General features: G+C 71.3%; 49 protein-coding genes (2 of these 49 cut by a window edge). 30 read left to right on the top strand and 19 right to left on the bottom strand.

Annotation, left to right across the window (positions count from 1 at the left end):
* The 6 genes from J8403_RS19415 to J8403_RS19390 form a co-directional block, all read left to right on the top strand.
* Nucleotides 1–578: the 3' portion of a menaquinone biosynthetic enzyme MqnA/MqnD family protein gene (locus J8403_RS19415; RefSeq protein WP_211128330.1), read on the top strand. 280 nt of this gene lie to the left of the window's left edge; only the last 578 of its 858 coding nucleotides appear in the window; its start codon lies beyond the left edge, outside the window; the stop codon is at nt 576–578.
* Between the two features lie 130 nt (nt 579–708).
* On the top strand, nt 709–2,472 hold the full coding sequence (locus J8403_RS19410; RefSeq protein WP_211124287.1) for a serine/threonine-protein kinase: 1,764 nt from the start codon (nt 709–711) through the stop codon (nt 2,470–2,472).
* A 107-nt stretch (nt 2,473–2,579) separates the two neighbouring features.
* Nucleotides 2,580–3,779, top strand: a complete 1,200-nt coding sequence (mqnC, locus tag J8403_RS19405; protein ID WP_093463758.1) for a cyclic dehypoxanthinyl futalosine synthase — start codon at nt 2,580–2,582, stop codon at nt 3,777–3,779.
* Complete coding sequence (locus tag J8403_RS19400; RefSeq protein ID WP_211124286.1) at nt 3,779–4,228, top strand: imidazolonepropionase-like domain-containing protein; 450 nt, start codon at nt 3,779–3,781, stop codon at nt 4,226–4,228. Before mqnC ends, J8403_RS19400 begins: the two co-directional genes overlap by 1 nt.
* Before the next feature lie 54 nt (nt 4,229–4,282).
* Nucleotides 4,283–4,975, top strand: a complete 693-nt coding sequence (locus tag J8403_RS19395) for a demethylmenaquinone methyltransferase (RefSeq protein WP_211124285.1) — start codon at nt 4,283–4,285, stop codon at nt 4,973–4,975.
* Between the two features lie 209 nt (nt 4,976–5,184).
* Nucleotides 5,185–6,495, top strand: a complete 1,311-nt coding sequence (locus J8403_RS19390; protein ID WP_211124284.1) for a geranylgeranyl reductase family protein — start codon at nt 5,185–5,187, stop codon at nt 6,493–6,495.
* A gap of 75 nt (nt 6,496–6,570) precedes the next feature.
* Here J8403_RS19390 and J8403_RS19385 read toward each other — a convergent pair whose 3' ends face one another.
* Nucleotides 6,571–7,353, bottom strand: a complete 783-nt coding sequence (locus J8403_RS19385) for a VOC family protein (protein WP_211124283.1) — start codon at nt 7,351–7,353, stop codon at nt 6,571–6,573.
* Between the two features lie 255 nt (nt 7,354–7,608).
* Here J8403_RS19385 and J8403_RS19380 point away from each other — a divergent pair, with 255 nt between their 5' ends.
* On the top strand, nt 7,609–8,028 hold the full coding sequence (locus J8403_RS19380) for a CBS domain-containing protein (RefSeq protein WP_014054060.1): 420 nt from the start codon (nt 7,609–7,611) through the stop codon (nt 8,026–8,028).
* A 92-nt stretch (nt 8,029–8,120) separates the two neighbouring features.
* On the opposite strand, the gene J8403_RS19375 is transcribed toward J8403_RS19380, so the two are convergent.
* Nucleotides 8,121–8,936 carry a C40 family peptidase gene (locus J8403_RS19375; RefSeq protein WP_211124282.1) on the bottom strand — a complete coding sequence of 272 codons (816 nt, stop codon included), beginning with the start codon at nt 8,934–8,936 and terminating at the stop codon, nt 8,121–8,123.
* A 713-nt stretch (nt 8,937–9,649) separates the two neighbouring features.
* On the opposite strand from J8403_RS19375, the gene J8403_RS19370 reads away from it, so the two are divergent.
* The 14 genes from J8403_RS19370 (at nt 9,650) to nuoN (ending at nt 25,894) form a co-directional block, all read left to right on the top strand.
* Entirely contained in the window at nt 9,650–10,009 is a 360-nt protein-coding gene (locus J8403_RS19370) for an NADH-quinone oxidoreductase subunit A (protein ID WP_014054062.1), read from the top strand.
* A 32-nt stretch (nt 10,010–10,041) separates the two neighbouring features.
* Nucleotides 10,042–10,596: a NuoB/complex I 20 kDa subunit family protein gene (locus J8403_RS19365; protein ID WP_093463764.1), complete on the top strand. Its 555-nt coding sequence runs from the start codon at nt 10,042–10,044 to the stop codon at nt 10,594–10,596.
* 91 nt (nt 10,597–10,687) lie between these two features.
* Entirely contained in the window at nt 10,688–11,443 is a 756-nt protein-coding gene (locus tag J8403_RS19360) for an NADH-quinone oxidoreductase subunit C (protein ID WP_211124281.1), read from the top strand.
* The gene (locus tag J8403_RS19355; protein ID WP_211124280.1) at nt 11,443–12,777 is read left to right on the top strand and encodes an NADH-quinone oxidoreductase subunit D; all 1,335 of its coding nucleotides are present in this window, start codon (nt 11,443–11,445) and stop codon (nt 12,775–12,777) included. Before J8403_RS19360 ends, J8403_RS19355 begins: the two co-directional genes overlap by 1 nt.
* A 17-nt stretch (nt 12,778–12,794) precedes the next feature.
* Nucleotides 12,795–13,604 carry an NADH-quinone oxidoreductase subunit NuoE gene (nuoE, locus tag J8403_RS19350; RefSeq protein ID WP_059145046.1) on the top strand — a complete coding sequence of 270 codons (810 nt, stop codon included), beginning with the start codon at nt 12,795–12,797 and terminating at the stop codon, nt 13,602–13,604.
* Nucleotides 13,604–14,986 carry an NADH-quinone oxidoreductase subunit NuoF gene (nuoF, locus tag J8403_RS19345; protein WP_211124279.1) on the top strand — a complete coding sequence of 461 codons (1,383 nt, stop codon included), beginning with the start codon at nt 13,604–13,606 and terminating at the stop codon, nt 14,984–14,986. The genes nuoE and nuoF overlap by 1 nt, the downstream gene beginning before the upstream one ends.
* Nucleotides 14,983–17,472 carry an NADH-quinone oxidoreductase subunit G gene (locus J8403_RS19340; RefSeq protein ID WP_211124278.1) on the top strand — a complete coding sequence of 830 codons (2,490 nt, stop codon included), beginning with the start codon at nt 14,983–14,985 and terminating at the stop codon, nt 17,470–17,472. The genes nuoF and J8403_RS19340 overlap by 4 nt, the downstream gene beginning before the upstream one ends.
* A gap of 26 nt (nt 17,473–17,498) precedes the next feature.
* Complete coding sequence (gene nuoH / locus J8403_RS19335) at nt 17,499–18,827, top strand: NADH-quinone oxidoreductase subunit NuoH (protein ID WP_211128329.1); 1,329 nt, start codon at nt 17,499–17,501, stop codon at nt 18,825–18,827.
* Nucleotides 18,820–19,452, top strand: a complete 633-nt coding sequence (gene nuoI, locus J8403_RS19330) for an NADH-quinone oxidoreductase subunit NuoI (protein WP_211124277.1) — start codon at nt 18,820–18,822, stop codon at nt 19,450–19,452. Before nuoH ends, nuoI begins: the two co-directional genes overlap by 8 nt.
* On the top strand, nt 19,449–20,369 hold the full coding sequence (locus tag J8403_RS19325; protein WP_211124276.1) for an NADH-quinone oxidoreductase subunit J: 921 nt from the start codon (nt 19,449–19,451) through the stop codon (nt 20,367–20,369). The genes nuoI and J8403_RS19325 overlap by 4 nt, the downstream gene beginning before the upstream one ends.
* Nucleotides 20,366–20,665, top strand: a complete 300-nt coding sequence (gene nuoK, locus J8403_RS19320; RefSeq protein WP_014054072.1) for an NADH-quinone oxidoreductase subunit NuoK — start codon at nt 20,366–20,368, stop codon at nt 20,663–20,665. The genes J8403_RS19325 and nuoK overlap by 4 nt, the downstream gene beginning before the upstream one ends.
* Nucleotides 20,666–20,681: 16 nt before the next feature.
* On the top strand, nt 20,682–22,577 hold the full coding sequence (gene nuoL, locus J8403_RS19315; RefSeq protein WP_211124275.1) for an NADH-quinone oxidoreductase subunit L: 1,896 nt from the start codon (nt 20,682–20,684) through the stop codon (nt 22,575–22,577).
* A 3-nt stretch (nt 22,578–22,580) separates the two neighbouring features.
* Nucleotides 22,581–24,245, top strand: coding sequence for an NADH-quinone oxidoreductase subunit M (locus J8403_RS19310; protein WP_211124274.1), 1,665 nt, complete (start codon nt 22,581–22,583; stop codon nt 24,243–24,245).
* Nucleotides 24,242–25,894, top strand: coding sequence for an NADH-quinone oxidoreductase subunit NuoN (gene nuoN / locus J8403_RS19305; protein WP_211124273.1), 1,653 nt, complete (start codon nt 24,242–24,244; stop codon nt 25,892–25,894). The genes J8403_RS19310 and nuoN overlap by 4 nt, the downstream gene beginning before the upstream one ends.
* 210 nt (nt 25,895–26,104) lie before the next feature.
* Here the strand turns inward: nuoN and J8403_RS19300 are convergent, their stop codons facing one another.
* The 8 genes from J8403_RS19300 to fahA form a co-directional block, all read right to left on the bottom strand.
* On the bottom strand, nt 26,105–28,879 hold the full coding sequence (locus tag J8403_RS19300; protein WP_211128328.1) for a fumarate reductase/succinate dehydrogenase flavoprotein subunit: 2,775 nt from the start codon (nt 28,877–28,879) through the stop codon (nt 26,105–26,107).
* A gap of 103 nt (nt 28,880–28,982) precedes the next feature.
* The gene (locus J8403_RS19295; protein ID WP_211124272.1) at nt 28,983–29,774 is read right to left on the bottom strand and encodes an ABC transporter ATP-binding protein; all 792 of its coding nucleotides are present in this window, start codon (nt 29,772–29,774) and stop codon (nt 28,983–28,985) included.
* Nucleotides 29,771–30,673, bottom strand: a complete 903-nt coding sequence (locus J8403_RS19290) for an ABC transporter permease (RefSeq protein ID WP_246585901.1) — start codon at nt 30,671–30,673, stop codon at nt 29,771–29,773. Before J8403_RS19290 ends, J8403_RS19295 begins: the two co-directional genes overlap by 4 nt.
* Nucleotides 30,670–32,028, bottom strand: coding sequence for an ABC transporter substrate-binding protein (locus J8403_RS19285; RefSeq protein WP_211124271.1), 1,359 nt, complete (start codon nt 32,026–32,028; stop codon nt 30,670–30,672). The genes J8403_RS19290 and J8403_RS19285 overlap by 4 nt, the downstream gene beginning before the upstream one ends.
* Nucleotides 32,029–32,039: 11 nt before the next feature.
* Complete coding sequence (locus tag J8403_RS19280) at nt 32,040–32,267, bottom strand: 4Fe-4S dicluster domain-containing protein (protein ID WP_014054080.1); 228 nt, start codon at nt 32,265–32,267, stop codon at nt 32,040–32,042.
* Nucleotides 32,268–32,330: 63 nt separating this feature from the next.
* Nucleotides 32,331–33,101: a GntR family transcriptional regulator gene (locus J8403_RS19275; RefSeq protein WP_211124270.1), complete on the bottom strand. Its 771-nt coding sequence runs from the start codon at nt 33,099–33,101 to the stop codon at nt 32,331–32,333.
* Nucleotides 33,102–33,324: 223 nt separating this feature from the next.
* Entirely contained in the window at nt 33,325–33,834 is a 510-nt protein-coding gene (locus J8403_RS19270) for a hypothetical protein (protein WP_211124269.1), read from the bottom strand.
* A 50-nt stretch (nt 33,835–33,884) separates the two neighbouring features.
* Entirely contained in the window at nt 33,885–35,135 is a 1,251-nt protein-coding gene (fahA, locus tag J8403_RS19265) for a fumarylacetoacetase (protein WP_211124268.1), read from the bottom strand.
* A gap of 222 nt (nt 35,136–35,357) precedes the next feature.
* Here fahA and J8403_RS19260 point away from each other — a divergent pair, with 222 nt between their 5' ends.
* The 6 genes from J8403_RS19260 (at nt 35,358) to J8403_RS19235 (ending at nt 42,987) form a co-directional block, all read left to right on the top strand.
* Nucleotides 35,358–36,596 carry a carboxylate--amine ligase gene (locus J8403_RS19260; protein WP_246585900.1) on the top strand — a complete coding sequence of 413 codons (1,239 nt, stop codon included), beginning with the start codon at nt 35,358–35,360 and terminating at the stop codon, nt 36,594–36,596.
* A 24-nt stretch (nt 36,597–36,620) separates the two neighbouring features.
* A complete protein-coding gene (locus tag J8403_RS19255; protein WP_211124267.1) occupies nt 36,621–37,820 on the top strand; it encodes an FAD-dependent oxidoreductase in 1,200 nt (399 codons plus the stop codon).
* Between the two features lie 490 nt (nt 37,821–38,310).
* Nucleotides 38,311–39,321, top strand: coding sequence for a polyprenyl synthetase family protein (locus tag J8403_RS19250; protein ID WP_211124266.1), 1,011 nt, complete (start codon nt 38,311–38,313; stop codon nt 39,319–39,321).
* Nucleotides 39,322–39,697: 376 nt separating this feature from the next.
* On the top strand, nt 39,698–40,951 hold the full coding sequence (locus tag J8403_RS19245) for a LolA family protein (RefSeq protein ID WP_211124265.1): 1,254 nt from the start codon (nt 39,698–39,700) through the stop codon (nt 40,949–40,951).
* A gap of 82 nt (nt 40,952–41,033) precedes the next feature.
* The gene (locus J8403_RS19240; RefSeq protein WP_211124264.1) at nt 41,034–42,017 is read left to right on the top strand and encodes an ABC transporter ATP-binding protein; all 984 of its coding nucleotides are present in this window, start codon (nt 41,034–41,036) and stop codon (nt 42,015–42,017) included.
* Nucleotides 42,004–42,987, top strand: coding sequence for an ABC transporter permease (locus J8403_RS19235; protein WP_246585899.1), 984 nt, complete (start codon nt 42,004–42,006; stop codon nt 42,985–42,987). The genes J8403_RS19240 and J8403_RS19235 overlap by 14 nt, the downstream gene beginning before the upstream one ends.
* Nucleotides 42,988–43,070: 83 nt before the next feature.
* On the opposite strand, the gene J8403_RS19230 is transcribed toward J8403_RS19235, so the two are convergent.
* From J8403_RS19230 to J8403_RS19190, 9 genes are all read right to left on the bottom strand, one after another.
* Entirely contained in the window at nt 43,071–44,015 is a 945-nt protein-coding gene (locus tag J8403_RS19230; RefSeq protein WP_211124263.1) for a M28 family metallopeptidase, read from the bottom strand.
* A gap of 225 nt (nt 44,016–44,240) precedes the next feature.
* The gene (rarD, locus tag J8403_RS19225; RefSeq protein ID WP_211124262.1) at nt 44,241–45,371 is read right to left on the bottom strand and encodes an EamA family transporter RarD; all 1,131 of its coding nucleotides are present in this window, start codon (nt 45,369–45,371) and stop codon (nt 44,241–44,243) included.
* Nucleotides 45,372–45,508: 137 nt separating this feature from the next.
* The gene (locus J8403_RS19220; RefSeq protein ID WP_211124261.1) at nt 45,509–46,366 is read right to left on the bottom strand and encodes an SDR family oxidoreductase; all 858 of its coding nucleotides are present in this window, start codon (nt 46,364–46,366) and stop codon (nt 45,509–45,511) included.
* A 141-nt stretch (nt 46,367–46,507) separates the two neighbouring features.
* Nucleotides 46,508–48,472: an APC family permease gene (locus J8403_RS19215; protein WP_211124260.1), complete on the bottom strand. Its 1,965-nt coding sequence runs from the start codon at nt 48,470–48,472 to the stop codon at nt 46,508–46,510.
* A gap of 133 nt (nt 48,473–48,605) precedes the next feature.
* Nucleotides 48,606–49,688 carry a 2-oxoacid:ferredoxin oxidoreductase subunit beta gene (locus tag J8403_RS19210; protein ID WP_211124259.1) on the bottom strand — a complete coding sequence of 361 codons (1,083 nt, stop codon included), beginning with the start codon at nt 49,686–49,688 and terminating at the stop codon, nt 48,606–48,608.
* Nucleotides 49,681–51,633, bottom strand: a complete 1,953-nt coding sequence (locus J8403_RS19205) for a 2-oxoacid:acceptor oxidoreductase subunit alpha (RefSeq protein ID WP_078642876.1) — start codon at nt 51,631–51,633, stop codon at nt 49,681–49,683. Before J8403_RS19205 ends, J8403_RS19210 begins: the two co-directional genes overlap by 8 nt.
* Before the next feature lie 235 nt (nt 51,634–51,868).
* Nucleotides 51,869–52,540 (bottom strand): response regulator transcription factor, encoded by a 672-nt coding sequence (locus J8403_RS19200; protein WP_137966904.1) that lies wholly within the window; start codon nt 52,538–52,540, stop codon nt 51,869–51,871.
* Between the two features lie 122 nt (nt 52,541–52,662).
* Nucleotides 52,663–54,006 carry a sensor histidine kinase gene (locus tag J8403_RS19195; RefSeq protein WP_211124258.1) on the bottom strand — a complete coding sequence of 448 codons (1,344 nt, stop codon included), beginning with the start codon at nt 54,004–54,006 and terminating at the stop codon, nt 52,663–52,665.
* A 303-nt stretch (nt 54,007–54,309) separates the two neighbouring features.
* Entirely contained in the window at nt 54,310–55,542 is a 1,233-nt protein-coding gene (locus tag J8403_RS19190; RefSeq protein ID WP_211124257.1) for a sensor histidine kinase, read from the bottom strand.
* A gap of 180 nt (nt 55,543–55,722) precedes the next feature.
* Here J8403_RS19190 and J8403_RS19185 point away from each other — a divergent pair, with 180 nt between their 5' ends.
* The 3 genes in view from J8403_RS19185 to J8403_RS19175 are tightly spaced (each overlapping or abutting the next) and all read left to right on the top strand, a layout consistent with a single transcriptional unit that may run on beyond the window.
* Nucleotides 55,723–56,145 (top strand): NADH-quinone oxidoreductase subunit A, encoded by a 423-nt coding sequence (locus J8403_RS19185; RefSeq protein ID WP_211124256.1) that lies wholly within the window; start codon nt 55,723–55,725, stop codon nt 56,143–56,145.
* Nucleotides 56,136–56,810, top strand: a complete 675-nt coding sequence (locus J8403_RS19180; protein WP_211124255.1) for an NADH-quinone oxidoreductase subunit B — start codon at nt 56,136–56,138, stop codon at nt 56,808–56,810. Before J8403_RS19185 ends, J8403_RS19180 begins: the two co-directional genes overlap by 10 nt.
* Nucleotides 56,807–57,671, top strand: partial view of an NADH-quinone oxidoreductase subunit C gene (locus J8403_RS19175; protein ID WP_246585898.1) — the beginning only. Its footprint extends 872 nt past the window's final position; the window shows 865 of its 1,737 coding nt (coding positions 1–865); the start codon lies at nt 56,807–56,809; its stop codon lies beyond the right edge, outside the window. Before J8403_RS19180 ends, J8403_RS19175 begins: the two co-directional genes overlap by 4 nt.

The raw sequence follows: 57,671 nt of genomic DNA, 5'->3' as shown, positions 1-57,671 counted from the left end.
TCTCACAGCTGCCGCTGGAGCAGCTGAACGGGGCGCGCATCGCACTCGGTTCCGCCTCGCGCACCTCCGTACGCCTGGCTCAGCTGCTGCTCGCCGAGCGGTACGGGCTCACGCCCGACTACTACACCTGCCCGCCCGACCTCAGCCTGATGATGCAGGAGGCCGAGGCGGCGGTGCTGATCGGCGACGCCGCGCTGCGGGCCAATCTCCACGACGCGCCCCGGCTCGGCCTCCAGGTCCACGACCTGGGGCAGATGTGGAAGGAGTGGACCGGGCTCCCCTTTGTCTTCGCGGTATGGGCGGCCCGCCGCGAGTACCTGGAGCGGGAGCCGGAGATCGTCCGGGGCGTGCACCAGGCGTTCCTGGAGTCGCGGAACGTCTCCCTGGAGGAGGTCGGCAAGGTCGCCGAGCAGGCGGCGCGCTGGGAGCAGCTCGAGGCGTCGGTGCTGGAGCGCTACTTCACCACCCTCGACTTCAGCCTCGGCGCGGAGCAGCTGCGGGGCATCGCGGAGTTCGCCCGCCTGACGGGTCCGACGACGGGATACCCGGCGGACGTCCGGGTCGATCTGCTGACCTGACCCCAGCCGACCTGAGCTGAACTGAGCCGCCCGACCCGGGCCGACCTGTCCTTTCCGGGCCGCACCGACCTGCGTGGATGGCGGGAACACCCCCTAAGCTGGATCGGCGCACGGAGGGGGAGGCAACGCGATGGATCCGCTGGCAGCGGACGATCCGCAGGTCATCGGCGCGTACCGGCTGCTCGGACGGCTCGGTTCGGGCGGCATGGGCCGGGTCTTTGTGGGACGCAGCGCGGGCGGGCGCACGGTAGCGGTGAAGGTCGTGCACGCCCATTTCGCGCTGGACGAGGAGTTCCGCGCCCGCTTCCGGCGCGAGGTCGACGCCGCGCGCCGGGTCGGCGGCGCCTTCACCGCGCCGGTCCTGGACGCCGACCCGGAGGCACGCATTCCGTGGGTGGCCACCGGCTATGTGGCGGGCCCTCCGCTCAACCAGGCCGTGTCCGACGAGGGGCCGTTGCCCGAATCGGCGGTGCGGGCCCTGGGTGCGGGGCTCGCCGAGGCCCTGGCCGCGGTGCACGCCCTCGGCCTGGTCCACCGCGACGTCAAGCCGTCCAATGTGCTGCTCGCGCTCGCCGGTCCGCGTCTGATCGACTTCGGCATCGCCCGGGCCACCGAGGGCACGGTCTCGCTGACCTCGACCGGCGCCTCCATCGGCTCGCCCGGCTATATGGCGCCCGAGCAGATCCTGGGCGAGGGCGTCGAGGGCGCGGCCGATGTCTTCTCCCTGGGCGCGGTGCTGGCGTACGCGGCGACCGGCAAGCCGCCGTTCCCGGGCGACACTTCGGCCGCGCTGCTCTACAAGGTGGTGCACGACGAGCCCAAGCTCGGCCCCGAGCTGACCGGGGACCTGCGCGACCTGGTCGCCGCCTGCCTCGCCAAGAACCCGGCCGACCGCCCCACCCCCGAGCGGATCGTACGGCGCCTCGCCCCGGAGGACGGCGCCTCTGGGCTCGCCCGGCCGGGCTGGCTGCCGGGGGCGCTGGTCGAGCGGGTGAGCCGGCAGGTGGTGGAGCTGCTCGACCTGGAGGCGGAGGCCGTGGCCCTGCCGCCGGTGGCCGAACGGCCCGCCATAGGGCCGCCTGCCATAGAGCCGTCCGACACAGTGCCGCCCGCCATGGGGCCGTCCACCACCCAGCCGCCCGCCGAGGACGCCCCGAGCCCGCCGCCCACCCCGGCCCCGGCCTCACCCCTGCTGGGAGCTTTCGGCCCGCCCGACCCGTCGTACGCCAACGGGCTGCCCCCGAAGGACCGGCCGGCCGGGCCCCCGCTTCCCTCCCCGTCGTCGACACCGGGCGGCCGCAGTGTCGCGCTCTCCGCCGCCGTCGGCGGTAAGAAGCGCCCCAAGGCGCTGAGCTGCACGCTGGTGCTGTCCGTCGCGGGCGCGCTGGCCGTGGCGACGACCGCCGCCGTGCTCTTCAAGGTGCTGCCCGGCGGCTCGGCCGACAGCAACGATCAGGGCGCCGCGGACCCCCGCCCCTCCGCCACCGAGCGGAACCCGGGAGACGGCGCTCCCGACGGCCCCGGCTCCGGCTCCGGGAAGGGTGCCGTGCCCAAGGCGTTCCTCGGCACCTGGCAGGGCGATCTGACCTCCGACTCGGGCATCCCGGTGGGCACCTTGACCATCACCTTCCGGCAGGGGCGGACCGGGCAGGACGTCGCCAGCGGCCGGGTCAAGCTGTCGGTGCTGCGCTGCGACAGCACCTGGAAGCTGGTCTCGGCGGCCCCGAAACAACTCCACCTCGACGCGCGCCTGAAGGGCTCCCAGCCCCAGCAGGGGTGCAGCGACGCCTCGACGGACGAGCGGTTCACCCTCACCTCCGACGGCGCGCTCAGCTACAAGGCGAAGGACCAGCAGGCGGGTGACCCCACGGGCACTCTGCGCAAGCTCGAATGAGCGGGGGCGGGGGTGCACTGATGTGCCCGCCACGTACTCGTACAGGCGTACAAGCGCTGGCGTACGCTGGGTCGGTCCACCCATAAACCTCCGAAAGGTACGCCCCGGTGACCGCAAACGCAGAGGTGCAGGTAGTCCTCGACCGCGCCGCCGACGGGGGTCGGATCACCCCACAAGAGGCGCTCGACCTTTACCGCTCGGCTCCGCTGCACGCGCTGGGGGCCGCCGCCGACGCGGTCCGCCGCCGTCGCTACGCCGGCACCGAGCACATCGCGACGTACATCATCGAACGGAACATCAACTACACCAACGTCTGCGTGACGGCGTGCAAGTTCTGCGCCTTCTACGCCGCGCCGAAGGACACCGCGAAGGGCTGGAGCCGCGATCTCGACGACATCCTGCGGCGCTGCGCGGAGACCGTCGAGCTGGGCGGCACGCAGATCATGTTCCAGGGCGGCCACCACCCGGACTACGGCGTGGAGTACTACGAGAAGCACTTCTCGGCCATCAAGAAGGCGTTCCCGCAGCTGGTGATCCACTCGCTGGGGGCGTCCGAGGTCGAGCACATGGCGCGGATCTCGGGCGTCTCGGCCGAGGAGGCCATCCGCCGGATCCACGCGGCCGGTCTCGACTCCTTCGCGGGCGCGGGCGCCGAGCTGCTGCCCGAGCGGCCGCGCAAGGCCATCGCACCGCTCAAGGAGTCCGGCGAGCGCTGGCTGGAGATCATGGAGATCGCCCATAACCTCGGCGTGGAGTCCACCTCCACCATGCTGATGGGCACCGGCGAGACCAACGCCGAGCGCATCGAGCACATCCGCATGATCCGCGATGTGCAGGACCGTACGGGCGGCTTCCGCGCCTTCATCCCGTACACCTACCAGCCCGAGAACAACCACCTGAAGGGCCAGACGCAGGCGACCGTCTTCGAGTACCTGCGGATGATCGCCATCGCCCGGCTCTTCCTCGACAACGTCGCCCATATCCAGGGTTCCTGGCTGACCGTCGGCAAGGAGGCCGGCCAGCTGGCCCTGCACTACGGGGCGGACGACCTCGGCTCGGTGATGCTGGAGGAGAACGTGGTCTCCTCGGCCGGCGCCCGCCACCGCTCGAACCGGATGGAGCTGCTCCACCTCATCCGCGCGGCCGGCCGGGTCCCCGCGCAGCGCGCCACGACGTACGAGCACCTGGTGGTGCACGACGACCCGGCGAACGACCCGGTCGACGACCACGTCGTCTCGCATCTGTCCTCGACGGCGATCGACGGTGGCACGGCCCACCCCGAGCTGACGGTGATCCAGGCGTCCTGATGCTCACGCTCCACGCGGCGCCCGTCGTCCGGCACACCCCCGACGACGCGGCGCCGCTGCACGACGCCGCCGTCGCGGTCGACGGCGACCGCATCGCCGCCATCGGCCCCCTGGAGGAGCTGCGGCGGAGCTATCCGCGGGCCCGGGTGCGGGAGTGGCCCGGGGAGCTCGGCCCGGCCCTGGTCCACGAGGGCCCGGTGCCGGACGCGCCCAGCCCGCGGGAGCGGATCCACGCCCTGCTGCGGCGGGGCGCGACCGCCGTCCTCGCGCACCACCTCGGGGATGCCGAGCTGCTCGCGGCCGCCCACCGGGGCGGTATCGCCGTCCTGGACCGGCCCCGGCCGCCCGTCCTGACCCCGGCGGGCCGCGCGGACCTGGCCGTCTTCGACGCGGACGGCGCGTGCCTGGCCACGGTGGTGGCGGGGCGGCTGGTGCACCGGCGCCGCTGAGGCACGCCGGGCCCCGGGCGGGGGTGCGGGGCGCGGGAGGTGAACAATGGGGGCGTGAGCCGAGCATCCCTGGACAAGCAGCCGCACGAAGTCGCCGCCATGTTCGACGGCGTGGCGGCCAAATACGACCTCACCAACGATGTGCTGTCGCTCGGGCAGGCCCGGCTGTGGCGCAAGGCGGTCGCCCGGGCCGTGGACGCGCGCGCCGGTGAGCGGGTGCTCGACCTCGCCGCCGGTACGGGGACGTCCTCGCTGCCCTTCCAGGCGGCGGGCGCGTACGTGGTGCCGTGCGACTTCTCGCTCGGGATGCTCCGGGAGGGCAAGAAGCGCCATCCGCGGCTGCCGCTGACGGCGGGCGACGCCACCCGGCTGCCCTTCGCGGACGGGGTCTTCGACGCCGTCACGATCTCCTTCGGGCTGCGCAACATCCAGGACACGCAGGGGGCGCTGCGCGAGATGCTGCGGGTGACCCGGCCCGGCGGACGGGTCGTCATCTGCGAGTTCAGCCACCCCACATGGGAGCCGTTCCGCACGGTCTACAGCGAGTATCTGATGCGCGCGCTGCCGCCGATCGCGACCTCGGTCAGCAGCAACCCGGACGCGTATGTCTACCTCGCCGAGTCCATCCGCGCCTGGCCGGACCAGCCCCGGCTCGCCGCCCGGCTGCGGTCGGCGGGCTGGGAGCGGCCGGCCTGGCGCAACCTCACCGGCGGCGTGGTGGCCCTCCACCGGGCGTACAAGCCGTAAGGCGGCCACGAACGCGGCATACGCGCCGTAAGGCGGCCGTACGAGCCGTAAGGCGGCCATGGGCGGTCCCCGGCCGGGCCGTCGGGGACGGCACCTTGCTGCCCTTCGCGCCCCTTCGCGAGTGCCGGAGTTTCGCCCCACATAGACTGCAAGGTGTCCAGTGCCCGGCGTGACCGGCACGCCGTTACCGAGGCTTGGGGAGACCCCGCGTGAGCGAGACCGCACCCACCGAGAGCGCGTCCTTTGGGATCTCGGAGCGCAGCGCCGATGTGATCGTCGTCGGCGCCGGACCGGCCGGCTCCACCACCGCCTACCACCTCGCCAAGGCGGGGCTTGATGTGCTGCTGCTGGAGAAGACGGCCTTTCCGCGCGAGAAGGTGTGCGGTGACGGCCTGACCCCGCGCGCCACCAAGCAGCTCGTGGCCATGGGCATCGACATCTCCGAGGAGGCGGGCTGGCTGCGCAACCGGGGTCTGCGGATCATCGCGGGCGGGGTGCGGCTGCAGCTCGACTGGCCGGAGCTGGCCGCGTACCCCAACTACGGCCTGGTCCGTAAGCGCGACGACTTCGACGAGCAGCTGGCGCGGCAGGCGCAGAAGGCCGGGGCCCGGCTGTACGAGCGCTGCAATGTGGGCGCCCCGATCACCGACGACCGCACCGGCCGGATCACCGGGGTCCACGCGAAGCTGGGCGAGGAGAAGACGCCCGTCACCTTCCACGCGCCCCTGGTGGTCGCCGCCGACGGCAACTCCACCCGGCTCTCGCTCGCCATGGGGCTGCACCGGCGCGAGGACCGTCCGATGGGCGTCGCCGTGCGGACGTACTTCACCTCGCCCCGCCATGACGACGACTACCTCGAGTCCTGGCTGGAGTTGTGGGACCGGCGCGGGGCGGAGGACCGGCTGCTGCCCGGCTACGGCTGGATCTTCGGCATGGGCGACGGCACGAGCAATGTGGGCCTGGGCGTCCTCAACACCTCGTCCTCCTTCAAGGAGCTCGACTGGCGCGAGATCCTCAAGGCGTGGTGCGCCTCGATGCCGGAGGACTGGGGCTACACCCCGGAGAACATGACCGGCCCGATCCGCGGCGCCGCGCTCCCGATGGCCTTCAACCGGCAGCCGCACTACACCCGCGGGCTGCTGCTGGTCGGTGACGCGGGCGGCATGGTCAACCCGTTCAACGGCGAGGGCATCGCCTATGCGATGGAATCCGGGCAGATCGCCGCGGACGTGATCGTGCAGGCCCATGCCCGCGCCACCGCCCCCCAGCGCGAACTGGCCCTCCAGCGCTACCCGAAGGTCCTCAAGGACACCTACGGCGGCTACTACACGCTGGGCCGGGCGTTCGTGAAGCTGATCGGCAATCCGAAGGTCATGAAGCTGGCGGCGCAGCGCGGGCTGACGCATCCGATGCTGATGCGGTTCACCCTGAAGCTGCTGGCGAATCTGACGGATCCGACGGGCGGCGACGCGATGGACCGCATCATCAACGGCCTCACCAAGGTGACCCCGCGAGCCTGACGGCCCGTCCGGACGCCCCGGCCGCGTGCCCGTGTCCGGACGCCCCGCTCGTGTGCACGTCCGGCGGCCCGGCGGCTAGGCCCCCGGGCCGCCGCTCGCGATGACGCCGAACGGCGCCCGGACCACATCCGCCAGCCAGGCCATCCGGCCGATCCCCTCGGCCGACATGGCCGGCATCAGCACCGAACCGCCCAGGTCCTGCCCCTTGGCCACCACCGCGTCGCAGTCCGCCACCTCGAAGTACGGCAGCCACTGCGGCGGTGTCGAATGCCCCTCCTGGAGCTGGGCGACGCCGCCGAAGGAGCCCTCCCGGCCGGCGCCGGTGGTCATCAGCACCGTGTACGACCCGCCGGGGAAGGACATCTCCTCGGTGTCCCAGCCGAAGACCTTGCGGTAGAAGGCCAGGTCCCTGGGGGGATCGGGGGAGTGGAGCTCGGTCCAGCACAGGGTGCCGGGGTCGTTGACCGCGTCCAGTCCGGCCGTCCTGCCGGGCTGCCAGATGGCGAAGCGGGCCCCGCCCGGGTCGGTGAACTGGGCCATCCGCCCCTCCTCGAAGACGTCGAACGGAGCGAGCCGCACCGTGCCGCCCGCCTGCTCGACGGTCTTCGCGGTCGCCTCGGCGTCAGGGGTGTGGAAGTACGGCGTCCAGGCGGGCCGTGCGCCCTCCTCGGTGAGCGGCCCGACGGCCGCGACGGTCTTGCGGTCCAGGGTGAAGAAGCCGTACCCGCCCGCCTCGGGGCCGGCCGACTCGAAGCGCCAGCCCATCAGGGAGCCGTAGAAGGCCGCGGCCGCTTCGGTGTCGGGGGCGCCCAGATCGAGCCAGTTGGGCGCGCCGGGGACGTAATCGGTGGTGAGCATGGGCGCTCCTTCGACGGTCGGGCGCGAAGACGCAGGGGAGTTCTGCGGGCGATTGCCTCCTTCTGGCCGGGATTGCCTCGTTACTCAGTCTGGCACCGGGCACCGACAGCCGCCGCCGGGCTCGACATGACGTCGCGGTGGGGCGGTGGTGACAATGAAGACAGGGGGCGCCGTGCGCGCCAGCCGCGGCGACGCCGGATCGATGGGGCTCACAGGGCCGGTTCCACCGCCGGTGGGCCTGGCAGGAGGTACACCATGACGAAGGCAGCGGACATCATGCACCCGGGCGCGCAGTGGATTCCGGAGAACGAGTCGGTGCTGCGTGCCGCCCAGATGATGCGGGACCTGGGCGTGGGGGCCCTGCCGGTCAGCGACAGCAACGAGCGGCTGTGCGGCATCGTCACCGACCGCGACATCGTCGTCGGCTGCATCGCGGAGAACTGCGATCCGTCCCGGACGCCCGTCGGGCAGCTCACCGAGGGCACTCCGCGCTGGATTCCCGCCGACGCCGATGTCACCGACGTCCTGCGGGAGATGGAGGAGCACAAGATCCGCAGGCTGCCGGTGATCGACCAGAACAAGCGGCTGGTCGGAATGATCTCCGAGGCGGATCTGGCGCACCACCTCAGTGACGACCTTCTCGGCGAGTTCCTGGAGAAGGTCTACGCGCAGTAGGCGCGCGAGGGGGTCGTGAGGCCGCCGTCCGCGGTGGGAACGGCGGCCCCAGGCCCGTATGTCGGGAGGTGCGCCTTACTGGGAGGTGCGCCTTACAGGACGCGCACGGCTCCGGTGGGCATGTCGTAGTCCAGCGGGCGCTCGACGATCCCGGTGCTGGAGTTCTGGGCGCCGATGAAGTTGCCGCCGCCGACGTAGACGCCGACGTGGTACGCGCTGCCCGCGCTGCCCCAGTAGAGCAGGTCGCCCGGCTGCAGGGAGTCCAGCGAGACCGGGGTGCCGGTGGTGGACTGGTCCTGGGAGACCCGCGGCAGGCTCACGCCGACCTGCTTGAAGGCGGCCTGGGTCAGCCCGGAGCAGTCGTAGGAGGACGGACCGCTGGAGCCGAGCACATACGCCTTGCCCAGCTGCGCCTTCAGGAAGCTGATCAGGGTGGCGGCGTTGCCGGTGGCGTTGCCGACGCTGGTGGTGGACAGCGTGGTGCGCTCGGCGGAGCGCGACGCCTTCGCCGCCTGGGCCTTGGCCTCGGCCGCACGCTTGGCGGCCGCCTTACGAGCTGCCTCCCGGGCTTCCTTCGCCTTACGGTCGGCCTCCGCCTTGGCCTTCTTGGCGGCGACCTTCGCGTGGGCGGCCGCCTGCTCCTGCTGTGCCTGGAGCTCGTAGTCGGATGCGGCCTGCTGGGTGGCGTCCGCGGTCTGGGCGGCCGTGCTCGCCAGCGTGGCGCTCACGGTCGGCATTTCCAGGGTGGACTCGGCCGGGGCGGCGTTGGACTCCGCGGCGGAGGCGGGCACGGCGGCACCGGCCACCGCGAGGGTGAGGAAGCCACCGGTCATCCCTGCGCGGAGTGCACGCGTGGACGCGGCACGGCGGGGCTTCCGGTGGCTGGGTATGTGTGCGACTGGGGACATAGGTCCTTGGCTACCAGGGCCCTAAGGCCCAGATCAACAAAAGTGGGGTGCGCCACATTTGACGTGCACACGCCCAGAAATCGGACCAAACGATCTTCGTGGCCCCGTCGGCAGCCATGCCCGAATGTCTCGATCATGTCTCTACGCACGGCATTTGGCGGCCATGCGGTGTCTGCGGGCGATCTACCACTGATGCGGCCCACGTACAAAGGGTTCCCGGGAAATCTAGATCCACAACCGGTCCCGGCGTGGGATACCTCACTCGCTCCGAGCCGCTCGTGAACGCGTGCGCGAACCGGTGATCAATCGGTGATCGGCCCGTGATCGATCGACGTCCGGGACGGGGGTCACTCATGAGAGTGGTGGACGCATATCAGCCGACAAAGTCCACTGCAAATTTGCATGTATGTACCATGTCTTGGTAGGGGCGCAACGCGCTCACCTGTGATGACGTCTCCGAATGTCACTTCTCGTGGTCGTTCGGATGCTTCACGTACAAGATCACCGCTCATCCGACTTCATGATCCTTCGTCAGGTGGTGGAGATCACAAAGACGTTGTCGTACCCCGTGTCGCAGATCACAGACCGACGGGCATAGGATGCAGGCGAAACGGGCTTGTGAACTGCCTCACATGTGCGCGATCTTCGTGGGGTGACCGGCATGTCCGTGCGGTCCGCCAAGCAGTCATCGTCGACTGAAGGGAGCGAGGACGGTGAACGCATACGCGCCCATCCTCGTACTGGGAGCCCTCGGGGCAGGTTTTGCGATCTTCTCGGTGCTCATGGCCGCGATCATCGGCCCCAAGCGCTACAACCGGGCCAAGCTCGAGGCCTATGAGTGCGGCATCGAGCCGACTCCGCATCCGTCCGGCGGTGGGCGCTTCCCCATCAAGTACTACCTGACGGCGATGCTCTTCATCGTCTTCGACATCGAGATCGTCTTCCTCTACCCCTGGGCCGTCACCTTCGACGCCCTCGGCCTGTTCGGGCTCGTGGAGATGCTCCTCTTCGTGCTCACCGTCTTCGTGGCCTACGCCTACGTATGGCGGCGCGGCGGCCTGGAGTGGGACTAAAGGGGCTCAAGAGGAGATAGGGGATACATCGCATGGGTATCGAAGAGAAGCTCCCGAGTGGGTTCCTGCTCACCACCGTGGAACAGGCCGCCGGGCTGGCCCGTAAGTCCTCCGTCTTCCCGGCCACCTTCGGGCTGGCCTGTTGCGCCATCGAAATGATGACCACGGGTGCCGGGCGCTACGACCTCGCGCGCTTCGGCATGGAGGTCTTCCGCGGCTCGCCCCGCCAGGCCGACCTGATGATCGTCGCCGGGCGGGTCAGCCAGAAGATGGCCCCGGTATTGCGCCAGGTTTACGACCAGATGCCGAACCCGAAGTGGGTCATCTCCATGGGCGTCTGCGCCTCCTCCGGGGGGATGTTCAACAACTACGCGATCGTGCAGGGCGTCGATCACATCGTCCCGGTCGACATCTATCTGCCCGGCTGTCCGCCGCGCCCCGAGATGCTCATGGACTCGATCCTCAAGCTGCACCAGAAGATCCGCGAGGAGAAGCTCGGCGTCAATCGCGAGCGTGCGGCCCGTGAGGCGGAGGAGGCGGCGCTCAAGGCGCTGCCGATGATCGAGATGAAGGGGCTTCTTCGGTGAGCGACGCACACGAGGCCACCGGGCCGCAGATGGCGACGAAGGCCGCACCTCTGCGCCTCGTGGGCGGAGAAGCGAACGGAGGGGAAAGGCGTTGACTGAGGCTAATGGGGTCAATCCCGGGGACAACGGGGTCAACCCGGACAAGGACCTCAACGCTGAGAACCTCCCCGGCCGCCGCGGCGACCAGGGCGAGCCCATCCGCGTCCAGCGCGGGATGTTCGGCGCCAACAACGGCGGCGACACCACCGGCTACGGCGGGCTGGTGCGCCCCGTACGGCTGCCCGGCCAGGCCACCCGGCCGTACGGGGGCTGGTTCGACGAGGTCGCCGACGAACTCGAGGGCGCGCTCGAGGAGCAGTCGCTGCTCCCGGAGAACGCGATCGAGAAGACCGTCGTGGACCGCGGTGAGCTGACCTTCCACATCGCCCGTGAGCACCTGCCGCGGGTCGCCCGGACCCTGCGCGACGACCCGGCGCTCCGCTTCGAGCTGTGCACCGGCGTCAGCGGGGTGCACTTCCCCGGCGACAAGGGCCGTGAGCTGCACGCCGTCTACCACCTGCGGTCGCTCACCCACGGCCGGGTGGTCCGGCTGGAGGTGAGCGCCCCCGACAGCGATCCGCACATCCCGTCGATCGTCGATGTCTATCCGACCAACGACTGGCATGAGCGGGAGACCTACGACTTCTTCGGCCTGATCTTCGACGGTCATCCCGCGCTGACGCGGATCATGATGCCCGACGACTGGCAGGGCTTCCCGCAACGCAAGGACTACCCGCTCGGCGGCATCCCCGTCGAGTACAAGGGCGCCCAGATCCCTGCTCCGGACCAGCGGAGGTCGTACAGCTGATGACTGCCCCGAATGCAACGCCCTCGGCCTCCGCGCGCGAGACCACCGAAGGCACCGTCTACACCGTCACCGGCGGCGACTGGGACGAGGTCGTGGCCGCCGCGGCGAAGGCCGACGACGAGCGGATCATCGTCAACATGGGTCCGCAGCACCCCTCCACCCACGGGGTGCTCCGGCTGATCCTGGAGATCGACGGCGAGACGGTCACCGAGGCCCGCTGCGGAATCGGTTATCTGCACACCGGAATCGAGAAGAACCTCGAATTCCGGAACTGGACGCAGGGCACCACCTTCGTCACGCGCATGGACTATCTGACGCCCTTCTACAACGAGGCGGCGTACTGCCTGGGCGTCGAGAAGCTGCTCGGCATCGAGGACCAGATCCCGGACCGGGCCTCGGTGATCCGGGTGCTGCTGATGGAGCTCAACCGGCTCTCCTCGCATCTGGTGGCCATCGCCACCGGCGGTATGGAGCTCGGCGCGACCACCATCATGATCTACGGCTTCCGCGACCGTGAGCTGATCCTGGACATCTTCGAGCTGGTCACCGGCCTGCGGATGAACCACGCGTACATCCGGCCCGGCGGGCTCGCCCAGGACCTGCCGCCGGGCGCGGTCGACCAGATCCGGGCCCTGCTGAAGACGATGCGCAAGAACCTGCCCGAGTACGACAAGCTCGCCACCGGGAACCCGATCTTCAAGGCCCGGCTGCAGGACGTCGGCTATCTCGACCTCGCGGGCTGCATGGCGCTCGGCGTGACCGGCCCGATACTGCGTGCCACCGGGCTGCCGCACGATCTGCGCAAGTCCGATCCGTACTGCGGCTATGAGACCTACGACTTCGAGGTGCCGACCGCCGACACCTGCGACGCCTACGGCCGCTTCCTGATCCGGCTGGAGGAGATGCGCCAGTCGCTGCGGATCGTCGAGCAGTGCCTGGAGCGGCTGGAGCCGGGCCCGGTGATGGTCGAGGACAAGAAGATCGCCTGGCCCGCGCAGCTCGCGCTCGGCCCGGACGGCCTCGGCAACTCCCTGGACCACATCAAGAACATCATGGGCACCTCGATGGAGGCCCTGATCCACCACTTCAAGCTGGTGACCGAGGGATTCCGGGTGCCGCCCGGACAGACGTACGCGGCGATCGAGTCGCCCAAGGGGGAACTGGGCGCTCATATGGTCAGCGACGGCGGCACCCGCCCGTTCCGCGTCCACTTCCGCGACCCGTCCTTCACCAATCTGCAGGCCGTGGCGGCGATGTGCGAGGGCGGCCAGGTCGCCGATGTGATCGTGGCCGTCGCGTCCATCGACCCCGTGATGGGAGGAGTGGACCGGTGACAGACGTACAGCTGGGAATGCCGGAGCTGCCGGCCCCCGACTACCCCGCCGAGGTACGTGCCCGGCTCGAGGCGGACGCCCGGGAGGTGATCGCCCGCTACCCGGACAGCCGCAGCGCGCTGCTGCCGCTGCTGCATCTGGTGCAGTCCGAGGAGGGCCATGTCACCCGCACCGGCATGCGGTTCTGCGCCGAGGTGCTGGGGCTGACCACCGCCGAGGTCACCGCCGTCGCCACCTTCTACACGATGTACCGGCGCAAGCCCTCCGGCGACTACCAGGTCGGGGTGTGCACCAACACCCTGTGCGCGGTGATGGGCGGCGACGCGATCTTCGAGGAGCTGCAGAGCCATCTGGGGGTGGGCAACGGGGAGACCACCGAGGACGGCAAGGTCACCCTGGAGCACATCGAGTGCAACGCGGCCTGCGACTACGCCCCCGTGGTGATGGTCAACTGGGAGTTCTTCGACAACCAGACCGTCGAGTCGGCCAAGGGGCTGGTCGACGATCTGCGGGCGGGCCGGACCGTCGAGCCCACCCGGGGCGCGCCGCTGTGCACCTACAAGGAGACCGCCCGGATCCTGGCCGGCTTCCCCGACGCCCGTCCGGGCGCCGTCGAGGCCGGTGGCTCCGCGGGCCCCGCCTCGCTGGTCGGGCTGCGGCTGGCCAAGGGGGAGGCCGCGCCCGGCCGGGTCGTCTCGCCGAGGTCCGCGGACGCCCCGCAGGACGAGGCGCCGCCGACGCATCCCAGCTCGCATGACGCGCCGCAGCGGACCTCCGCCTCCGATCCGCACCACCCCGCAGGTCCGGTCGCCGAGGAGGGGGAGTGATGACCGTGACAACCGAGATCAATGGGCACAGCCCCGAGAAGCTGCTGGCACCCGTGCTCTCCGCCTTCTGGGACCAGCCGAACTCCTGGACCCTGCGCACCTATCTGCGGCACGAGGGCTACGAGGGCATGCGCAAGGCCCTCGCCATGGACCCCGACGCGGTGATCGCGCTGGTGAAGGACGCGGGTCTGCGCGGGCGCGGCGGCGCCGGCTTCCCCACCGGAATGAAGTGGCAGTTCATTCCGCAGGGCGACGGCAAGCCGCACTATCTCGTCGTCAACGCCGATGAGTCGGAACCGGGCACCTGCAAGGACATCCCCCTTCTCTACGCCAATCCGCACTCGCTCATCGAGGGCATGGTCATCGCCTGTCATGCCATCCGCTCCGAGCACGCCTTCATCTATCTGCGCGGCGAGACCGTCCCGGTGCTGCGGCGGCTGCACGAGGCCGTCCGCGAGGCGTACGAGGCGGGCTACCTCGGCACCGCGGAACGGCGGCGGGACAAGCTCGGGGTGGACGGACTTCCCGGTCTCGACATCACCGTGCACGCGGGCGCCGGCGCGTACATCTGTGGTGAGGAGACCGCGCTGCTGGACTCGTTGGAGGGACGCCGCGGCCAGCCCCGGCTGCGGCCCCCCTTCCCCGCGGTCGCCGGTCTGTACGCGTGCCCCACTGTGGTGAACAACGTCGAATCCATCGCCTCTGTTCCCGCGATCCTCAACAAGGGCAAGGAATGGTTCCGTTCGATGGGCAGCGAGAAGTCCCCGGGCTTCACGCTCTACTCGCTGTCCGGCCATGTGGCCAACCCCGGACAGTTCGAGGGCCCGCTCGGCATCACCCTGCGCCAGCTGCTCGACATGAGCGGCGGGATGCGCCCCGGCCACCGGCTGAAGTTCTGGACCCCGGGCGGCTCGTCCACCCCGCTGCTCACCGAGGAGCACCTGGACGTCCCGCTGGACTACGAGGGCGTGGGCGCGGCCGGGTCGATGCTGGGCACCAAGGCGCTCCAGTGCTTCGACGAGACCACCTGCGTGGTGCGGGCGGTGACCCGCTGGACCGAGTTCTACGCGCATGAGTCCTGCGGCAAGTGCACACCCTGCCGCGAGGGCACGTACTGGCTGGTGCAGCTGTTGCGCGACCTGGAGGCCGGCAAGGGGCGCATGGACGACCTCGACAAGCTGGCCGACATCGCCGACAACATCAACGGCAAGTCCTTCTGCGCCCTCGGCGACGGCGCGGCCAGCCCCATCTTCTCCTCGCTGAAGTACTTCCGCGAGGAGTACGAGCAGCACATCACCGGCGGAGGCTGTCCGTTCGACCCGGCCAAGTCGACCGTCTGGGCCGACGAGCCGCGCTCCACTCACCTGGGGGTGAACGCATGACCGTGACCACCAACGCACCCTCGTCGGGCGGGGAGGCGGCGGTGCCGCGAGAGGATCTGGTCTCCGTCACCATCGACGGGATCGAGATCTCGGTCCCCAAGGGGACGCTGGTCATCCGTGCCGCCGAACTGCTCGGCATCGAGATCCCGCGGTTCTGCGACCATCCGCTGCTGGACCCGGCCGGTGCCTGCCGCCAGTGCATCGTCGAGGTGGAGGGCCAGCGCAAGCCGATGGCCTCCTGCACCATCACCTGCACCGACGGGATGGTCGTCAAGACGCAGCTCACCTCCCCGGTGGCCGAGAAGGCACAGCGCGGAGTGATGGAGCTGCTGCTGATCAACCACCCGCTGGACTGCCCGGTCTGCGACAAGGGCGGTGAATGCCCGCTGCAGAACCAGGCGATGAGCGCCGGACAGGCCGACAGCCGCTTCGAGGGCCAGAAGCGCACCTTCGCCAAGCCGGTCCCGATCTCGGCCCAGGTGCTGCTGGACCGCGAGCGCTGTGTGCTGTGCGCGCGCTGCACCCGCTTCTCCAACCAGGTCGCGGGCGACCCGATGATCGAGCTGCTGGAGCGGGGCGCGCTGCAGCAGGTGGGCACCGGCGAGGGCGACCCGTTCGAGTCGTACTTCTCCGGCAACACCATCCAGGTCTGCCCGGTGGGCGCCCTGACCTCGGCGGCGTACCGCTTCCGCTCCCGCCCCTTCGACCTGGTCTCCTCGCCCAGCGTGTGCGAGCACTGCGCGGGCGGCTGCGCGACCCGCACCGACCACCGGCGCGGCAAGGTCATGCGGCGGCTGGCGGCGGACGACCCCGAGGTCAACGAGGAGTGGATCTGCGACAAGGGCCGCTTCGGCTTCCGCTACGCGCAGCTGCCCGAGCGGCTCACCACGCCGCTGGTGCGCGACCGCGAGACGGGGAAGCTGGAGCCGGCGAGCTGGCCCGAGGCGCTGGACGCGGCGGCCGAGGGGCTGGGGATGGCGCGCGGCCGCACCGGCGTGCTCACCGGCGGCCGGCTGACCGTCGAGGACGCGTACGCCTACGCGAAGTTCGCGCGGCTCGCCCTGGACACCAACGACATCGACTTCCGGGCCCGTACGCACAGCGATGAGGAGGCCGACTTCCTGGCCACCCATATCGCGGGCCGGGGGCGTGACCTGGACGGCGGCGGACTCACCTACACCACGCTGGAGAAGGCCCCGGCCGTGCTGCTGGTGGGCTTCGAGTCCGAGGAGGAGTCGCCCGGCGTCTTCCTGCGGCTGCGCAAGGCGCACCGCAAGCACGGGCAGCGCACCTTCTCGCTGGCCACCCACGCCACCCGGGGCCTGGAGAAGGCGGGCGGCCTGCTGCTGCCGGCCGCCCCCGGCACCGAGCCGGAGTGGCTGGACGCCATCGCCGGCCGCACCGGTCTGGACGAGAGCGGGGAGCGGGCCGCCGAGGCGCTGCGCGAAGAGGGCGCGGTGATCATCGTGGGCGAGCGGCTGGCGTCCGTGGCCGGCGGGCTGACCGCCGCCGTACGGGCCGCCGCCGCCACCGGGGCCACCCTCGCCTGGATTCCGCGCCGGGCGGGGGAGCGGGGCGCGATCGAGGCGGGCGCCCTTCCCGGGCTGCTGCCCGGCGGCCGCCCCGCCCATGACCCGCGGGCCCGCGAGGAGGTCTCCGCCGTCTGGGGCACCAACGACCTTCCGCACCAGGTGGGCCGGGACACCGGCCAGATCATCGAGGCCGCGGCCGTCGGCGGGCTCGGCGCGCTGCTGGTCGCGGGCGTCGAGGTCGCCGATCTGCCCGATCCGGCGCGGGCGCTGGAGGCTCTGGACGCGGTGGACTTCGTGGTCAGCCTGGAGCAGCGGCCCTCTGAGGTCACCGAGCTGGCCGATGTGGTGCTGCCGGTCGCGGCGGTCGTCGAGAAGTCCGGCACCTTCCTCAACTGGGAGGGGCGGGCACGGCCGTTCGAGGCCGCGCTCAAGCCCGATCAGATGACCCGCCGTCATACGCTGCCGGACGCCCGGGTGCTGCACATGCTGGCCGACGCGCTGGACGCGCCCCTGGGCCTGCCGGACGTCGAGGCCGTACGCGCCGAGATGACCCGGCTCGGCACCTGGCAGGGCCCGCGCGCCACCGCCTCGCTGGAGACGGGCGGCCCGCTGCCCCGGCCGGCCGAGGGCGAGGCGGTACTCGCCGGCCATCGGCTGCTGCTCGACCAGGGCCGGCTGCAGGAGGGCGATCCGGCGCTGGCCGGGACCCGTCACGCGGCCGTGGCCCGGCTGTCGGCCGCCACGGCGGGCGAGGCGGGCGTCGAGGACGGCCAGATCCTCCGCGTCAGCGGCCCGGCCGGCTCGGTCCAACTGCCGCTGAGCATCACCCCGATGCCCGACCGGGTGGTCTGGCTGCCGCTGGCCTCCGTCGGCGGCGGTGTCCACCGCGATCTAGGAGCCCGCCCCGGTGATGTCGTCACGATCACTGCCCCCGCGACGGAGGTGACCCAGTGAGGTATCTCGCCGCAGAGGACCTGTCGATGTTCGGCACCGACCCGTGGTGGCTGGTCCTGATCAAGGCCGTCTTCTGCTTCGCGTTCCTGATGGTGACGGTGCTGATCTCCATCGTCATGGAGCGCAAGGTGGTCGGCTGGATGCAGCTGCGCATCGGGCCCAACCGCCATGGCCCCTGGGGCATGCTGCAGTCCCTCGCGGACGGCGTGAAGCTGATGCTCAAGGAGGACGTGGTCGTCAAGGGCGCGGACAAGGTGGTCTACGTCCTGGCGCCGATCGTCGCGGCCATCCCCGCCTTCATGGCGGTCGCGGTGATGCCGTTCGGCCCCTCGGGCGGCGAGATCTCGATCTTCGGCCACCGCACCACGATGCAGCTGACCGACCTGCCGATCGCCGTCCTCTACATCCTCGCCACCGCCTCGGTCGGCATCTACGGCATCGTGCTCGCGGGCTGGTCCTCCGGATCGACGTATCCGCTCCTGGGCGGCCTGCGCTCCTGCGCCCAGATGATCAGCTACGAGATCGCGATGGGGCTCTCCTTCGCGGCGGTCTTCCTCTACTCCGGGTCGATGTCGACCTCGCAGATCGTCGAAGGGCAGCACGACCGCTGGTACGCGGTGCTGCTGCCGGTCTCGTTCCTCATCTACATCGTCTCGATGATCGGTGAGACCAACCGGGCGCCGTTCGACATGCCGGAGTCCGAGGGCGACCTGGTCGGCGGCTTCAACACCGAGTACTCGTCGATCAAGTTCGCGATGTTCATGCTCGCCGAGTACATCAACATGGTCACCGTCTCGATGGTCGCCGTCACCCTCTTCCTCGGCGGCTGGCGGGCGCCCTGGCCGATCAGCACCTTCTGGGAAGGCGCCAACCACGGCTGGTGGCCGATGCTGTGGTTCGTCGGCAAGGTCGTCACCTCGCTGTTCGTCTTCATCTGGGTGCGCGGCACGCTCCCGCGCGTGCGCTACGACCAGTTCATGAAGCTGGGCTGGAAGGTGCTCATCCCGATCTCGATGGTCTGGCTGATGCTGGTCGCCACCGTCCGGGCGCTGCGCAACGAGAACTACGACTACCAGGACATCGTGCTGTACGTGGGCAGCGCGGTGATCGCGCTGCTGCTGCTGTCCTTCGTGGTCGACTTCTTCCGCGACCGTTCGGCGACGGAGGCCGAGGCCGGAGCGGAACAGGGACCGGAGTCCGCCTTCGATCCGATGGCGGGAGGGTTCCCGGTGCCGCCGCTGCCCGGTCAGACCTTGCCGCCCGTCCCCCGCCGACGTCCGCGCACCGAGCGCGAGTTGATTGTCAGTGGTGGGCCCGACACTGCCAGTGACGGAAAGGAGGCCGACGGTGCCTGACTTCCAGAATCCGGTGGCCGGCTTCGGCGTGACCTTCAAGGCCATGTTCAAGAAGCGGCTCACCGAGCAGTACCCAGAGGAGAAGAAGCCCACCGCGCCCCGCTTCCACGGACGCCACCAGCTCAACCGGCATCCGGACGGGCTGGAGAAGTGCATCGGCTGCGAGCTGTGCGCCTGGGCCTGTCCCGCCGACGCGATCTATGTGGAGGGCGCGGACAACACCGACGAGGAGCGCTACTCCCCGGGTGAGCGCTACGGCCGCGTCTACCAGATCAACTATCTGCGCTGCATCCTGTGCGGCCTGTGCGTCGAGGCGTGCCCCACCCGGGCGCTGACCATGACCAATGAGTACGAGCTCGCCGACCGCAGCCGAGAATCGCTCATCTACACCAAGGAAGAGCTGCTCGCGGGCCTCGAGGACGGGATGGTCGACTCCCCGCACGCCATCTATCCCGGCACCGACGAGCAGGACTACTACCGGGGTCTGGTGACCGAGGCCGCGCCCGGCACCTCCCGGCAGGTCGCGGTCAGCAAGGGCGAGACCCTGTCCGACCAGGCCGCGGGGAACGAGGAGTTCCAGGAGCCGCAGGAGTCGCAGGACCGGCAGCGGGGGGTGCAGGCATGAGCGGCACTCTGGCCGCTGCGGCCTCCACCACCTCCACGGGGGAGGCCCTCCAGTTCTGGGTGCTCGGCACCGTCGCCGTGATCGGCGCGCTGTGCACGATCCTGATGCGCAAGGCCGTGCACAGCGCCCTGTGCCTGGCGGGCACCATGATCGTCCTGGCGGTCTTCTACCTCGCCAACGGCGCGTACTTCCTGGGCGTCGTCCAGATCGTCGTCTACACCGGCGCGATCATGATGCTCTTCCTCTTCGTGGTGATGCTGGTCGGTGTCACCGCGGCCGACTCCCTCAAGGAGACCCTGAAGGGGCAGCGCTGGCTCGCCGCCCTGTGCGGGCTCGGCTTCGGCATCCTGCTGTGCGCCGGGCTCGGCAATGCCTCGCTGAAGACGTGGAACGGCCTGGGCCAGGCCAACTCCGGCGGCAATGTCGAAGGCCTGGCGGCGCTGATCTTCACCAAGTACGTCTTCGCCTTCGAGATCACCGGCGCGCTGCTGATCACCGCGGCGGTCGGCGCGATGGTGCTGACCCACCGCGAGCGCACCGAGCGGGCCCGCACCCAGCGCGAGCAGGCCGAGGCGCGGGTGCGCACCGGGCGGAACGTGCCGCCGCTGCCCGCCCCCGGCGTGTACGCGCGGCACAACGCGGTGGACATCCCCGGTCTGCTGCCCGACGGCACCCCGTCCGAGCTCACGGTCAACGCGACGCTGCGCGGCCGCGGTCAGATCCGGGACGTCTCCAGCGATGCGCTGGCCGAGCTGGCGGCGCTGGAGCAGCGCTCGCAGCGCTGGCTGGGCCGTAACGCCAGGGACACCGGCAAGAAGGCCGGGGACGCCGCCGAGCCGGAGCACGGCGAGAACGGCGCAAACGGCGAGAACGGCGAGAACGCGGCCGGCGCGAACTCGAGGGGAGTCGCCAAGTGAATCCGGTCAACTACCTCTACCTGGCCGCCCTGTTGTTCACCATTGGTGCGGCCGGTGTCGTGATCAGGCGGAACGCGATCGTCCTCTTCATGTGCGTCGAGCTGATGCTGAACGCATGCAACCTGGCGTTCGTCACCTTCTCCCGGCTGCACGGCAATCTCGACGGCCAGATCATCGCGTTCTTCACGATGGTCGTCGCCGCGGCGGAAGTCGTGGTCGGTCTCGCGATCATCGTGTCCGTCTTCCGCTCCCGCCACTCGGCCTCGGTCGACGACGCCAGCCTGATGAAGCTCTAGAAGGGGTCGCGTTCAAGTGGAGAACCTCATCGGATTGCTTGTCGCGGCGCCGCTTCTCGGCGCTGCCCTGCTGCTGTGCGGGGGGCGGCGGCTGGACGGCAAGGGCCACTACATCGGCACGGTGCTCGCCGCCGCCTCCTTCGTGATCGGCGCCGTGCTCTTCGCCGAGATGCTCGGCCGCGGCGAGCACGACCGGGCCCTGCACAGCAAGGTCTTCAGCTGGATCCCGGTGGGCGGCTTCCGGGCGGACGTCGCCTTCCAGCTCGACCAGTTGTCCATGACCTTCGTCCTGCTGATCACCGGTGTGGGCACGCTGATCCACATCTATTCGATCGGCTATATGGAGCACGACGAGCGCCGCCGCCGCTTCTTCGGCTATCTCAACCTCTTCCTCGCGGCCATGCTGCTGCTCGTCCTCGCCGACAACTACCTGCTGCTGTACGTGGGCTGGGAGGGCGTCGGCCTCGCCTCGTACCTGCTGATCGGCTTCTGGCAGCACAAGCCCAGCGCGGCGACGGCGGCGAAGAAGGCGTTCATCGTCAACCGCGTCGGCGATGTGGGCCTGTCGATCGCGATCATGCTGATGTTCACGACGTTCGGGACCTTCACCTTCGCCCCGGTGCTGACCGACGCGGACCACGCGAGCGAGGGCAAGCTCACCGCGATCGGGCTGATGTTGCTGCTCGCCGCCTGCGGTAAGTCGGCCCAGGTGCCGCTGCAGTCCTGGCTCGGGGACGCGATGGAGGGCCCGACCCCGGTCTCGGCCCTGATCCACGCGGCGACCATGGTGACCGCGGGCGTGTATCTGATCACCCGCTCCGGCGCGATCTTCGACAACGCCCCGGACGCCCAGACCGCGGTGGTCACCGTCGGCGCGGTCACGCTCCTCTTCGGTGCGATCGTCGGTTGCGCCAAGGACGACATCAAGAAGGCCCTGGCCGGGTCCACCATGTCGCAGATCGGCTATATGATCCTGGCCGCCGGGCTCGGCCCGATCGGCTATGTCTTCGCGATCATGCACCTGGTGACCCACGGCTTCTTCAAGGCGGGGCTCTTCCTCGGGGCCGGATCGGTCATGCACGCCATGAACGACGAGGTCGACATGCGCAAGTACGGCGGCCTGCGCACGTACATGCCGATCACCTTCATCACCTTCGGGCTCGGCTATCTCGCGATCATCGGCTTCCCGGGGCTCTCCGGCTTCTGGTCCAAGGACAAGATCATCGAGGCGGCCTTCGCCAAGGGCGGCACCGAGGGCTGGATCCTCGGCGGCGCGGCCCTGCTGGGCGCGGCCATCACCGCGTACTACATGACGCGGGTGATGCTGCTGACCTTCTTCGGCGAGAAGCGCTGGGTGCCCGATGAGGCCGGCCATGAGCCGCATCCGCACGAGTCGCCCTCGTCCATGACCATCCCCATGATGGTCCTGGCCGTTGGATCGGTCTTCGCGGGCGGGCTGTTCAGCCTCAACGACTCGTTCCTGAAGTGGCTGGAGCCGGTCACCGGCCACAGCCACGGCGACTCCCCGCTCAGCGCCGCGGCGGTCACCGGCGGGACGATGGTGGTGCTGCTGATCGGTGTCGCGCTCGCCTGGGCGCAGTACGGACGCCGGCCGGTGCCGCGCACCGCCCCCCGCGGCTCCCTGCTCACCCGCGCCGCCCGGCGCGATCTGCTGCAGGACGACTTCAACCACGTCGCGCTCGTCAAACCCGGCCAGTACCTGACCCGCGGGCTGGTCTATGTCGACCACAAGCTGGTCGACGGGGTGGTCAACGGCACCGCGGCCGGAGTCGGCGGACTCTCCGGCCGGCTGCGGAAGCTGCAGAACGGCTACGCCCGTACGTACGCGGTCTCGATGTTCGGCGGTGCGGCGGTGCTCATCGCCGCGACCCTGCTGATGAGGGCGGTCTGAGTCATGTCATTTCCCCTGCTGACGGCCACGGCCGTGGTGCCCGCGCTCGGCGCGGTCGTCACCGCCGCCGTGCCCGCCGCCCAGCGCGCCGCCGCCAAGTGGGTGGCGCTGGGCTTCTCCCTGCTCACGCTCGCCCTCGCCGCGGTCGTGCTGGTCCGCTTCGATCCCGGCGGCGCCCGCTTCCAGCTCACCGAATCCCATGCCTGGATCAAGGACTTCGGGGTCCGCTACGAACTGGGCGTGGACGGGATCGCGGTCGCGCTGATCGCGCTCACCGCGGTGCTCATCCCCTTCATCATCCTGGCGGGCTGGCATGACGCCGATCCGCTGGAAGGTGCCCGGCCCAACAGCCGCTGGCGGCCCACCCAGGGCTTCTTCGCGCTGATCCTGATGGTCGAGGCGATGGTGGTGATCTCCTTCGAGGCCACCGACGTCTTCCTCTTCTACATCTTCTTCGAGGCCATGCTGATCCCGATGTACTTCCTCATCGGGGGCTTCGGGGACCGGGCCGGGGGCCGCTCCGAGGAGGAGACGGCCACTCAGCGCTCGTACGCGGCGGTGAAGTTCCTGCTCTACAACCTGGCGGGCGGGTTGATCATGCTGGCCGCGGTGGTCGGGCTGTACGCGGTCACCGCCGATCACCTCGGCACCGGCACCTTCTCGCTGCAGGAGATCGTCCAGGCGCGGGCGGGCGGCCAGCTGGACATGGCGTCCAGCACCGAGCGGCTGCTGTTCCTCGGTTTCTTCTTCGCCTTCGCGGTGAAGGCGCCGCTGTGGCCGCTGCACACCTGGCTGCCCAACGCGATGGGGGAGTCCACCGCCCCGGTCGCCGTGCTGATCACCGCGGTCGTCGACAAGGTCGGCACCTTCGCGATGCTCCGCTTCTGCCTCCAGCTCTTCCCGGAGGCCAGCAAGTGGGCCACCCCGGCGATCATGATCCTGGCGCTCATCAGCATCATCTACGGGGCGCTGCTGGCGATCGGCCAGCGGGACATCAAGCGGCTGATCGCCTATGCCTCGATCTCCCACTTCGGCTTCATCATCCTGGGCATCTTCGCGATGACCACCCAGGGCCAGGGCGGCGCCACGCTCTACATGGTCAACCACGGCGTCTCCACGGCCGCGCTGATGCTGGTGGCCGGGTTCCTGATCACCCGGCGCGGTTCGCGGCTCATCGAGGACTACGGCGGTGTGCAGAAGGTCGCACCGGTGCTCGCCGGCACCTTCCTGATCGGCGGGCTCGCCACCCTCTCGCTGCCCGGGCTCGCGCCGTTCATCAGCGAATTCCTGGTCCTGGTCGGCACGTTCAGCCGCTACCCGGTGTTCGGCGTCATCGCGACCGTCGGCATAGTGCTGGCGGCGCTGTACGTCCTGATCCTCTACCAACGCACCATGACCGGTCCGGTGAAGGCCGAGGTGCGCTCCATGCCCGATCTGCGGGTGCGTGAGCTGGTCGTCGTGGCCCCGCTCATCGCGCTGCTGATCTTCCTCGGCGTCTACCCGAAGCCGCTGGCCGACATCGTCAACCCGGCGGTCGACCACACGATGTCCGTGGTGGACAAGAAGGATCCCAGGCCCGATCACCCCGTCACCGACGCGGGCTGGTTCCACTACAGCCCGAAGTCCGAGGGTGCTTCCCACGACGGTGCTTCCGGAGGTGCCAAGTGACCCACGCGGCCACTGTCCACAGCCTGTGGACAACAGCGGCGGCGGCGCCCGACAAGATCCCGTCGCCCGATATCGAGTACGGCCAGCTGTCGCCCACGCTGATCGTGCTCGGCGCCGCGATCGTCGGCGTCCTGATCGAGGCGCTCCTGCCGCGCCGCCAGCGATACGTCGCGCAGGTGTTCGTCTCCGTGGTCGCCCTGGCCGCGGCCTTCGCCGCCGTCATCGGCCTCGCCGCCGGGGACTACGGCACCAGCAAGGCCCATGTCGCGGCCATGGGCGCGATCGCGGTCGACGGCCCGGCGCTCTTCCTCCAGGGGACCATTCTCCTGGTGGCGCTGGTGGCGGTGTTCACCTTCGCCGAGCGGCGGCTGGACCCGCTGGTGCACGGCAACCGCGTCGACTCCTTCGCGGCGCAGGCCGCCGCCGTGCCCGGCGGCGACGCGGAAAAGGCCGCCGTCAAGGCGGGCTTCACCACCACCGAGGTCTTTCCGCTGGTCCTCTTCGCGGTCGGCGGCATGCTGGTCTTCCCGTCCGCCAACGATCTGCTGACGCTCTTCGTGGCGCTGGAGGTCTTCTCCCTCCCGCTGTACGTGCTGTGCGCCCTCGCCCGGCGCCATCGCGCGCTGTCGCAGGAAGCCGCCGTCAAGTACTTCCTGCTGGGCGCCTTCTCCTCGGCGTTCCTGCTCTTCGGCATCGCCCTGCTGTACGGCTACGCGGGCACGGTCACCTACTCCGGGATCGCCGACGTCGTCGACGGCCAGGTCAGGAACGTCACCCCGGCGCTCGCCGGGACCATGGGCAATGACGCGCTGCTGCTGATCGGCGGGGCGATGGTGCTGATGGGGCTGCTGTTCAAGATCGGCGCCGTGCCGTTCCACATGTGGACGCCCGACGTCTACCAGGGCGCCCCCACTCCCGTGACCGGCTTCATGGCGGCGGCCACCAAGGTCGCGGCCTTCGGCGCGCTGCTGCGGCTGTTGTATGTCGTACTGCCGGGGCTGCGCTGGGACTGGCGGCCGGTGATGTGGGGCGTCGCCATCGTCACCATGCTGGGCGGTGCGATCGTGGCCGTCACCCAGACCGATGTGAAGCGGCTGCTGGCGTACTCGTCGATCGCCCACGCCGGGTTCATCCTGGCCGGTGTCATCGCCACCACTCCCGACGGCGTCTCCTCCGTCCTCTTCTACCTCGCCGCGTACTCCTTCGTGACCCTCGGTGCCTTCGCGGTGGTCACCCTGGTGCGGGACGCGGGCGGCGAGGCCACCCACCTGTCCAAGTGGGCCGGGCTCGGCCGCCGTTCGCCCCTGGTGGCCGCCGTCTTCGCGGTCTTCCTGCTGGCCTTCGCCGGTATCCCGCTGACCAGCGGCTTCGCCGGGAAGTTCGCGGTCTTCAAGGCGGCGGCCGACGGTGGGGCGGGGGCGCTGGTGGTGATCGGTGTGATCTCCTCGGCGATCGCCGCGTTCTTCTACATCCGGGTGATCGTGCTGATGTTCTTCAGCGAGCCGCGCACGGACGGCCCGTCCGTGGCCGTGCCGTCCCCGCTGACGTCGTCGGCCATCGCGATCGGCGTGGCGGTCACGCTGGTCCTGGGCGTGGCCCCGCAGTACTTCCTGGACCTGGCGAGCCAGGCGGGCGTCTTCGTCCGCTAGCCCTCTCTCCCGCCCCCGGCCGGGCCCGGACACCACAACGGTGCCGCGCCCGGCCGCAACATGTCCGGCCCCTCTGGCGTTTGAGGGGCGGGGTCGGGGGCGGAGGAATTGCAGCCCCTCCGGCGATTGAGGAGCGGGGTTCGGGGCGGAGCCCCGGTGGGGGGCTGGGGGCGCAGCCCCCTGGTTCGGGGAGGGGCGGGGTGGGGAAAGCTAGGCCCTTGCCGCGTAGGCCCGCACATCCGCATCCGGATCGGCCCGAACCGAGGCCAGCGCCTCCCGCGCCCCCACCTCCCGCTCCGCCAACGGCAGCAACGCCAGCACCGCCGCCTTCCGCACATCGGCATGCGGGTCGGCCAAGGCCCGCCCCAGCGCCGGCACGCCAAGCTCCGGCGCCGCCGCGCCCAGCGCCGTCGCCGCCCCCCTGCGCACCTGCCAGGCGGAGTCGCCCAGCGCCGCCACCACGTCCGCGTCCAGCGGCGCGGGGCACCCCGCCGAGGCCAGGGCCTCCAGGGCGGCGGCCCGTACGAGGACGTCCGGGTCCCGCAGCAGCGGCGTGAGCAGCCGCCGGGCGTCCGCCGCCCGGCCGCCGCCGGGGGCCAGGGTGCCCAGCGCCCCCGCCGTGGCCACCCGCACCTCGCGGGACGCGTCCGCGGCTCCCGGCGCCAGCGCCGCGAGCGCGTCCACCGAGACCAGCCCCCGTACGGCCTGGATACGGACCCCGATCGCCGCGTCCGTCAACGCCCCGGCGAACAGCTCCGCGTCGCCGAGGCCCAGCGCGCGCAGGACGTCCAGCGCCGCCGCCCGCACCACCGGATCGGCCACGACCAGCCCGCGGACCAGGGGTTCACGCAAGGCGGTGTCCGGGGGGAGCACCTCGACCAGTTCCCGCAGCGAGGCCGCGGCATCGGCACGTACGCCCCCGTCCGTGTCGGCCAGGGCCGCCGCGAGGGCCGGGCCGGTGCCCGCCGGAGCGGTCTCGGTCAGGGTGGCGACGGCGGCCCGGCGCACCGCGGGGTCGGGGTCGGCCAGATAGGGCCGGAGAGCGGGGAGTTCCGGCTGCTCCTCGGCGAGGGCGAGCAGTTCGAGGATGCGCGGAGAGGCGGCGGTGAGGGCCGTACGGACGGCCGAGCCGCCCGTGACCTCCTTACGGTCTTCATCCACCCGCCCAGCCCCCGACCCCGACCCAGCCCCCGACCCCGCCCCCGCCCGCGGAGCGCTTTCGCGCGGCCCCGCCGTGGCCACCTGCTCCGCCCGCACCTCGCCCAGCGGGCGCGACGGCCCGCCCGCCGGCGCGTACTCCGCCACCGGGACGAGATACGGGGCCACGGGACGCGCCGTGAACTCCATCGCCCCCGCCGCCGACTTGCGCAGATCCAGATGGTGCAGCCAGCCCTCGTCGTCGCGCAGCGGATGGTCCGTGCGCTCGTGATAGAGCCCCCACCGGCTCTCCGTCCTGGCCAGCGAGGAGCGCGCGGCCATCTCCGCGCAGTCGCGGATGAAGGTCACCTCGGCGCAGCGCATCAGCTCATGGGGCGTACCGGCGCCCATCGTGGCGATGTCCCCGCGCATCCGCTCGAACGCCTCGATGGCGAGCGACAGCCGGGCGCCGCTCTTGGGCGGGGCCACATAGTCGTTGACCAGGCGCCGGAGCTTGTATTCGACCTGTGGTTGCGGCGGCCCCTCGGGGTTCCGCAGCGGGGCGTAGATCAGCTCATGCGCGTCGGCGAGCTGATCCGGGGGCAGTTCGCCCTGGTACACCCGGTATCGGGCGGCGTCCGCGCCCGCCAGGTCGCCGAAGACAAAGGCGCCGATCATGTAGTTGTGCGGTACGCAGGCCAGGTCACCGGCCGCGTACAGCCCCGGGACGGTGGTCCGGGCGTGGGCGTCGACCCGTACCCCCGAGGCCGAGTGGCCGCCGCACAGCCCGATCTCGGAGATGTGCATCTCCACGTCATGGGTGCGGTAGTCATGGCCGCGCCCCGCGTGGAAGGTGGCGCGGGTGGGGCGTTCGGTGGAGTGCAGGATGGACTCCAGCGCGGCCACCGACTCCTCCGGCAGATGGCTGAGCTTGAGGTAGACCGGGCCCCGCTCGCTCGCCACCTCCGCCGCGAACTCCGACATCATCTGCCCCGACCAGTAGTCGGAGTCGACGAACCGCTCGCCGTGCCGGTTGACCTGGTAGCCGCCGAAGGGATTGGCGACATAGGCGCAGGCCGGGCCGTTGTAGTCCTTGATCAGCGGATTGATCTGGAAGCATTCGATCCCGGTCAGCTCGGCCCCGGCGTGATAGGCCATGGCGTAGCCGTCGCCCGCGTTGGTGGGGTTCTCGTACGTCCCGTAGAGATAGCCGCTCGCGGGCAGGCCGAGCCGCCCGCAGGCGCCGGTGGCCAGGATCACCGCACCGGCGCGCACGGTCACGAAGTGGCCGGTGCGGGTGTGGAATCCGGCGGCGCCGACGGCCCGGCCGCCGGCGGTGAGGACGCGGACCGGCATCACCCGGTTCTCGATGCGGATCCGCTCGCGCATCTCACGCCGCCGCAACTGCCGGTACAGGACCTTCTTGACGTCCTTGCCCTCCGGCATCGGCAGGACGTACGAGCCGGAGCGGTGCACCTGGCGGACCGCGTACTGGCCGTGCTCGTCCTTCTCGAACTTCACGCCGTACCGCTCCAGCCGCTGGACCATGGCGAAGCCGCGGGTCGCGGTCTGGCGGACGGTGGACTGGTCGACGATGCCGTCGTTGGCGCGGGTGATCTCCGCGACGTAGTCATCGGGTTCGGCCCGGCCGGGGATGACGGCGTTGTTGACGCCGTCCATGCCCATGGCGAGCGCGCCCGAGTGGCGGACATGTGCCTTTTCGAGGAGGAGGACGGAGGAGCCGTGCTCGGCGGCGGTGAGCGCCGCCATGGTGCCGGCCGTGCCGCCGCCGATGACGAGGACGTCGCAGGACAGCTCCTCGGCCGCGTCGAGGGCGGGGATCTCCATGGGTGCGGTGGTGGGCGCGGCGTTCTGCGCCCTGCGCTCCCCGTCTTCCCTGTGCTCCCTTGTGTTCACGGAGTTGGGCCTTTCGCATACCGAGGGATTCGGGTCACATGCCGAGGGATTCGAGGACCTGACGGCGCAGCGCGACGGTCGGCGCCGCGTCATGGGCGGCGCGCTCGCGCGGATGCGGTACGTCCAGCACCCGGCCGCCGCCCTCCGCGCCGCCCAGCAGTGCCACCCGGTCGCCGAGGAACAGCGCCTCGTCCACGTCGTGGGTGACGAAGACGACCGTGGCGCGGGTGCCCTCCAGCACCTCGACCAGCAGCCGCTGCATCCCGGCGCGGGTCTGTGCGTCGAGGGCGCCGAACGGCTCGTCCATGAGGACGGCGCGTGGCGCGCCGACGAGTGCCCGGGCGAGCTGGGCCCGCTGCCGCTGGCCGCCCGAGACCCGGTGCGGAAGCCGCCCGGCGTGCTCGGCGAGCCCGACGCGCTCCAGCCAGGCCGCGGCCCGGTCGCGGCGCGCCGTGCGCGGTACGCCCCTTATGGCGAGCGGGAGTTCCACGTTGGCGCGCAGGGTGCGCCAGGGCAGCAGCGCGTCCTCCTGGAAGATCAGCGCCCGGTCGGCGTCCGGCCGGGTGATCGGCGTGCCGTCCTGGGTGACCCGCCCGCCGAGCGCGGGCAGCAGCCCGGCGAGGGTGCGCAGCAGGGTGGATTTGCCGCAGCCGGACGGGCCGACGACCGTAAGGATGTCGCCGGGCGCGACCTCCAGATCGAGACCGTGGAGGACGGCTGCGCCGGGGCGGCCGAGTACGGCGTCCTCCAGGCGCAGCCGTACGCCCGGCGGGGCGGCTTCGGCGGTGGGCGGGGCCGGGGTGGTGGTGACGTCGGATGTGCTCACGGGGTGGCTGCCTCCTTGCGCGAGGGCGCCGGCCGGCCGCTGGTCTCCGTACGGGGCAGCCATCGGGTCAGCCGCCGTCCGGCCAGCTCGACCGCCGTGGAGGTGAGCCAGCCGAGCACGCCGATGGTGGTCATGCCGACGAAGACGCCCGGGTAGTCGACGATCGTGTAGTCCTGCCAGGTGCGGTAGCCGACCCCGTAGGCGCCGGAGATCATCTCGGCGGAGATCACACAGATCCATGAGACGCCGATGCCGACGGAGAGCCCGCCGAGGATCCCGGGCAGTGCCCCCGGCAGGACGACGGAGACCAGGACGCGCCCGCGCCCGCCGCCCATGGTCAGCACCGCCTCCTCCCATACGGGGGCCAGCGCGCGGACCGCGTGCCGGGTGCTCACCATGACCGGGAAGAAGGCGGCGGTGAAGGTGATGAAGACGATCCCCTGCTCATTGCTGGGGAACATCAGGATCGCCACCGGCACCAGCGCGATGGCCGGGATGGGACGGCACACCTCGAGGACGGGGCCGAGCAGATCGGAGACGAGAGGGGAGCGGGCGATGGCGGTGCCGACGGCCACGCCCAGGACGGCGGCGAGCGCGAAGCCGGTGAGGATGCGGGTGAGGGAGTCGGTCAGGTCCTGCCAGTAGGCGCCGGTGCCGAGGCGGTCGGCGAACTCCCGCGCCACATCGGTGGCGGAGGGGAACTGCGCGAAGCGCAGCCACAGATTGATGTCGAGGGTGGTGAGCAGCTGCCACAGACCGAGGGCGGCCAGCAGCGAACCGGTGCGCAGGGTGTAGCGGACCCAGGGGCGGCGCCGCGGCGGCCGGGGCGCGCCGGCGGCCCGGGCTGCGGGCGCCCCCGGGGCCGGGCGGGTCCGCACCGGCGAGGTGGGCGCGCTCATCGGGCCGCCGCCAGTGCCGCGGCGTAGCTGAGGGTGCGGGCGCCGGGGTGGGCGGCGACCCAGGTGCGGGCGTTGTCCGGGGTGACGAAGGCCCGCAGATCGCGGCCGTCGCGGACCCAGATCGCCCGGTCCGCGAACCACCGGGTGCCGGTGGTCGCGTCGGGCACGTAGGCGGCCCGGACGCGGTCGCGGTGGCCCGCGGCGAAGCGCAGCAGTTCGGTGGGGGTCGCGAAGGTACGGAGCCGGTCCTCGCCCTTGAGCCAGAGCTGGTTCGGCGAGACGGGCGGGGTGGCGCGCAGCGCCTTCGCATAGGCGCCGGCGCTTCCGTACGCCCGTTTGAGATAGCGGTCGTCGACAAAGGACGGCACATCGACCGGGCCCACCAGTTTGGCGTCGCGCAGTACCGGGACGTCCTTCTCGAGCGCGGCGGTCAGCCGCGGCTTGAGGGTGGGGTCGAAGGTCGCGATGCCCCCGGTGCCGTTGTAGAGATAGACCACTTCGGGCGGCAGCCCGGTCGCGGTGGCGACCTTACGGGTGGCGTCGAGGGGATGGGCGCGCAGATAGCGGGTGGCGTCGAGCTGGGCGGCGAGGAACGCCTGGACGACGGCCGGGCGCTGTTCGGCGAACGCCTTACGGGTGGTGACCCCGTGGAAGGTGGGGAGGTTCAGCCGGGCGCCGTCGTACAGCGCCTTGGCCTTGCCCTGGAAGGCCAGCAGCCCCGGCCAGGCCACGAACTGCGAGAGGGCGTCCGCGCTGCCCGCTTCGAGGGCCGAGGCCCCCACGGCGGGCTGCTGGTTGAGCTTGTGGATACCGCCCTCGGGGTCGATGCCCGCCTGCTGGAGTGCCCGTACGAGCGTGCCGTCCGCGGCGGAGCCGACGCTGGTGGAGACGTTCTTGCCACGCAGCTCGGACAGGGTACGCAGCTTGGAGCCGGGCGCGGTGAGGACCGTATTGAGGCCGCCGCGCAGGTTGTAGCCGGTGACCGAGACGAGGCGGGTCGGTGCGTTCAGCTGGGTGCCGCGGCCTGAGTTGATCAGGAGCGGGAAGTCGCCCATCGATCCGATGTCGACCTTACCGGCGATCATCTGGGCGGTGATGGGCGCGCCGGTGGCGTAGTCCTCCCACTTCACCTTGTACGTATGGCCGTCGCGGCGGCCGAGGGCGCGCAGTTCGCGTTCGAAGGAGCCGAGCGAGCGCAGCAGGGTGCCCGCGGTCACGGTGTTGATGGTCTTGGACTGGTAGCCGACGGTGACGGTCACGGTCTTGCCGCCCGCTTCCGCGTTCCCGCCGCAGCCCGTGAGGGACAGCAGCAGGGCGCCGGCGGCGAGGGCCGACGGAAGGGTCGTGCGCTGCATCGCGGGGCCTTTCACCTCAGGAGATAGGGCATGTTGACCGTGACCGCGCCGGTGGGACAGCGGGCGGCGCACGGGCCGCAGTACCAGCACTCGTCGACGTGCATGTACGCCTTACCGCTGTCGGGGTGGATCGCGAGGGAGTCGAGGGGGCACATGTCCACGCACAGGGTGCAGCCGTCGATGCACTTGGACTCGTCGATCGTCACGGGCACGTCGGCACGCTGGGGCGCCAGAGGCATGGCTGTCTCCAGAAAGGGCGTGAAGGGGCGGAAAGGTGGTGGCGGGAAGGCGGTCGGGGCGGCTCAGGCGGCGCGGCGCAACTGGCCGCTCATGGTGATCCGGTCGCCGCGGAACCGGATGAACTCCAGGTCCACCGGGCGTCCGTCGCACAGCTGGGTGAGCCGCTCCAGCATCAGGACCGCCGCACCGCGCGGGGCCTGCAGAACGGCGGCAGAGTGGGCGTCGGCGTTGACGGCCTCGAGGGTGATCTCGGCGGTGCCCAGGGCCTGTCCGGTGATCTTCTCGATCAGCCGGAAGACATCGGTGTTCTCCAGATCGGCGCCGATCAGCTCGGCGCCGATGTCCATCGGGAGGTAGGTGAGGTCGAGGGAGAGCGGGAGCCCGCCGAGCCGGCGCAGCCGCTCGACGTAGAGGACATCGCTGCGGGCGGGGACGCACAGCCGCTCGGCGACACAGGCGGGCGCGGGGACGGGGCCGACGGTGCGCACCTCATTGGTCACCCGGCCGTGTTCGTGAAGGGTCTCGGCCAGGCCCAGCAGCCGGTCGAGGCCGTGCGGGTACTTCTCCGCGACGATGACCGTGCCCACCCCGGGCTGCCGCTCCACCAGGCGCTCGGCGCGCAGCAGGTCGAGCGCCTGGCGCACGGTGTTGCGGGAGGCGCCGTAGTCCTGGCCGAGCGCGTCCTCCAGGGGAAGTACGCCTCCGGGGAAGCCGCCGGTGAGGACCTGGTGGCGGAGCAGATCGGCGAGTTGCCGTGCCCGGTCGGCGCGCAGCCGGCGGCGGCGCGCGGCGGCGACCGGCGGGGCGTGCTCGCGGGGGCGTTCGGCTGGCATCGGCCGGCTCCGGGGTTGGCTGGTCGGCGGGTCGTACGGGGACCATACCGACGGGGCCGGGCCGATGGTGTTGCCGAAGTGTTGCGCCACCTGGCGACGGCCTTCGCACCGCCGCTGCCTGCGGTTTCGCCGTCGCGGCGGCAAGATCTGCCACTGCGCGAGGCGGCCCCCGGCGCGCTGGTGCGCCAGGGGCCCGGGGCGCCGGACGGGGCCGGCGCGTGGTTCAGCCGGTCGGGAGGTCGGTCGGGATGCCGCTGGGCAGATCGGTCGGGATGCCGGAGGGGAGCGACGTCGGCAGGCCCGAGGGAAGGTCGCTGGGCGAGGTCGCCTTGACGAAGGTGTCGTTCTTGGCGAGCGCGTCCCAGTCGACCGTGAGGGTCTTGCCGTCCGCGCCCAGGGTGACCTTGCCCGCGCTGCGCTCGGTGTTGCCGTCGGCGCACTTGAGCATGAGCATCTTCCCGCCCATGTCGGCGTATTCGCCGTTGCAGATGTGCTTGCCGGCCATCAGGACGGCCTGCTTGCCGCTGATGGACAGGATGACGGCCTCGTCACCGGACTTCGCCACATAGGTGCCGGAGACCTTCGCGTCCGCGCCCCCCTCCGCCGGGGCGCTCGACGCGGAGGAGGGGTCGTTGGAGGTGTCCTTCTTGTCGTCGCCTCCGTCACTGCCACATGCGGTCAGTAGCAGGGCGGCCGCCGCCACCGTGCCGGCGATGCCCACTGCCTTGTTCACGTGTCTCTCCTCGATCGTCAGGGCGGGAGCACGACAAATTAGCAGCCGGGTCAGGGCGTGGCCGGGACGACCTGGCCGGTCACCTCGCCCAGCCCGACACGGACCCCCTGCGGGCCCGGTGCCCAGGCCGAGATGGTCACTTCGTCGCCGTCCTCCAGGAACGTCCGGGTGGAGTCCGGGAGCCGCAGGGGCCGGCGGCCTCCCCAGGTGAGTTCGAGGAGACAGCCGAGCTCGTCCGGGCGCGGACCGCTGACCGTGCCGGAGGCGAAGACGTCGCCGGTGCGCAGCGAGGCGCCGTTCACCGTCAGATGCGCGAGCTGCTGGGCCGCGGTCCAGTACATGGCGGAGAAGGGCGGACGGGAGACCGTGTGGCCGTTGAGCGCGACCTCGAGGCGCAGATCGAGCCCGCCCGGCTCGGCGGCGCTGTCGTCCAGGTAGGGGAGGAGCGGGACGTCGCGGGCGGGCGGGCCGGTACGGGCCGCGGTGAGGGCCTCCAGCGGGGTGACCCACGCGGCGAGGGAGGTGGCGAAGGACTTGCCGAGGAACGGGCCGAGCGGGCGGTACTCCCATGCCTGGATGTCGCGTGCGGACCAGTCGTTGAGCAGACAGACGCCGAAGACGTGGTCATGGAACCCGGAGAGGCCGACCGGTGTATTCACAGTGGAAGGGGCGCCGACGACGAAGGCCACCTCCGCTTCGAAGTCGAGGCGCAGGGAGGGGCCGAAGACCGGAGTGGGGGAGGAAGCGTGTGGTGCGGAGGAATCGGCCGGGGGCAGGTGCTGGCCCTGCGGGCGGACGATGGGCGTGCCCGAGACGAGGAGGGTGCCGGCCCGGCCGTGGTAGCCGATCGGCATGTGCTTCCAGTTGGGGCTGAGTGCTTCGCCGTCGGGGCGGAAGATCCTGCCCGTGTTGGTGGCGTGGTGCTCGCTCGCATAGAAGTCGGCGTAGTCGGCCACCTCGAAGGGGAGATGGAGCGCGACGGCGGGGAGGGGGTGCATCAGGGGCTCGATGGTCGACCGGTGCGCGGGGTCGGTGAGCCAGTCGAGCACCTCGGCACGGACGGCCTGCCAGACCGGGCGGCCCGCGGCCATCAGCGGGTTGAGGGTGTCGGCGCCCAGCTGCTCGGCGTGCGGGGAGGCGGCGGCGGCCGCGGCGGCGCCGGCGTCCAGCACATGGTTTCCGTAGCGCACCCCGATTTTCCGCAGATGAGGAGCGTGCGGCGTGGTGAAGACGCCGTAGGGGAGGTTGTGCGGGCCGAAGGGGTCGCCTTCGGGCAGGTCCAGCGGGGATCGCTGCGGCATCGGGGCTGCCTCGCCTTCTCCTGGTCACTGCTGGGGGTGCAGCACACCCTAAGGCGAGGGGAGTGCGGGGAGGAAAGGAAGGTGGCACCGTGTCGACTACCCCCTAAAGAGATGGCAATGTCCGGAAAGTCCTTGCTGGAGGCGGCGATTCCGAAGTAGCGTCCTTCCTCGGGGTCACGCACAGTGGGGGGGCCACTGCGCTGCGGTGACCAAGGGGGGCTCGTGGCGAGCAGTGCCGTGCCGTTCGCGGTGGACCGTTCCGTACCCGCTCTGGTCGTGAAGATCGGCCACTATCCGCTGCATCACGGCGGCGTCGGGGCCATCCGGTCCCTGGGGCGTCTCGGCGTCCCCATGTACGCGGTCACCGAGGACCGTTGGACCCCGGCGGCGCTCTCGCGCTATCTGGCGAGGGCCTTCGTCTGGCCGACCACCGGCAGCGAGCGGCCGGAGCGGCTGGTGGAGGGGCTGCTGCGGATAGGGCGGGCGATCGGCCGGCCGACGGTTCTGCTGCCGACGGACGAAGAGGCGGCGGTGCTGATCGCCGAGCACGCGGATCGGCTCGCCGGGGAGGGCGGCTTCCTCTTCCCGCGCGCCGAGCCCGAGTTGCCCAGGCGGCTGGCGAGCAAGCAGGGGCTGCACGAGCTGTGCGTCAAGCACGGGGTGCCCACGCCCGAGGGCGCCTTCCCGGACACCTATGCCGATGTCAAGGCGTTCGCGGCGAGCGCGCGGTTCCCGGTGGTCGCCAAGAACCGGGAGGCGTTCGAGCGGCGGAAGAAGCCCGCGGTGGGCGGCACCACCCGGATCGAGGGCCCACGGGAGCTGATGGAGCTGGCGCGGCGGTGGGGGCCGCGGCCCGGGGTGGTGCTGCAGGAGTATCTGCCGCGCGAGGAGGCCGAGGACTGGATCGTGCACGGGTACTTCGACGCCGGGAGCACACCGCTGGCGATGTTCACCGGGGTGAAGGTGCGGTCCTGGCCGCCGCACGCGGGGATGACGGCCTGCGCCTATGTGGTGAAGAACGAGGAGCTGGCGCGGATGGCGGCCCGGTTCGTCCAGCGGATCGGCTTCAGCGGCATCGTCGATCTGGACTGGCGCTTCGACCGGCGCGACGGACGGTACAAGCTGCTGGACTTCAATCCGCGGATGGGCGCCCAGTTCCGGCTCTTCGAGAGCGCGGTGGGGGTCGATGTCGTCCGGGCCCAGCATCTCGATCTGACGGGGCGCCCGGTCCCGGGGGCCGGGCAGCGGCCGGGCCGCCGGTTCACGGTCGAGAACATCGACCTGCCCGCGCTGCTCGCCTATCGCCGCAGTGGATACACCACCCCGCACGCCCCGGCGAGGGCGAGCGGGACCGAGCTCGCCTGGGCCGCGCGGGACGACATGAAGCCGTTCTTCACCATGCTGGCCCGCTCGCTGCGGCCCGGCGCGGCCCAGCTCTACCGGCTGTGGCGCGCCAAGTGAACGCTGAACACCTTGGGGGGATTCATGAACGATCCGGTAGTGGTCATCGGGGCCGGTCCGTACGGTCTGTCGACCGCCGCTCATCTGCGCGCCCGCGGGCTGCCGGTCCGTGTGTTCGGGGATCCGATGGTGAGCTGGCGCGAGCGGATGCCCGCGGGCATGCTGCTCAAGTCCACACCGGTCGCCTCGAACATCGACGCACCGCAGCCCGGGCACACCCTGCTGGACTTCTGCCATGCGATGGGCGGCCCGCGCTATGAGTCGGACTGGGACCTGATCCCCGTCGAGACCTTCTCGGCCTACGGGCTGTGGTTCCAGGAGCGGCTGGTGCCGGAGCTGGAGCGGGTGCGGGTGGTCTCGGTCGACCGGCGGGGCGGCCGGTTCGAGCTGAAGCTGGACTCGGGGGAGCAGTTCACGGCGCGTGCCGTCGTCGTCGCCAGCGGGCTCAGCGGGCTCGCCCACCTCCCCCGTGAGCTGGCCGCCGCCGTACCGGACGGGCCCGCTCCCGGCGGCCCCGTCTCGCACAGTTCGCAACACCGCGACCTCGGGCGCTTCCAGGGGCGTGAGGTGGTGGTCGTCGGTGCCGGGCAGTCGGCGCTGGAGAGCGCGGTGCTGCTGGCCGAGGCGGGTGCCGCCGTGCGGGTGGTGGCCCGCGGGCCGCGCGCCGTCGCCTTCGGCGCCCCGCCGGACCACCAGCCCAGGCTGCGGCCCGAGTCGCCGTTCGGCCGCGCCTGGTCGCTGTACGCGGTGTCGTACCACGCCGTGGGCTTCCGGCGGCTGCCCGCACCGGCCCGGGAGTATCTGGTCCGCAGGGTGCTGGGGCCCAAGGGCGCCTGGTGGCTGAGGGATCGGTTCGCCGGGCGGGTGCGGGTCACCCAGGGGCGGCAGATCAGCCGGGTCACGGTGCGGGTCGACGGCCGGCCGGTGGTCGGCCTGCGCGGGGGCGGCCGGGTCGGTGAGCTGGCCGCCGACCATGTGATGGCCGCGACGGGCTATCGGATGAGCGTCGCCGCGCTGGACTTCCTCGGGCCCGGGCTCCGCTCCGAGTTGGTCACCGGCGCCGGGGGACCCTGGCTCGACGCCGGATACGGCTCCTCGGTGCCGGGGCTGTACTTCACCGGGCTGCCCGCGGCGGCGAGTTTCGGCCCGGTGATGCGGTTCGTCTGCGGCACGGAGTACGCGTCGCCACGGCTGGCGAAGGCGGTGGCCGCCGCGCACGGCTGAGCGACCGCCGAGCCCGCGGCCATCGGCCCGCCCCGGCCGATGGCCCGCCCCGGCTGACGGCTTGCGCTGGCTGTTGGCCAGGGCGGGCCGATGGCTTGCCCTGGTCTCTGGCCCGACCCGGCCGATGGCCTGCCCGGGCCGATGGCCTGCCCCGGCCGATGGCCTGCCCGGGCCGCTGGCCGTCCCCGCCCCGGCCCGTGCGCGGGCCCGTTGACCGGTCGGCAGGCACGGTCGGTTGACCCGTCAGTGGGCGGGGTCGGTTGACCCGTCAGTGGGCCGGGTTGGCTGACGTGTCGGGGGCCGGGGGATGAATGATCTGCTGCGATCGCGGTACTGCGGTGTGAAGTAGTCGGTTCGGGAGAGAACGGTGAGAGGCGCACAAGGCGGGAAGGCGCCCACAGTGATCGATACCCGACCGGATACGCTGCCTGTTGGTGGAGGCAGCGACACGTCGACATTCGCGTCATTCGTAGGCAGACAGGAGTACCCCGTGAGCTTCGTCGGGCCCTTGGGGCTGAGCGTGCGGGACCGGACTCTGGAAGCCGACACCCAGGCCGGGCTGACGGCGGTCGAAGAGGGCCTGCTGGAGGCCACCAAGAGCGATGTGCCCTTCATCACCGAGGCCGCCCAGCATCTGGTGCGGGCCGGTGGGAAGCGGTTCCGGCCCCTGCTGGTGCTGCTGGCCGCGCAGTTCGGCGATCCCCACGCACCCGGAGTGGTGCCCTCGGCCGTGGTCGTCGAGCTCACCCATCTGGCGACGCTGTACCACGACGACGTGATGGACGAGGCGGAGGTGCGGCGCGGCGTCTCCAGCGCCAACGTCCGCTGGGGCAACTCGGTGGCGGTCCTCACCGGCGACTTCCTCTTCGCCCGGGCCTCGCACATCCTGGCCGATCTCGGCCCCGAGGCGGTGCGGATCCAGGCCGAGGCGTTCGAGCGGCTGGTCACCGGCCAGATCCTGGAGACGGCGGGCCCCCGCGACGGCCGTGACCCGGTCGAGCACTATCTGGATGTGCTGGCCGGCAAGACGGGCTCGCTGATCGCCGTCTCCGGCCGGTTCGGCGCGATGATGTCGGGTGCCGACGAGTCCATCGTCAGCATCCTCACCCAGTACGGCGAGCGGCTCGGCATGGCCTTCCAGCTCGCCGACGATGTCCTGGACATCGCCAGTGACAGCCATGAGTCGGGCAAGACCCCCGGCACCGATCTGCGCGAGGGTGTGGCCACCCTGCCCGTGCTCTATGTGCGGGAGCGGGCGGAGGCGACCGGGTCGGCCGAGGACCGCGAGCTGTGCGAGCTGCTCGCGGGCGATCTCACCGATGACGCGCGCCTCGCCGAGGTGCTGCGGCGGCTGCGTGCCCATCCGGCGCTGGAGCAGGCCCGCCGGGTCACGGTCCGTTACGCGGCGGAGGCCCGTTCGATGCTGGCGCCGCTGCCCGAGGGTCCGGCGAAGGCGGCCCTCGAGGGGCTGTGCGACGCGGTGGTCCACCGGGCCGGCTGACGCCCGGCCGCCCGCCCACCGGTCGGCTGACGCCCCCGCCCAGCCCCAGCCCCAACCGCGGCCGCAGCCCCAACCGCAGCCCTAGCCCCAGCCCCAACCGCAGCCCATCGGCCCGGCTGACGCCCCGCCCGGCGTTCGCTCCCCGCCGCCCGCCCCCGCCGCCCGCCCCCGGCTCCGGGGAGCCCGACCCTGACTCCCGGGGGAGCGGTGTCATCCCCGAGCAGTACGCCCAGGTGATCCTGCGGGCTGACGCGCCACGTCACACGATTTGGTGGGATGAAAAGACCACCACATGGCGGGATCGGGTGACAATGGCCCGAGAGGGTGGACGAGTGCAAGCTGACGAACCGCCGCCGACGACGGAGGTAGAGCACACATGGCACGGATCCGACCGACACAGGTCGCCGACGACGGCTTCTGGGATGACGAGCGGCCATCCCGGGGGAAGAAGGTCGCCCGGTACGCCGCCCCGGTCGCGGTCGCGGGCATCGCGGCGGCGACCATAGGACTGGTCCCGGCGCTGGCCAGCACCGGTGACCCCGACCTGCCGAAGATCTCGGCACAAGAGCTGATCAGCAAGATGGCGGCATCGGACGCCCAGCAGATGTCCGGTTCGGTGAAGATCACCACCGATCTGGGCATTCCCTCGCTCCCCGGCGGCGGCTCCCTCGCCGACCTCGGCGGGGCACAGGGCGGCGAGGAGTCCGCCTCGCCCGACTCCCGGCTGATGGAGCTGGTCTCCGGCTCCCACACCCTGCGGGTGGCCACCGACGGCCCCGAGAAGCAGCGGGTGTCGATCGTCGAGAACGCCGCCGAGTACAGCATGATCCACAACGGCGACGAGATCTGGGCGTACGACAGCGGGAGCAACTCCGCCTACCACGCCACCGCCCCCAAGGAGGCGAAGGCCAAGGGCGACCACCGGCAGGAGCTGCCCAAGGACCTGCGGGGCGCCACGCCCCAGGAGATCGCCAAGACCGTGCTCGCCTCCGTGGACGACACCACGGATGTGACGGTCGACGGCACCTCCCGGGTCGCCGGACGGGACGCGTACGACCTGCTGATCAAGCCCAAGGCGGACAGCGACTCCACGATCGGGTCCGTCCGTATCGCGGTGGACGCGGACAACGGTGTCCCGCTGAAGTTCACGCTCTCCCCGAAGAGCGGCGGCAAGGCGGCCATCGACGTCGGCTACACCAAGGTCGACTTCGGCAAGCCCAAGGCGAGCACCTTCGACTTCACCCCGCCCAAGGGCGCCAAGGTCACCGAGGCGCCCAAGGCCGACCGGCCCGAGGCGAAGCACTTCGGCACCAAGGACTTCGGCGGCAAGGACCTCAAGGACGCCCAGGGCGCCCTGTCCGGGCTGAACGTCGTCGGTAAGGGCTGGGACTCGATCGCCCGGCTCGACACCCCCGGCGGCGCGGCGTCCACGAGCCCCGGCGGCGACCGCGGCCCGGGTGCGGCGTCCGGACTCCTCGGCGGCTTCGGCAAGGAGGTCAAGGGCGACTTCGGCTCCGGCACGGTGGTCAGCACCCGTCTGGTCAACGCGCTGCTCACCGACGACGGCAAGGTGTTCGTCGGTGCGGTCGACAAGGACGCCCTGGTCAAGGCCGCCAACGCGGCCAAGTGAGGCGCTGGGCGCGCACGGCGTAGAACCCGACGCGCGCCGGGCGCGCACGGCGTAGAACACGACGCATGACGAAGGGGAGCCCGTGGAGCAGCGGTCCACCGAGGGGAACGACACCGCGGTGGAGACCCGCGGGCTCACCAAGCGCTACCGGGGCGGACAGCTCGCGGTCGACGCACTCGACCTGTCCGTGCCGCGTGGCAGCGTCTTCGGCTTCCTCGGGCCCAACGGCTCGGGGAAGACGACGACGATCCGCATGCTCATGGGCCTGATCGAGCCCACCTCGGGCAGAGCCAGGCTGCTCGGCGAGCCGATGCCGCGCGCCGCCCGGAGCGTGCTGCCCAGGGTGGGCGCCCTCATCGAGGGCCCCGCCCTCTACCCCTTTCTGACCGGCCGCGACAATCTGCTGCGCTACGACGCCGCGGACCCCACGGCCGACCCCCGCACCCGCGTCCCCCGCGTCGAGGCCGCCCTGGACCGGGTCGGGCTGGCCGCCGCGGCGGGGAAGAAGGCCCGCGCGTACTCGCTCGGTATGAAGCAGCGCCTGGGCCTGGCCGCCGCGCTGCTCCAGCCGCGTGAGCTGCTGGTCCTGGACGAGCCGACCAACGGCCTCGATCCGCAGGGCATGCGCGAGATCCGTTCCCTGGTGCGCGAACTGGCCGAGGAGGGCACCACCGTCTTCCTCTCCTCGCATCTCCTCGACGAGATCGAACAGGTCTGCACCCACGCCGCCGTGATGGCCCAGGGCCGTCTCATCGCCCAGGGCACGGTGGCCGAGCTGGCGGCGGGCAGCCGGGGCAGGCTGGTCGTCACCACCCCGGACCCGGCGGACGCGGTCCGGATCCTGAAGGAGCACGGTGTGACGGATCTGGTGGTCCTGGACGAGCGCGTCTCCGGCGAGCTGCCGGTGCCCGGGCCCGGTGCGGACGACGCACCGCTGGAGCTGGCCGATCTCAACGCCGCCCTCGTCCGCGCCGGGGTGCGGGTCCGGGCCTTCGGGGCCGAACGCGCCTCGCTCGAGGACGCCTTTGTGGCGCTGACCGGGGAGGGCTTCGATGTCGCGGGCTGAGGAACTGGGGCCGCGGCCCGAGAGAGCAGGAACGGTTGGCCTCGGCGCACGGGCCACCCGGACGGGTGAGAAGGCGGTGGGTTCGGAGGTCAGCGGAAAGGCCCCGAACGCGCCCCGCCCGAACTCCCTGTGGGCCCTGGCGCTCTTCCGCTCCGAGCTGACCACCACCCTCCGCCGCTGGCGGACCCTGGCCCTGCTCGGAGTGCTCGCGCTGATCCCGATCCTCATCGGCGTCGCCGTGAAGATCGAGACGAGCGACGGCGGCAGCCTCGGCGGCGGCCGTGGCGCGGACGGACAGGGCCCCGCCTTCTTCTCGCAGATCACCAACAACGGGATCTTCCTGGTCTTCGCGTCACTGGCGGCGACGCTGCCCGTCTTCCTGCCGATGGTGATCGGCGTGATCACCGGTGACGCCATCGCCGGTGAGGCGGGCGCCGGAACGCTGCGCTATCTGCTGGTGGCCCCCGCCGGGCGGACCCGTCTCCTGCTGGCCAAATTCACCACGTCCATGGCCTTCTGCCTGATCGCGACCCTGATCGTGGCACTCTCGGGCCTGGTGACGGGGGCGCTGCTCTTCCCGCTCGGCGATGTCACGCTGATCTCGGGCATCACCGTCTCGTTCGAGGAAGCGCTGCTCCGGGCGGTCGGTGTGGCGGCCCTGGTGGCCCTGTCACTGGTGGGGATCGCGACGGTGGGGCTGTTCATCTCCACCCTCACCAACAGCGGAATCGCGGCCATGGCCACGACCGTGGGGCTGGTGGTCACCGCGCAGATCCTCGACAGCATCCCGCAGCTCCACGCGATCCACCCGTATCTCTTCCCGCACTACTGGCTCAGCTTCGCCGATCTCCTGCGCGAGCCGGTCTACTGGGACGAGCTGGTCAAGAATCTGGGGCTGCAGGGGCTGTACGTCGCCGTGTTCGGCTCGGCGGCCTGGGCCCGGTTCACCGCGAAGGACATCACGGCCTGAGCCGGTCGGGGTCGAACACCGAGCCGAGCACCGAGCCGAGCACCGAGCCGAGCACCGAGCCGAACACGGCGCGTCATCCGGGATCAGGCGCCGCCGAGCGTCCAGACCGCGTACGCGATGGCGTCGCTGTTGCGGTCCAGGGCGGTGTCGTTGATGTTGCCGGAGGTGTCGCAGGAGCGGTGGTAGCAGCTGTCGAACGCCCGACCGGAGGTGCCGCCCCACTTCTGGGCCTGGGCGGAGGTCTTGATGTAGTCGGCGCCGCTGAAGAGACCGCCCACCGGGATGCCCACGTTCTTGAACGGCGCGTGGTCGGAGCGGCCGTCGCCCTCGGTCTCGATCTCGGTGGGAACGCCCTTGGCGGAGAAGAACGCCTTGAACACCGACTCGATCCCGGGGTCGTCGTCATAGACGAAGTAGCCGGGGTTGGGCGAGCCGATCATGTCGAAGTTGAGATAGCCGTCGATCTTCGCCCGTTCGGATGACGGCAGGTTGTTCACGTAGGAGCGGGAGCCGACCATCCCCAGCTCCTCGGCGCCCCACCAGGCGAACCGCAGATGTTTGGTGGGCTTCGCCCCCTGGCGGGCGACGGTGAGCGCGGTCTCCAGGACTCCGGCGGAGCCCGAGCCGTTGTCGTTGATCCCGGGGCCCGCGGTGACCGAGTCCAGATGGGCGCCGGAGAACACCACGTTGTTGGTGTCGCCGCCGGGCCAGTCGGCGATGAGGTTGTAGCCGGTGGAACCGCTGGAGGTGAACTGCTGCACGGTGGTGGTGTATCCGGCGGCGTCCAGCTTGCCCTTGATGTAGTCGAGCGACGCCTTGTAGCCGGGGCGGCCATGGGCGCGGTTGCCGCCGTTGGCGGTGGCGATCGACTGCAGCTGGGTCAGATGGGCCTTCACATTGGCCACGGAGATGTCCGGCGCCGCGAGGGCGGTACGGGAGTCCGCCGCGGGCCGGGCCGATACAGCGGCGGCGGAGCCGGCGGGGGCGGCCGACACCAGGGCGGCGACGGCCGTACCGGCGGCGGCCATGACGGCCGTCCGGCGTATCAGGGATCTTCGGGGGCGGCGCTCAGCACATGACGACATGGGGGGCTCCGGTTCCGAACGGTGACAGGACGGAATGACGTGACGCTGTGTGGTGCACGTGCCCGTGGGGGCGATGGAGCGGCGAACCAGCGGTTCGCTGAAGCGGTGATGACGCGAGGCTGATGCTCCGGGTGGGGCTGACTCCGCGTCAAGGGCGGGAACCGGACATCACCCGCCGGATATCGATCCCGGCCGGGCATCGGGCGCGGAGGCATCCGACACAGCGGCATCCGATACGGCGACGTCCGATACGGCGACGTCCGCTATGACAGTCTCCGGAACGAGACCGGCTTCGGGAACGAGACCGGCTTCGGGAACGAGACCGGCCTCCGGAACGACACCGGCCTCCACTGTCGCCGACAGCGCGGCCGCCCGCGCGGCGGCGTCGGCCAGCGCCCGCCGCGCCCGCCGCGCGGTGCGCAGCGCGTCCCAGGTGAGCAGCGCGAGGGCGAGCCAGACGAGGGCGAAGCCTGCCCACCGTTCGGGTGGCATCGTCTCGTGGAAGACGGTGATGCCGAGGGCGAACTGGAAGGTCGGCGCCACGTACTGCAGCATCCCGATCGTCGACAGCGGCAGCCGCACCGCCGAGGCCCCGAAGCAGATGAGCGGCAGCGCCGTGACGAAGCCACAGCTCGCCAGCAGTGCCGCATGTCCGGCACCCTCGCTCGCGAACGTGCTGTCGCCGCGCGCCCCGAGCCAGACCAGGAAACCCAGCGCGGGCAGGAACTGTACGGCGGTCTCGGCGGCCAGCGACTCCAGCCCGTCCAGCCCGACCCGCTTCTTGGCCAGGCTGTACGTCGCGAAGCTGAAGGCGAGGGTGAGCGCGATCCACGGCAGCTTGCCGTATCCCACCGTCAGCACGGCCACGGCCGCCGCCCCGACGCCGACCGCCGCCCACTGCGCGGGCCGCAGCCGCTCACGCAGCAGCAGCACCCCGAAGGCGATGCTGACCAGCGGGTTGATGAAGTATCCGAGCGCGGCCTCCACCACGTGGCCGCTGTTGACGGCCCAGATGTACAGGCCCCAGTTGATCGAGATCACGGTCGCGGCGAGCGCGATCATGCCCAGCCGCCGGGGCTCCCGCAGCAGCGGCCGTATCCAGCTCCAGCGGCGCAGCGCCAGCAGCAGCAGACCGACGGCCGCCAGCGACCACACCATCCGGTGGGCGAGGATCTCCACCGCGCCGGCGGGCTCCAGCAGCGGCCAGAAGAGCGGCACCAGCCCCCAGAAGGCGTATGCCGCGAAGCCGTAGAGGAGACCGGTGCGGTCGGCCCGGTCCTGCTGGTCCTGCGGCGTCACGGCACCCTCCCCGATGGCATGGCGGGCCCAGGGCGGGCCCGTTCCGAGGGTCCGAAGGTAGCGCTGGTGAGGCCCGCCTGTCATTCCCGTATCGGGATACGGTCATGACAGGCGGGCCGTGGTGCGCACGGGGCCGGTCAGCCCTTCAGCGCGACCGCGACCGAGTCCGCGATGGGCGTGGTCGGGCGGCCGATGAGCCGGGACAGCTCGCCCGGGGTGGCGGCCAGCCGGCCGCGCTCGATGGCCGCCTCGACATCGGAGAGGATCACGGCGAGCGGCTCGGGGACGCCCGCGCCGGTGAGGATGGTCTGGTACTCCGCCGGGGAGACGGCGCCGTAGACGATCTCCTTGCCGGTCTGCTCCGCGATCACGGCGGCGTATTCGGCGAAGCTCCAGGCGGTGTCGCCGGACAGCTCGTACGCCCTGCCCTCGTGGCCCTCACCGGTCAGGACGGCGACGGCGGCCGCGGCGTAGTCGGCGCGCGAGGCGGAGGCGACCCGGCCCTCGCCCGCGGCGCCCACGACGGCGCCGTGCTCCAGGACCGGGGCGAGGTTCTCGGTGTAGTTCTCGTGGTACCAGCCGTTGCGCAGCAGGACGTACGGCAGACCGGAGTCGGTGATCGCCTTCTCGGTGACGTGGTGCTCGTCGGCCAGGGTGAAGTCGGCGGCGGGGCCGCCCAGAACGCTGGTGTAGGCGAGCAGCGCGACACCGGCCTCCTTGGCGGCGTCTATGACCGCCTGGTGCTGCGGACCGCGCTGCCCGACCTCGCTGCCGGAGATCAGCAGCACCTTGTCGCCCGCGGCGAAGGCGCCGACGAGGGTTTCGGGCCGGTTGTAGTCGGCCTCGTGCAGCCGTACACCGCGGTCGGCGAAGTCGGCGGCCTTCGCGGTGTCGCGCACGACCGCGGTGATCTGGTCGGCGGGAACCTTCTCCAGCAGCCCCTCGACGACGAGACGGCCGAGGTGGCCGGTGGCTCCGGTGACGACAATGCTCATAGGTGTGACTCTCTCCTGTTCGGGATCGGCACACCTACCTTAAGGGAAGCGCTAACCAAGAGAAAGGTACTTCCGGTTAAGTAAGTGTGTTCATCCGGGACCCGGGCCATGTCACGGTCGGGGTCCAGGCCCGGATCCGCGTCACTCCGGGACCTCGCTCTCCCGTGCCGCGAGGCTGACCGCGAACGGCAGGATCGTCACCGCCACACCCGGCAGGTGCTCCAGCGCCTTCGCCAGCGACTCCGCCGTGCCCCGGTGCAGCAGCTTGCCCAGCGGGGAGGCGTAGGTGCGGCGCGGCACCAGCAGGGTCAGCGCGGTCTGCCCGTCCTCGGTGGTACGGGCCGCCAGCTCCATCACCGCCTGGCGCAGCCGCCGGTCCGGGCAGGCCACGACCTCCAGCGCCACCGTCACCCCCGCCGTGGCCTCCCACCGCGCCATCAGCCGGCGGGCATGGCTCTCGTCCACCATGAAGTGCACCGCGCGGACCTCGTCGGGCCGCAGCTCATGGGCGTACCGCAGCGCCTTGACCGTCGCGAGGTCGATGCTGTCCGCCAGGACGAAGACGACATGGCGCCGCCAGCGCGGAACGTCGTCCCCCGGACGCGGCACCGCCTCCAGGGCGGCCGCCTCCGCTCGGTACTCGCGGTTGATCCGGATCAGCGCCCAGACCCCCAGCGGGAAGACCACCACGACCAGCCAGGCGCCCTCGGTGAACTTGGTGATTCCGAAGATCAGCACCACGGCGGCGGAGACGGCCGCGGTGGTGAGATTGACCGCGATCTTCCAGCCCCGGCCCGGCTCCCGGCGCCGCAGGTGATAGGCGGTCAGCCCGGCCCCGGCCATGGTGAAGGCGGTGAACACCCCGATCGCGTACAGCGCCACCAGCCGGTCCACATTGGCCTCGGTGACCACCAGCAGCGCCAGCGCCACCACGGCCAGCGCGATGATCCCGTTGGAGAAGGCCAGCCGGTGACCGCGCCGGGTCAGCTGCCGGGGCAGAAAGCGGTCCTCGGCCACGAAGCTGGCCAGGAAGGGGAAGCCGGTGAACGGCGTGTTGGCGCCCGTGTAGAGGATGAGCGCGGTCGCCAGCTGGACGAACGCCAGCCCCAGGGCGCCCACCGCCCCGTCGCCGAAGACCAGATGGGCCTCCTGCGCCAGGACGGTCGGGGTGCCGTCCCGGTACGGGATGGCGTGGGTGAAGTGGGCGAGGGCGGAGACCCCGAGGACCAGCGTGCCCAGGATGCAGCTCATCGTGATCAGCGTGCGGCGGGCGTTGTGGCCCTTGGGATCGCGGAAGACCGAGACGCTGTTGGAGATCGCCTCCAGACCGGTCAGCGAGGAGCCGCCGTTGGCGAACGAGCGCAGCACGATGAAGAGCGAGGCGCCGTAGAGCCAGCCGCCGTCCGGGGTGCCGAGGGGCACGGCGCCCGCGGCGTGCACATCGGCGTGCGGAAGCTGCCCGGTGAGCCCGCGGATCACGCCGACCACCAGCATCAGCCCGATGGCGACGATGAACAGATAGGCGGGCACCATGAAGACCCGCCCGGCCTCCCGCAGTCCGCGCAGATTGCCGTAGGCGAGGATCAGGATCACCAGGGCGCTGAGGGGCAGTTGGAGATGGTCGATACCGGTCCAGGTGCCGCCGACGAGATGGGCGAACGAGATGATCGCGTTGGTGCCCGCGGAGACCTGGACCGCGACGGTGACGATGTAGTCCACCAGCAGCGCCACGGAGGCGATCTGGGCGATGTCCGGGCCGAAGTTCTCCCGTGCCACCACATAGGAGCCGCCCGCCCGGGTGTAGATCATCACCACATCGCTGTAGCAGAGCGTGACCAGCAGCAGCACCAGCAGAATCGCCCCGGTCACCGGGAGGATCAGGGAGAACGCCGCCACCCCGATGACCGGCACCAGCACCCGCAGCATCTCCTCGCTGCCGTACGCCGTCGACGAGATGCAGTCGGAGGCCAGCACGCCCAGCGCGGCCGGATTGCCCAGCTTCTCGCGCCGGATCCGCTCGGTGACCAGGGGCGGGCCGAGCAGCAGCCGCTTGAGGCGGTAGGCGGGGCGGTCGGGCGGCTGGATCGGGGCGGCGGGGTCGGCCATGCGGATAGCAGAGCGGGTGCCCGGCCGGGGCGTGGTCAGACGCTCCGGCCGGGCACCCGCCTGTGCCCGTATGTACGAATGTGCCCGCCGCCGGTACGAAGGTGCCCGTCGGCGGAGCGGGGCCCGCCGGGGGTCAGCCCACGACGGTCCAGGTGTCGCCGCCGGCGAGCAGCGCGCCGAGGTCGCCCTTGCCCTTGAGCTCCACGGCGTTGTCGAGCTGGTGGGACATCAGGGTGTCGTAGACCGGCCGGTCCACATCGCGCAGCACCCCGATGGGGGTGTGGTGGAGCGTGTCGGCGTCGGCGAGCCGGGTCAGCGCGAACGCCGTGGTGGGCGAGGCGGCGTGGGCGTCGTGCACCAGCACCTGGTGCTCGTTCTCGGCGGTGACGGTGACCACTTCGAGGTCGCCGGTGCTCTGGTTGCGGACGACGCCCTTGGCCTGGTCGGCGCCGAAGCGGATCGGCTGCCCGTGCTCCAGCCGGATCACGGCCTCCTGGGCCTGCTCCTTGTCCTTCAGGGCCGCGAAGGCGCCGTCGTTGAAGATGTTGCAGTTCTGGTAGATCTCCACCAGCGCGGTGCCCGGATGGGCCGCCGCCTGCCGCAGCACCTCGGTGAGGTGCTTGCGGTCGGAGTCGACGGTGCGGGCCACGAAGCCCGCCTCGGCGCCGAGCGCGAGCGACAGCGGGTTGAACGGCGCGTCCAGGGAGCCCATCGGGGTCGACTTGGTGATCTTGCCGACCTCGGAGGTGGGGCTGTACTGACCCTTGGTCAGGCCGTAGATGCGGTTGTTGAAGAGCAGGATCTTCAGGTTCACATTGCGGCGCAGCGCGTGGATCAGGTGGTTGCCGCCGATCGACAGCGCGTCTCCGTCACCGGTGACCACCCACACCGACAGATCCTGCCGCGAGGCGGCCAGACCGGTGGCGATGGCCGGGGCGCGGCCGTGGATGGAGTGCATGCCATAGGTGTTCATGTAGTACGGGAAGCGCGAGGAGCAGCCGATGCCGGAGACGAAGACGATGTTCTCCTTCGCCAGGCCCAGTTCGGGCATGAAGCCCTGGACGGCGGCGAGGATCGCGTAGTCGCCGCAGCCGGGGCACCAGCGGACCTCCTGGTCGGACTTGAAGTCCTTCATCGTCTGCTTGGTGTCGCTCTTGGGCACCAGGGAGAGCGCGCTGCGAGCCGATGCCGCGCCCTCGGCGAGGGTGTCAGTCATCGATGGCCTCCTTGAGGGCGGTGGCGAGCTGTTCGGCCTTGAAGGGCAGCCCGCGGACCTGGGTGAAGGAGCGGGTGTCGACCAGATAGCGGGCGCGCAGCAGCGTCGCCAGCTGACCCAGGTTCATCTCCGGCACCACCACCTTCTCGTAACCCTCCAGCACCTTGCCGAGGTTGGCCGGGAAGGGGTTGAGATGGCGCAGATGGGCCTGGGCGATGCGGTCGCCCGCGGCGCGGACGCGGCGCACCGCGGCGGTGATCGGGCCGTACGTCGACCCCCACCCCAGGACCAGGGTGCGGGCGTCGCCGGTCGGGTCGTCCACCTCGATGTCCGGCACGGTGATGCCGTCCACCTTGGCCTGGCGGATGCGGACCATGTGCTCGTGGTTGGCCGGGTCGTAGGAGATGTTCCCCGAGCCGTCCTGCTTCTCGATGCCGCCGATCCGGTGCTCCAGACCGGGCGTTCCCGGCACGGCCCAGGGGCGGGCCAGGGTCTTTGGGTCGCGCTTGTACGGCCAGAAGACCTCGGTGCCGTCGGCCAGCACATGGTTGGTCCCGGTCGCGAACTGGACGCGGAGATCGGGCAGCTCGTCGACGTCCGGCACCCGCCAGGGCTCCGAGCCGTTGGCCAGATAGCCGTCCGACAGCAGGAAGACCGGGGTGCGGTAGGTCAGGGCGATCCGGGCGGCGTCGAGCGCGGCGTCGAAGCAGTCGGCCGGGGTCTTCGGGGCCACGATCGGCACCGGGGCCTCGCCGTTGCGCCCGTACATGGCCTGCAGCAGATCGGCCTGCTCGGTCTTGGTGGGCAGCCCGGTGGAGGGGCCGCCGCGCTGGATGTCGATGACCAGCAGCGGCAGCTCCAGCGAGACCGCGAGCCCGATGGTCTCCGACTTGAGCGCCACGCCCGGGCCGGAGGTGGTGGTCACGGCGAGGGAGCCGCCGAAGGCCGCGCCCAGCGCGGCGCCGATCCCGGCGATCTCGTCCTCGGCCTGGAAGCTGCGCACACCGAAGTTCTTGTGCTTGGACAGCTCATGCAGGATGTCCGAGGCCGGGGTGATCGGATACGACCCCAGGAACAGCGGCAGATCCGCCTGGCGGGAGGCCGCGATCAGCCCGTACGACAGCGCCAGGTTTCCGGAGATGTTCCGGTAGGTGCCGGTGGGGAAGGCCCTGGTGGCCGGGGCGACCTCGTAGGAGACCGCGAAGTCCTCGGTGGTCTCGCCGAAGTTCCAGCCCGCCCGGAAGGCCGCCACGTTCGCCTCGGCGATCTGCGGCTTCTTCGCGAACTTCTGCCGCAGGAACTTCTCGGTGCCCTCGGTCGGCCGGTGGTACATCCACGACAGCAGCCCGAGCGCGAACATGTTCTTGCTGCGCTCGGCCTCCTTGCGGGACAGGCCGAATTCCTTCAGCGCCTCGATGGTGAGCGTGGTGAGCGGCACCGGGTGGACGTGATAGCCGTCCAGCGAGCCGTCCTCCAGGGGGCTTTGGTCATAGCCGACCTTGGCCATGGGCCGCTTGGTGAACTCGTCGGTGTTGACGATGATTTCCGCCCCGCGCGGCACATCGGGGAGGTTGGCCTTCAGCGCGGCCGGGTTCATCGCCACCAGCACGTTCGGCGCGTCACCCGGGGTGAGGATGTCGTGATCGGCGAAGTGGAGCTGGAAGCTCGACACTCCGGGCAGGGTGCCTGCGGGGGCACGGATCTCCGCCGGGAAGTTCGGCAGGGTCGACAGGTCGTTTCCGAATGACGCCGTCTCCGAGGTGAACCGGTCACCCGTGAGCTGCATACCGTCACCCGAGTCACCCGCGAACCGGATGATCACCCGGTCCAGACGGCGGACCTCTTTACCGCCCTCCGCTGTTCGCTGCCCCCCGGCGGGCGTCTGCCCGCCCTGCTGATCGGCTGGTTCGGCCTGCTCGGCCGGGCTACTGACCTGGCTGGTCACTGCTTCGGACCTCCCTTGAGGCGGCGCTCCTGGACAGTCGGTGCCGACCGGTTGTTGTCCCATGACCATCGTACGTCGGTAAGGGTGGCCTTCCTTGGCCGGATCACATGGTGGACGCCCAAAGAAGAACCATATATGTCACGGTTTGGCATAGCGTGTCCTATCCCCCGTACTGCCGTTTCCGATGATCCGCCGTTCAGCCTTTGGCCCCGCTTTGGCCCGCGGAAGTCTGCTTTCAGGAATTGAGATAGGTGAGGACGGCGAGCACCCGACGGTGATCCCCGTCACTCGGCGACAGGCCCAGCTTCAGGAAGATGTTGCTGACGTGCTTCTCGACCGCGCCATCGCTCACCACGAGCTGCCGGGCGATCGCCGAATTGGTCCGCCCCTCGGCCATCAGCCCCAGGACCTCCCGCTCCCTCGGGGTGAGCCCGGCCAGCACATCCTGCTTGCGGCTGCGGCCCAGCAGCTGGGCGACCACCTCCGGGTCGAGCGCCGTACCGCCCTCGGCGACCCGCACCACCGCGTCCACGAACTCGCGCACCTCGGCCACCCGGTCCTTGAGCAGATAGCCGATGCCCCGGCTGTTCCCGGCCAGCAGCTCGGTGGCGTACTGCTCCTCCACGTACTGCGACAGGACCAGCACCCCCAGGCCCGGATGGTCACGGCGGAGCCGGATGGCCGCCCGCACCCCCTCGTCGGTGTGCGTGGGCGGCATCCGTACGTCGGCCACCACCACATCCGGCGGCACGCCCTCGTCGGCCAGCTCCCGCACCGATTTGATCAGCGCTTCCGCGTCCCCGACGCCCGCGACCACCTCATGGCCCCGGTCGGTCAGCAGCCGGGTCAGCCCCTCCCGGAGCAGCACCGAATCCTCGGCGATGACCACCCGTACTCTGTCCGGCACGATGCTCGGCCCCCGTTTCACTCGGCCCCCGTTTCGCTTGTTCCGTGGGGACCAGCATCCCAGGGTTGGGCCGCCCGCGTCGCGCAGAACCGGACGTGTACGACTGGTGGAGTCGTGCGCCCTCAGCGCCAGGGGAGCTCGGCGGTCACGGTGGTCGGGCCGCCCGGCGGGGAGTTGACGACGAGGACGCCGTCCACCGCGTCGATCCGCTCGGCCAGCCCGGCCAGACCCGAACCGGCGGAGGTGCCGGCCCCGCCCCGCCCGTCGTCCGTGATCTGCAGGAGCACCCGGTCCTCCGTGCGCCAGACGTCGACCTCGGCGGTGCGGGCGCCGCTGTGCTTGCTGATGTTCTGGAGCAGTTCGGAGACGGTGAAGTAGGCGATTCCCTCGATCGCGGGCGCGGGCCGCTGCGGAAGGTCGACGGTCACCGTGACGGGGACGGTGCAGCGGGCCGAGAGCGCGGACAGGGCGGGGCCGAGGCCGCGGTCGGTGAGGATCGCGGGGTGGATGCCGCGGGCGAGGTCGCGCAGCTCCTGGAGCGCGAGCTTCACCTCGCCGTGGGCCTCGTCGACCATCTTGGCGGCGGCTTCCGGATCCTCGTCCAGCTTCTCCTTCGCCAGGCCCAGATCCATGGCGAGGGCGACCAGCCGGGCCTGCGCGCCGTCGTGGAGGTCCCGCTCGATGCGGCGCAGATCCGCGGCGGCGGTGTCGACCACCGTGCCCCGGTCGGACTCCAGCTCCCAGACCCGGCTCGCCAGCCGGGACGGACCGAGCAGCCCGGCCACCATGATCCGGTCGACCGAGGTCAGCGCCCGCATCACCCACGGGCTCAGCAGCAGGACCAGCACCCCCACGGCACAGGTCGCGGCGATCTCGAACGGGGTGTCCAGATAGAACGCGCGCCCGTGGTCGTCCCCGAAGATCTGCAGGCCCGGCTCGTCCACATACCGGGGGAAGACCCAGCGCCACAGCGGATAGGTCGCGAAGCCCCAGCCGTAGCAGGTGAAGGCGATCGCGAAGGTGAAGGAGAAGAGCGCCCACGGCAGATGGATCAGCGCGTAGATCACATGACGCCAGGAGGTGCCGCTCCTGAGCAGCGCGCCCACCCAGGCGACCGGCCCGCGCCTGCCCCCGCGGCCGCCCCTCCCGCCGAGGACGGGCTCGGGCTCGGCCACGTCCAGCCGCAGCAGCGCACGGGCGCGGGCCCGCTCGACGACGCCGAGCGCCCGGCAGCCCGCGAGGGCGGCGCCGAGCACCGGGACGCCGAGGAAGGTGATCAGCAGCCCGGCGCCGAGCGCGAGCATCGTGATCGTGTAGACGAAGGTGAGGATGGACATCGGCAGGCTGATCACGAGATAGAGGAACTCACGCCAGACCCGGGCCTGGAACGGCGCCTTCAGCGCCGCGGGCACCAGATGGCCACGGGGCTCGGTCCCCGGCTCATAGGGTCGATATGCGGTGGCCATCGTCTCGTCCGTCCTCCGGGGGCGTGGGGGTCTCGGGCCTGGGGCCTGGGGCCTGGGGGCCTGTGGGGTCACGCGATCCGGGTCAGGGTGGGTCGCGTTCTCTGCGTACACCCAGAGTCCCGGAGCGAGGTCGGCCCGACCATCGGGCGGATCGGCCTCTTCACCGGGGGGTTAGCCCTACCTTTCGGGGGTGTGCGGGCGCGTTACCGGGGGGCCGGCTCTGCGGTCCGGGGGTGTGCAGGCGCCATGCCGGGGCCTGGCTCTGCGCTCCGGGGGCCGGCTCTGCGCTCGGCGTCGGGCGCCTTACCGGGAATGCGCCACCGCCGTGCCCGCCGCCGACCCCGTCCGGTGGCGCCAGGGCAGCTCGGCGGTCACGGTGGTCGGGCCACCGGGCGGCGAGTCCACCGCGAAGAGCCCGTCGACCGAGCCCAGCCGCTCGGTCAGCCCCGCGAGCCCCGAACCGCCGTCGGTGGTCGCCCCGCCGTGCCCGTCGTCCCGTACCTGGATCAGCAGCCGGTCCTCGGTACGCCACAGGTCGACCTCGGCGGTGCGGGCGCCGCTGTGCTTGCTGATGTTCTGGAGCAGTTCGGAGACGGTGAAGTAGGCGATTCCCTCGATCGCGGGCGCCGGGCGTTCGGGCAGCTCGACCGTCACCGTGACCGGGACGGTGCAGCGGGCCGAGAGCGCGGAGAGGGCCGGGCCGAGGCCGCGGTCGGTGAGGATCGCGGGGTGGATGCCGCGGGCGAGGTCGCGCAGTTCCTGCAGCGCGAGCTTCACCTCGCCGTGGGCCTCGTCGACCATCTTGGCGGCGGCTTCCGGGTCCTCCTCCAGCTTCTCCTTCGCCAGGCCGAGCCCCATGGCGAGGGCGACCAGCCGGGCCTGGGCGCCGTCGTGGAGATCGCGCTCGATGCGGCGCAGATCCGCGGCGGCGGTGTCGACCACCGTGCCCCGGTCCGACTCCAGCTCGGCGATCCGCCGCTCCAGCTCATCGGAGGGGAACAGCAGCCCGCGCACCATCGCCCGATCCGCGTGCGTCAGCCCCCGGGCGATCCACGGCAGCACCGGCCAGGCGACGAACAGCGAGGTCAGGGTGAGCGCGAAGGTGACCACCGCCCACGGCAGCCGGATCAGGGCGTACAGCGTGGCGCGCCAGCCGACCGGGTCCCGCAGACTCGTCCACAGCCGGCTGAGGAAGCCACTGTCCGGCCGGTACGGCAGGGGGCTGGGCTCGTCGATGTGCACCGAGAGCAGCGCCCTGGCGCGGTTCCGCTCGAACCGGCCGAGGAGCCGGCTGAAGCGCAGCCCCAGGGCCAGCAGCGGCAGCCCCACCACCGTGACGGACAGCCCCAGGCCCACGGCCAGCCAGATCAGGGTGAGGACGAAGCAGGCGATGCCCACCGGCAGATTGGCCAGGAGATAGGCGATCTCCTTCCAGGTCTGCGCGGGAAAGGCGAACGCGGGCGGCCGGGGCAGCCGCTCGTCGCCGCGGCCACGGCCGCCGCCGTCGGGGCCGTGGACGGGGGAACTGGAGGTCATGGCAGCAAGACTGCCCGGCCCGGCGGGGGGACCGCCATGGGGCTAGCCCTACCGCATGGCGGACGGGCCGCCCGGGCGGGCGGCGGCAGGGCCTAGACTTCCCGTCCGTACGGATCGTCGAACACGCGAGGTCGACGAGGAGCGGGCAGGGACCACGAGACCAGGGAGCGAGGGGCGGACGTGCCGGAGGCGACGACCGTACACACCACGACTGGCGCCGGCGTCCAGCTCGCGGACGGCTACTTCCACGGCTATACGGTGGTCGGACTGCTGGCGGCGATCGGCGTGATCTTCGTCGCCGTGGCCTTCGGGGCCGGGCGGCTGCTGCGGCCCGTGGTGCCGACACCGGAGAAGCTGCTGACCTACGAGTGCGGAGTGGACCCGGTGGGCGAGGGCTGGGCCCACACCCAGGTCCGTTACTACGTCTACGCTTTTCTGTATGTGATTTTCGCGGTGGACTCGATCTTCTTGTTCCCGTGGGCGACGGTCTTCGCGGCACCCGGCTTCGGGGCCGCCACGCTGGTGGAGATGTTCATCTTCCTCGGGTTCCTCGCCGTAGGTCTGCTGTACGCATGGAAGAAGGGCGTCCTGGAGTGGACGTGACACCGAACCCCACGCCGACACCGACACCGACGACACCGGTCGCCGCGCCGGTCCCCGCCTCCGCTCCGGTGGACCTGCCGGAGCCGCGCCGTCTCGGCACGCTGGCCCGGCTGGCTCCCGAGCCGATGAAGGTCGTCCTGAACTGGGGCCGCCGCTACAGCCTGTGGGTCTTCAACTTCGGCCTCGCCTGCTGCGCGATCGAATTCATCGCCGCGTCGATGGCCCGCCACGACTTCATCCGGCTCGGCGTGATCCCCTTCGCGCCGGGGCCGCGCCAGGCCGACCTGATGGTCGTCTCCGGCACGGTCACGGACAAGATGGCGCCCGCGGTCAAGCGGCTGTACGAGCAGATGCCGGAGCCGAAGTACGTGATCTCCTTCGGGGCCTGCTCGAACTGCGGCGGCCCCTACTGGGACTCGTACGCCGTGACGAAGGGCGTCGACCAGATCATCCCCGTCGACGTCTACGTCCCCGGCTGCCCGCCCCGGCCCGAGGCGCTGCTGCAGGGCATCCTCAAGCTCCAGGAGAAGATCGCGCGCGAGTCGCTGGGCGAGCGCTACGGGAATTCCGGGTCCGGCGGCGCCGAAGCGGCGGCGGGCCGCCCGTCCGCGGCCGCGCTGCGCAGCGGGCTGGTCACGCCTCCGGGGCGGGAAGACACGACATGACCGAGCCGAACGAGACGCCGGAGCAGAGCGAGACGCCGGAGCCGAACGAGACGCCGGAGCGGACCGGTGCGGCGGAGGCCGCCGGGGCGGCGGAGGCCGCCGGGGCGGCGGAGGCCGTAGAGGTCGAGCCCACGGAGGTGGCGGAGCCCGCGGTGGCGGAGCCCGCTGCGGTGGCCGTGCCGCCCGTGGGCTGGCTGCCGCGTTCCGCCACCGAGCTGTTCGGCGAGGGCGCCACGGCGGAGGAGTCGTACGGCCTGCTCACCGTCGACGTCCCCGCCGACTCCTGGATCGCGTCGCTGGAGACGGCCCGCGACACCCTCGGCTGCAGCTACTTCGACTGGCTGAGCGCGGTCGACGAGCCGGGCACCGGCTTCCGGGCGGCCGCGTATGTCGTCGCCCTCGGCGGGGGCGGGAGCGCCGGCGCTGGCGCGCCCGGGCGCGGTGTGCGCGGTCTGCTGGTGCGCACCACCGTGCCGCACGACGCGGCCGCACTGCCGACCGCGACCGGCGTCTACGCCGGGGCGGCCTGGCATGAGCGCGAGACCCACGAGATGTTCGGCATCGGCTTCACCGGCCACCCCGGTCTCGCACCGCTGCTGCTCCCCGACGGCTTCGAGGGGCATCCGCTGCGCAAGGACTTCGTGCTGGCGGCCCGGGTCGTCAAGGCGTGGCCGGGCGCGAAGGAGCCGGGGGAGTCGGGCACCGGCCACGGCCCCAAGCGCCGGCAGATGCTGCCGCCGGGCGTCCCCGACCCCAACGAGTGGGGCCCCCTCAAGGGCCAGCTGCCCCCGGCCCCGGCCCGCCCGGCCCGGGGCGCCCGCGCGGCAGGCGCCGCCGCGGGCGACCGCCCCGCCCGCCGCA

This window comes from Streptomyces yatensis (genome assembly GCF_018069625.1).
Lineage (GTDB): Bacteria > Actinomycetota > Actinomycetes > Streptomycetales > Streptomycetaceae > Streptomyces > Streptomyces yatensis.
Note: the sequence above shows the minus strand (reverse complement) of the source record. Positions and strands in the feature narration are given on the sequence as shown.

Coding starts and splice junctions, on each gene's coding strand:
- J8403_RS19220 (WP_211124261.1), bottom strand. CDS start 46,366: ATGAGCATTGTCGTCACCGGAGCCACCGGCCACCTCGGCCGTCTCGTC.
- J8403_RS19375 (WP_211124282.1), bottom strand. CDS start 8,936: ATGTCCCCAGTCGCACACATACCCAGCCACCGGAAGCCCCGCCGTGCC.
- J8403_RS19340 (WP_211124278.1), top strand. CDS start 14,983: ATGACCGTGACCACCAACGCACCCTCGTCGGGCGGGGAGGCGGCGGTG.
- J8403_RS19230 (WP_211124263.1), bottom strand. CDS start 44,015: ATGGCCGCCGCCGGTACGGCCGTCGCCGCCCTGGTGTCGGCCGCCCCC.
- J8403_RS19300 (WP_211128328.1), bottom strand. CDS start 28,879: ATGGAGATCCCCGCCCTCGACGCGGCCGAGGAGCTGTCCTGCGACGTC.
- J8403_RS19245 (WP_211124265.1), top strand. CDS start 39,698: ATGGCACGGATCCGACCGACACAGGTCGCCGACGACGGCTTCTGGGAT.
- J8403_RS19400 (WP_211124286.1), top strand. CDS start 3,779: ATGCTCACGCTCCACGCGGCGCCCGTCGTCCGGCACACCCCCGACGAC.
- J8403_RS19325 (WP_211124276.1), top strand. CDS start 19,449: ATGAGCGGCACTCTGGCCGCTGCGGCCTCCACCACCTCCACGGGGGAG.
- J8403_RS19365 (WP_093463764.1), top strand. CDS start 10,042: ATGGGTATCGAAGAGAAGCTCCCGAGTGGGTTCCTGCTCACCACCGTG.
- J8403_RS19215 (WP_211124260.1), bottom strand. CDS start 48,472: ATGGCCGACCCCGCCGCCCCGATCCAGCCGCCCGACCGCCCCGCCTAC.
- J8403_RS19410 (WP_211124287.1), top strand. CDS start 709: ATGGATCCGCTGGCAGCGGACGATCCGCAGGTCATCGGCGCGTACCGG.
- J8403_RS19255 (WP_211124267.1), top strand. CDS start 36,621: ATGAACGATCCGGTAGTGGTCATCGGGGCCGGTCCGTACGGTCTGTCG.
- J8403_RS19290 (WP_246585901.1), bottom strand. CDS start 30,673: ATGAGCGCGCCCACCTCGCCGGTGCGGACCCGCCCGGCCCCGGGGGCG.
- J8403_RS19385 (WP_211124283.1), bottom strand. CDS start 7,353: ATGCTCACCACCGATTACGTCCCCGGCGCGCCCAACTGGCTCGATCTG.
- J8403_RS19190 (WP_211124257.1), bottom strand. CDS start 55,542: ATGACCTCCAGTTCCCCCGTCCACGGCCCCGACGGCGGCGGCCGTGGC.
- nuoE (WP_059145046.1), top strand. CDS start 12,795: ATGCCGGAGCTGCCGGCCCCCGACTACCCCGCCGAGGTACGTGCCCGG.
- nuoH (WP_211128329.1), top strand. CDS start 17,499: ATGTTCGGCACCGACCCGTGGTGGCTGGTCCTGATCAAGGCCGTCTTC.
- J8403_RS19275 (WP_211124270.1), bottom strand. CDS start 33,101: ATGCCAGCCGAACGCCCCCGCGAGCACGCCCCGCCGGTCGCCGCCGCG.
- J8403_RS19235 (WP_246585899.1), top strand. CDS start 42,004: ATGTCGCGGGCTGAGGAACTGGGGCCGCGGCCCGAGAGAGCAGGAACG.
- fahA (WP_211124268.1), bottom strand. CDS start 35,135: ATGCCGCAGCGATCCCCGCTGGACCTGCCCGAAGGCGACCCCTTCGGC.
- J8403_RS19195 (WP_211124258.1), bottom strand. CDS start 54,006: ATGGCCACCGCATATCGACCCTATGAGCCGGGGACCGAGCCCCGTGGC.
- J8403_RS19380 (WP_014054060.1), top strand. CDS start 7,609: ATGACGAAGGCAGCGGACATCATGCACCCGGGCGCGCAGTGGATTCCG.
- J8403_RS19280 (WP_014054080.1), bottom strand. CDS start 32,267: ATGCCTCTGGCGCCCCAGCGTGCCGACGTGCCCGTGACGATCGACGAG.
- J8403_RS19355 (WP_211124280.1), top strand. CDS start 11,443: ATGACTGCCCCGAATGCAACGCCCTCGGCCTCCGCGCGCGAGACCACC.
- J8403_RS19285 (WP_211124271.1), bottom strand. CDS start 32,028: ATGCAGCGCACGACCCTTCCGTCGGCCCTCGCCGCCGGCGCCCTGCTG.
- J8403_RS19210 (WP_211124259.1), bottom strand. CDS start 49,688: ATGACTGACACCCTCGCCGAGGGCGCGGCATCGGCTCGCAGCGCGCTC.
- nuoF (WP_211124279.1), top strand. CDS start 13,604: ATGACCGTGACAACCGAGATCAATGGGCACAGCCCCGAGAAGCTGCTG.
- J8403_RS19310 (WP_211124274.1), top strand. CDS start 22,581: ATGTCATTTCCCCTGCTGACGGCCACGGCCGTGGTGCCCGCGCTCGGC.